The following is a 57,671-nucleotide window of genomic DNA, read 5'->3' on the forward strand; positions in this document are numbered from 1 at the left end:
CCGCCGCCGTCAGCAGCAGTCGGAAGAACTTGTGCTGGGCATCGGCCGCAACCGCACCCGACGCACCAAAACCGTAGAACTCGACACGCTGGGCCTGGGACATCGCCGTCACCGCCTTCTGCAGCTCCACCGGGTCGAGCTTCTCGCGCACTTCCATCAGGGTGTGCAGCGTGGTGTCGAAGATCTTGAGGCTGTAGTCAGCGACAGAATCGTCTTCGTGAATCGCAAACTGACCGAAGCTCGCGCCGGCGGCCAGGCTTTGGGCCAGTTTGAGTTTCAGGTCCTGGAAGCCGGAACAACCGATGGCGCGGCAGAAGCGCACGATGGTCGGCTCACTGATGCCCACGCTGTGGGCCAGGTCAGCCATGGAACTGTGCATTACGGCCGCAGGGTCAAGCAGCACGTGGTCGGCAACCTTGAGTTCCGATTTGCGTAACAGGTGGCGCGACTGGGCGATATGTTGCAACAGGTTCAAAGGACAGGACTCTTGTTGTTGGCCAATGCCAGGGATGTAGCAAGTTTGTAGTTATACTACAAGAATTGCCGTTTTGCCCGTCCGATGCATCACTAAATCGCCCTGCTGCCCTTTGAATCTAAGGGCAGCCAAGTTGTAGCCACAAAGGCTGAAGGCACGTCCCTAGGAAAAATCTGCATTTTTTCGTAACAACTCTGCCAGCCCTTCGGCCGCCATCGGCCGACTGATCAAGTAGCCCTGCACCTCGTCGCAATGCTCCCCACGCAGGAAATCCAACTGCTGCTGATCTTCCACCCCTTCAGCCACCACCTTGAGCGCCAAACCGTGGGCCATGGCGATGATCGCGCGGGTAATGGCCGCGTCTTCCCGCCCCTGGCCGAGGCCGCGGATAAAGGTCTGGTCGATCTTCACGTAGTCCACGGGGATGCGCTTGAGGTAACTGAGAGACGAGTAGCCGGTACCGAAATCGTCGATGGCCAACTTCACCCCCAGGTCGCGCAGTTGCTGGAAGGTGGCGATGATGTGCTCGACACTGTCGAGCAACTGGCTTTCGGTCAGCTCAAGCTCAAGGTATTGCGGGTCCAGGCCGGTTTCTTCCAGCACCTGGCGGACCAGGCTGACCAGCTTGCCTTGACGCAGTTGATGCACCGACAGGTTCACCGACACGCGTATCGGCGCCAGCCCCTGACGCTGCCACTCACAGGCCTGCCAGCAGGCCTGGCGCAGGACGAATTCGCCCAACGGCACGATCAGCCCGGTTTCTTCGGCCAGGCCGATGAAGTCGCCTGGCGGCACCATGCCCCACTGCGGATGCTCCCAACGAATCAACGCCTCGGCGGCGTTCAGCTTGCCGGTGGCCAAACACAATTTCGGTTGGTAGAACACCGACAGCTGACGCTCGTCGAGGGCCTTGCGCAGTTGGTTTTCCAGCTGCAAACGCTCCAGGGTGCTGGCTTGCAGGCTGTCGGTGTAGAACTGGAAATTATTCCCGCCCAGGTGTTTGGCGTGTTGCATGGCCATGTTCGCCTGGCTGACCAACGCCGAAATTTCCCGCGCATTATCCGGGAGCAGGCTGACACCCATCGAGGCGCTGACCACCAATTCATGCCCGTCCACCGCCACCGGCACGCGCAACTTGGCCAGCAGGCGCGTGGCCACGCGCGCCAGGCTTGAGAGGTTGCCGTAGGCATCGAAGAGCACGGCGAACTCATCCCCGGACAAACGCGCAATGGTGTCGGCTTCGGGCAAGGCGTTGATCAGTCGGCGCGCCATTTTTTGCAACAATTGGTCGGCGACGTCATGGCCCAGGCTGTCGTTGAGCAACTTGAAACGGTCGAGGTTGATATGCAGCAACGCCAGGCTGCGCCCACCTTGCCGCACCCGCTGGTGCGCTTCGCGCAGCCGTTCACGAAACAGCGAGCGGTTGGCCAGGCCGGTCAACTCGTCATAGTGCGTGAGGTAGCGCATACGCTCCTCGGATTCACGCCGCGCCGATAGATCGGCGAAGAAGCCCACGATATGGCTGACGTTTCCTCGAATATCGCGCACCACGTTCAGTTGCAGCCACTGCGGGTACAGCTCGCCATTCTTGCGGGTCTCTACCAACTCGCCCTGCCAGGTGCCGCGACTGAGCAGCGCCTGGCGGATGACCGGGAAATGCCGCCGGGCATCGCGGCTGCACGGCAACTCCACCACATTGCGTCCGAGCATGTCGTCGATATCAAAGCCGGTGACCCGACTGAAGGCCTGGTTGACGGCGATCAGCGCGTAGTCCGGGTCCAGAATCACAATACCTTCGCTGGCCGCTTCGAATACGGTCGAGGCCAGGCGTTGCTGTTCTTCCAACACTTTGCTCGCGCTGATGTCGCGGCGCGTGCCAAGCATGCGGGTCACGCGACCGCTGCGCGAACGCTCCACGGCGCGGCCACGGTCTTCGATCCACACCCAATGGCCATCGCCATGGCGCACCCGGTATTCCACCTGATAATCCTCGCTGCGGCCCTTGAGGTGCTCCACCAGCGCACGCTTGAGCAGCGGCAAGTCGTCGGGATGCAGGCGCGGTTTGAGGTGGCTGAGCATCGCCGTGACGTACTCGGGCTCCAGGCCGAACAGCTCCTTGAGCTGGGTGTGGTGGACTTCATCGGTTTGCAGGTTCCAGTCCCACAGGCCCAATTCGCTGGCTTGCAGCGCCATCGCCAGGCGCGCTTCGCTTTTATTCAGCGCCAGGCTGGCGGCGTCCAGCTCCTGGCTGCGTTGCGCCACGCGGTCCTGCAGGCCGATTTGCGCTTCACGCAGTTCCTGCTCAACCTGGCGGCGCTGCTCGACTTCGCGCACCAGGTCCTGATTCAACTGTTCACTGCGCTGCTGCGCCTGTTGCAAATGCTCGATCAGCGCCTGGTTTTGAAAGCGCCGCAACAGCCCGTGCTGGATCAGGCGATTGACCTGCCACGCCACCACACTCAAAGACCCCAGCAGGATCAGGCCGAGCACACCCCACCCCTGTTGTTGCTCGGCGCCGTTCCAGAAGAGATAGACGATGGCCGGCACCAGGCACGGCAGCGCGAATGACAGGAACGCCGACAGGCTCACCGCATAGGCGACGCTGGCGGACAACGTCGCCGCGCCGATCAGGCCGAACACCCAAGCCTGCTGCATAAAGCTGTCCGCTGGCACCAGGGCAATGGCGGCGGTGGCCAGGGTCAGGCCGCTGACCGCTGAGCCGAGCATGAACATGCGCCGCCAGATCGGTTGGGCCTGGCGGCTGGGCATCGCCGAGTCAAAGGCGGCCACCTGGATCACGCGCAACGCCACCAGCGCCAGCAGCCAGACCAGCCAGATGCTGTCGAGCAGGTAGTGTTTGGGGTTCCAGATCAACCAGGCGCAGACCAGGCCGTTGACCAGCATCAATAAGGTCGGCAGCAGCGAACCCTGGTAGAGCAGGCGCGTGCGTTCGACCGCCATCTCGGTAGCGTAGTGTTTTCGGATAACCTGCGCGGGCGCCGCCGTGGGGCCAAACAGGTCGGTGCTAAGGGTCATAGGCGGTGTTCTTATAATGGTGAGCCCGAAACGTCGACGGAGCATACACAAGCAAGCGCCTGGGCCAAACTGCTGCGCGTCATAAAAACCACCGGGGCGTGCCACGCAAACCTCGGGGCCAGACAGCTTGAGCGAGGCGCTGCGCGGCCTGCGGCCCATGACCGACCGGTCATCAGCGCCGCCAGAATGCCCACCCGTCCAGGATTGCCATGGATGTTTTCCGTCGACCACCCGGCATTGGGATTTGCCCCACTCCCCCGCGGGCCATAGAATGCGCCGATGCGCGATGATCTCTCCCTTTTGCTGAACTCCCTCAACGATGCCCAACGCCAGGCCGTAGCGGCCCCCGTTGGCCGTCAGTTGGTCCTGGCCGGTGCTGGCTCCGGTAAAACCCGAGTGCTGGTGCACCGTATCGCCTGGTTGATCCAGGTCGAGAACGCGTCCCCGCATTCCATCTTGTCGGTGACCTTCACCAATAAGGCCGCTGCCGAGATGCGCCACCGCATCGAGCAGTTGATGGGCATCAGCCCGGCCGGCATGTGGGTGGGCACCTTCCACGGCCTGGCGCACCGCCTGTTGCGGGCGCATTGGCAGGAAGCGGGCCTGGCCCAGACCTTCCAGATCCTCGACAGCGATGACCAGCAACGCCTGGTCAAGCGCGTGATCCGCGAGCTGGGCCTCGACGAACAGCGTTGGCCGGCGCGCCAGGCCCAGTGGTTCATCAACGGCCAGAAAGACGAAGGCCTGCGCCCGCAACATATCCAGGCCAGCGGCGATTTGTTCCTGGCCACCATGCGCAGCATTTATGAAGCCTACGAGGCCGCCTGCGCGCGCGCCGGCGTGATCGACTTCTCCGAGTTGCTGCTGCGCGCCCTCGACCTGTGGCGCGATAACCCCGGCCTGCTGGCCCATTACCAGAAACGCTTCCGGCATATCTTGGTGGACGAGTTCCAGGACACCAACGCCGTGCAGTACGCCTGGTTGCGCCTGTTAGCCAAGGGCGGCGACAGCCTGATGGTGGTGGGCGACGACGACCAGTCGATCTACGGCTGGCGCGGCGCGAAAATCGAGAACATCTACCAGTATTCCGAAGACTTCCCGGACGCGGTCACCATCCGCCTGGAGCAGAACTACCGCTCCACCGCCGGTATCCTCAAGGCCGCCAACGCCTTGATCGCCAATAACACCGGGCGCCTGGGCAAAGAGCTGTGGACCGACGGCGGCGAAGGCGAAGCGATCAACCTGTACGCGGCGTTCAACGAGCACGACGAAGCGCGCTACGTGGTGGAAACCATCGAAAGCGCATTGAAAACCGGCCTGGCCCGCAGCGACATCGCGATTCTGTACCGTTCCAACGCCCAATCGCGGGTGCTGGAAGAAGCCTTGCTGCGCGAGCGCATCCCGTACCGCATTTACGGCGGCCAGCGCTTCTTCGAGCGCGCCGAAATCAAGAACGCCATGGCCTACCTGCGTTTGCTGGAAGGCCGTGGCAACGATGCGGCGCTGGAGCGGGTGATCAATATCCCGGCCCGTGGCATCGGCGAAAAAACCGTTGAAGCGATTCGCGACCATGCCCGCCATGCCGATGTGTCGATGTGGGAAGCCATGCGCTTGCTGATCGCCAACAAAGGCCTGACAGGCCGTGCCGCCGGGGCGTTGGGGGTGTTTGTCGAGCTGATCGAAAACCTGACGGCCAAGTGCGCAGAAATGCCCCTGCATTTGATGACCCAGACCGTGATCGAGCAGTCCGGGCTGATTGCCTATCACGAAGCGGAAAAAGGCGAGAAAGGCCAGGCCCGGGTCGAAAACCTTGAGGAACTGGTCAGCGCCGCCCGCGCATTTGAAAACACCGAGGCCGATGAAGAGCTGACCCCGCTCGCCGCGTTCCTCGGCCATGCGTCGCTGGAAGCCGGCGATACCCAGGCCGATGAGCATGAAGACAGCATCCAACTGATGACCTTGCACAGCGCCAAGGGCCTGGAGTTTCCTTACGTGTTCCTGGTGGGCATGGAAGAAGGCCTGTTCCCCCACAAGATGAGCCTGGAAGAGCCCGGCCGCCTTGAGGAAGAACGCCGCCTGGCCTACGTGGGCATTACCCGGGCGATGCAGAACCTGGTGATGACCTACGCCGAGACCCGCCGCCTGTACGGGAGTGAGACCTACAACAAGGTGTCGCGCTTCGTGCGTGAAGTGCCGAAGGGTCTGATCCAGGAAGTGCGCCTGTCCAACAGCGTCAGCCGCCCGTTCGGCGGCGGCCAGCAGCAAAACTCCAGCAGCCTGTTTGCAGGTTCCGAGATCCCGGAAACCCCGTTCAGCCTTGGCCAGTTGGTCAAACACGCGATCTTCGGTGAAGGGGTGATCCTCAACTTCGAAGGCGCCGGCGCCCAGGCACGGGTGCAGGTAAACTTTGCCGAGGGCAGCAAGTGGCTGATGATGGGTTACGCGAAACTCGAAGCCGTCTGAAACACTTTTAAACATGAAGGTTGTTGGCCCGCCCTTGTTTTTAAGGCGGGCGGGCCAATATCCGTAACAAGTCCTACAGACCATTCTGGATCGGTCTTACGCAAAAGCCCGAAACATTATGTCGCTAGCCACTGTCACCACACCTGTGCAACATGGCGCGCGTGCAATCCACAAATGGGAATTCCCTTTATGAAACGTTTTCTTAGCATCGCCATGGCGTTGTGCATCGGCCTGACGATGAGCCTCGACGCCAACGCCAAGCGCTTCGGTGGCGGCAAAAGCATGGGCTCGGCACCGACTCACCAGACCAGCCAAATGGCCCCATCCGCCGGTGTCGGCGGTGCTGCCGCCACTGCAGGCGCGGCCGGTGCCGCTGGCGCTGCGGCCAAGGCCGGCGGTGCTTCGCGTTGGTTGGGCCCGCTGGCCGGTATCGCCGCCGGTGGCTTGCTCGCCTCCATGTTCATGGGCGGCGGCTTCCAGGGCATGCAGATCTTCGACATCCTGATCATGGCGGTCATCGCCTTCCTGATCTTCCGTTTTATCGCCGCCCGTCGTCGCAAGCAGCAGGAGCACATGGCTCCAGCCGGCGCGCCGATGCAGCGTGAAGTGTTCGAGCAAAAGCCAGCCGCAGGTTCGATCTTCGGTGGTTCGGCAGCGCCTGCCGCCGCCCGTCCGGTGATCAATGCACCGGCCTGGTTCAACGAAGAACGTTTCGTCGAAGCGGCCCGCAGCCACTTCCAGTCCCTGCAGCAGCACTGGGACGCCAACGAAATGGACAAGATCGCCGAGTTCGTGACCCCGCAACTGCTGGAGTTCCTCAAGCGCGAACGCGCCGACCTGGGCGATGCGTTCCAGTCGACCTACATCGACGACCTGCGCGTACAGTTGGAAGGTGTGGATGATCGCGCCGACAAGACCATCGCCACCCTGACGTTCAGCGGCGTGTCGAAAACCTCGCGTTTCGACCAGGGCGAAGTGTTCAGCGAAAGCTGGAACATGGAACGTCCTCAAGGCGAGAACCAGCCTTGGCTGGTCGCCGGTATCCGCCAGAACGGCTGATGCCCGCGCTTGAGCAAGCCGTAAGCAAAACCCCGGACATGTTCCGGGGTTTTCTATTTCACGGTTGCACTTATAGCGAGCTACTGTATAAAACGCCCCTATAAACCGCGCCATTTAGCACGAGGATCCCGGCCGTGGAAGAAGTTATCGAACAATTGCGTGAAGCCAACGAACCGGTTCCGGTTCCTCTGGAACTGCCTGACGAAGACCAACTGGTGGAAATCGAAGAACAGCTGTTCATCGACATCCCGTTTGTCTTCCGCGAATTCCTGCTAACCGTCAGCGACGTGGTGTACGGCAGCCTGGAGCCGGTAACCGTCACCGACCCGCAGTCCCACACCTACCTGCCGGATGTGGCGGCCAACGCCTGGGATGCCGGTGTTGACCGCAGCATGATCCCGATCTGCCAGGACGGCGACGACTACTACTGCGTCGAAGAAGACGGCACCGTGGTGCTGTGGTCCGGCGAAGAAGAACTCGTCACCGAAGAAACCTGGGAATCGGTGTGGCACTGGGCGCGGGACGTCTGGCTGGAAAGCTGACACCCGCACTGCGAGCGTGTTGGGGCGCGCGAGCTTGCTCGCGCTGGGCTGCGAACCAGCCCCCGTCTAACCCCTCAATCCTTATGGTTATCCAGGGTCTCCAGCAAGGCGACCTGCATCCGCGTATGCACGCGGATGAACCACCGCCAGAGCACCGCCGCCACCGCCGCCGCGACCACGGCGATCAGCACCAGCAACTTGTTGGTCGGCAGAATGCTGGCCGACAAGGCGGCCAATAGCAGGAAGATCACCAGCAGCGACAAAATCGGGATCACCTCAGCGATCACCCGACGCACGCGCTGGGTATGCCGCCCGGCCATTTCCGGCTTGACGCTCATCTCCGCCAGCAGCATCGACAGCGCCTTGAGCTTGCGGTACGCCGCAATCAGGAACGGCAGCGACAACAGTAACGCCGCGCCCCAGATCAACGCCTTCTGCCAGCTCGGATCGCTGATCCAGCCCTCCAGATACCCGCCGATACGCAGCGCGAAGTAGCTGCCGGTAAAGAAGATCGCCACCACTAACGCCAGGTTCACCCCCACTTGCAGCACGATTTTGCGGATCATCGACGCCAGCAGCGCCCCTTCGCCCTGGGGCTGAATACTGCGCAGCCATTCGCCGTACATGCCGAACACCCGGCTCATGCGCTTGGGCATCGCGGCGGCAATCTTCAACGACAACGGGTCGGCGCCGCGAATCAGGTACGGGGTAAGCAACGTGGTGATCGCCGACACCGCCACCGCTACTGGATAGAGGAAGTCACTGGTCACCTGCAAGGTCATCCCCAGCGCAGCGATGATGAAGGAAAACTCACCAATCTGTGACAGCCCCATCCCTACGCGCAACGATGTGCGCCCGTCGTTGCCGGCGATAAATGCCCCCAGGCCGCAGGACAACATCTTGCCCAGCACCACGGCCACGCTGATCACCGCGATCGGCCAGGCATATTGCAGCAGGATCTGCGGGTCGATCATCAAGCCAATGGCGACAAAGAAGATCGCGCTGAACATGTCGCGAACCGGTTCGATCAGGCGCTCGATCTTAATCAACTGGCGCGATTCGGCCATGATCGCGCCGATCAGGAACGCCCCCAGCACCATGCTGTATTCCAGCTTGACCACCAACAGGCAAAAGCCGAAACACAGGCCCAGCACGGTGATCAGCAGCATTTCATTGCTGTCGAACTTGGCCACGTAGGCCAGCAAGCGCGGCACCAGCAAAATTCCGATGACCAGCGCGACAATCATGAACAGCGAGAGCTTGCCCACTGTCGAGAACACCTCGCCGGAGCTGACCGTGCCACTGACGGCGATGCTCGACAGCAAGGCAATGATGCCGATGCCGAGGATGTCCTCGACGATCAACACGCCGAAAATCAGTTGGGCGAAGCGCTGGTCTTTCAGCTTCAGGTCGTTGAGCGCCTTGACGATGATGGTGGTCGAGGAGATCGCCAGGATCGCGCCGAGGAACAGCGCGTCCATGGTGTTCCAGTCGAACCAACGGCCGATCTCGTAGCCGATCCAGATCATCAGGACGATTTCCAGGAAGGCCGCGATAAACGCCGTGGCTCCCACCTTGAACAGCTTGCGCAGGCTGAACTCCAGGCCCAGGCAGAACATCAGGAAGATCACCCCCAGCTCGGCGAGGGTCTTGATCGTGTCTTCATCGTGGATCAGGCCGAACGGCGGGGTGTGGGGGCCGATGATGAAGCCGGCGACGATGTAACCGAGCACCACCGGCTGCTTGAGACGATGACACAGGATAGTCACGACCCCGGCCACCAGCATGATCACGGCCAGATCCTGGATAAAGCTGATGGCGTGCATGGCGAGGGGCTCCTTGAGGGTACTGGCGCTTTTCCCACGTCCCCCGCGCCTTTGAAACTTCGCAAAGAGCGGAAGGAAAAGTCTGCCTTTATCGTAAGAAATGCCCCGAGAAGGACTTTTGAAGGTTAACACCACCACTTCCGCCGCAAAGCCGGTGCAATATATGGAAACAGATCGCTGCAGGCGTGACGGCAAGCCGCCCACCGGCGTCCCGTAAGGGAGGGCGCTGCAAAGACCCCAGCACCCGCAGAGGTGCCACCCCAACCAATGCCTAACCCGTGAGTGAGCTATGGAACCCGGAAACGCCCAACTGTCGATGACGGTATTGATGACCCCTGATATGGCCAACTTTTCCGGCAATGTCCACGGCGGCACCCTGCTCAAATACCTCGACGAAGTGGCCTACGCCTGTGCGAGCCGTTACGCCGGGCGTTACGTGGTGACACTGTCGGTGGACCAGGTGATTTTTCGCGAACCGATCCACGTCGGCGAGCTGGTGACCTTCCTCGCATCGGTCAACTACACCGGCCACACCTCAATGGAGGTGGGCATCAAGGTGGTGACCGAGAACATCCGCGAGCGCTCCGTGCGCCATACCAACAGCTGCTTCTTCACCATGGTGGCCGTGGACGACCAGCGCAAACCCGCCGCCGTGCCGCCACTGCAACCGCACAACAGCGAAGACCGCCGCCGGTTTGCGCAGGCGCAGCAACGCCGGCAGATTCGCCAGGAGCTGGAAAAGCGCTACCAGGAAATCAAAGCCGACGCGCTGTAAGTTCCGGACTGTAAACCCAATCAAAATGTGGGAGGGGGCTTGCTCCCGATAGCGGTGGTTCAGTCACATATGCATTGACTGACACACAACTATCGGGAGCAAGCCCCCTCCCACATTCGGTTTTGTGTAGTTACAGGTCGATCGGCGTGGCTTCGAAGCGCACACGGGGATGGGCAATACGATCCTGGGCACGTACCAGCTCCAGTTCATAACTGGCGCAGGCCTGGGTTTCCAACAACACTTCATGCACCGCCGCTGCGGTGAACTCGAAAGCAGCCAGCAGGCTGTCGCCCAACAACACCCGCGCCAGGAACAACCCCGACGTCAGGTCGCCCACGCCCACCGGCTGCCGGGGAAACGCCAGCAGCGGCCGACGCAGGTGCCAGCAGCCGTCGGCCGTCACCAGCAGCATTTCAAAGCCATCCGGCAACTTACCCGGGTAATCCAGGTGCTTGACCAGCACGGCCTTGGGCCCGCGTGCCAGCAAGGCTTTGGCCATGCCCAGGCAGTCGAACAGCGATTGCGGCTTGCGTCCGGCGAAGCTGTCCAGTTCCAACTGGTTGGGGCACAGGAAGTCGGCCATGGCGGCGGCTTCGTCGAGCAGAAAATCACTGACTTCCTGCGGCACGATGCAGCCCTTTTCCGGATGGCCCATCACCGGGTCGCACAGGTACAAAGCCTTGGGATTGATCGCCTTGATGCGCGCAACGCCGGTGAGGATCGCCCGGCCTTGGGCCGCGCTGCCCAGGTAGCCGGAGAGTATGGCGTCGCAATTGCCCAATTCACCGATGGCCGCAATACCTTCCACCAGCGCTGGAATCTGCTGCGGCGCTAACACTTCACCCGCCCACTGGCCATACTGGGTGTGGTTGGAAAATTGCACCGTGTTGAGCGGCCACACGTTCACCCCGACCCGCTGCATGGGGAAAACGGCGGCGCTGTTTCCGGCGTGGCCAAAGACCACATGAGACTGGATCGCAAGCAGATGAGGTGTGCGTTTCATGCGGGAGATTTCCGTAAAACCATTGAAATTCTGGTCGCGCAGTATGCGACCAAACGCAGCCTGTACGACAGACCAGCGACACAGTTAAGCTGCTCTCACTTTGTTGGAGTTTTTCGCATGCTGACCCTGGGAAACATCTTCGTGTTGATGCTGCTGGCGACCGGCGCCGCCTGGGTATGGCACAACCACGGCCTGCGCGAGCGTGCGCTGGAGCGGGTCAAACAGCATTGCGCCAAGCTCGATATCGAGCTGCTCGACGGTGCCGTGGCATTGAAACGCATCGGTTTTGTGAAGGATGCCAAAGGCCGGCGGCGCCTGGCGCGCATCTACAATTTCGAATTCACTGTGACCGGCGAAACCCGCCACCCCGGGACCATCACCCAGTTCGGCGCCCACAGCGCACAGATCGAACTGGCGCCGTACCCGTTCGAGATCAAGACGCCGCTGCCCAGCGCCGACGTGATCGAACTCAGCCAGTGGCGCCAGGACCACGCCAAGCACCGTCAATGACGGCAGGCTGCGAGCGCTTGCTGTAGCGCGGCCACGTCCTGTGGCGCGCTGAAAATCAATTCGATACGCGAATCACGCCGCCATTCGCTGGGTTGCCAGACGAGTGGGCGGTTATCCACCGCGTTGCCGGAGATCCAGCCGTCGCTGCTGTGGATAACCAGTTTGGCGCGGCGCCAATCAAGGCTTGCCAGCCATTGTGCCAGCCGCCGGCGATCGAATGACTGACTCGGATGCCAGCGCCAACCAATGCTCCAGCCGCCCTCCTGGGCCTGACTCAAGCAGATCGGCAGCGTGGGGTCGCTCCACACAGCGTGCATTTGCGCCAAGCCTCTGGGTGCCACGAAGTTATCCACAGCCACGGCAGCCCGCGCATTCAGGCCTGGCAAGCGTTGCAACGGCAATTGCGCCTGACGCGTCCAGTACACCGGAACCTCGGGTAACTGCCGTTCGATCGCCTTGCGCTGTGCCGCGTCCAGCGCCTCATCCTTGTTCAGGACCAACAGGCCGGCGCTGGTAAGTGCTTCGCGCTGTGCGTCAGGCAAGGGTTTGCCCGCCGCCAGGGCTTGCGCATCCAGCACCAGCACACAAGGCTGAACCGCCAGCACGCCTAACCATGGCACCTCGCGCAATTGCTTGAGCACCTGCGCCGGGTGCCCGAGCCCCGAGGGCTCGATAAACAGGCGGTCCGGCTTGGCCTTACGCAGCAAGCGGCCAAGTCCGACCTGGAACGGTGCACCATTCACACAACACAAGCAGCCACCCGCCACTTCGCCCAGGGCAATGCCGTCATCCGCCTGGGTCAGTAAGGCCGCATCCAGGCCGATCTGCCCGAATTCGTTGATCAACACCGCCCAGCGCTCGTTGGCCGGGCGTTGGGCAAGCAGGTGTTTGATCAGGCTGGTCTTGCCGGCGCCCAAGGGGCCGGCAATCACATGGGTGGGAATGTTCTGAAGCATAGAGGGCATCATTCAGGCCGTGTAGAGCGTTTGATCCTACGCGGTTATGCCAGCCAATCCAGCGTCAGAATTAACCGTCGTTCACCGGTTTTAAGCGACGGCGAACGGTGAATCAGCCCGTGCCCTTCGTTGCCATGCCACTTCGTGCCCTTGAGCAACGCCACTTCGCCGCAGTGAATCTGCTCGATACGCTCGCTGGGCTCGGCATCCGCGTGGCCCAACTGGCGGCGGTCCATCACGCCTTCGCGCAACCATTGGCTGCCGATGCCGGCATACGTGGTGATCAGCCGCACCGGCACATGATCGACGTGAAAGCGCGGGCACATGGCTTTGTCCAGCAAGCGCAAACGCACGCCGATACGCCGGGCGCCGAGCAGGCAGGCAAACGCGCTGACCAGCCACGACACATCGGCGATAAACCCTTCATAACCTTCAAGATCACAGCAATTTGCGGCTAAACCCTGCACGTTCGGCACCGCGTCTTCGCTGCCCAACTCGATGACCAGCGACTCGGCCAACGTTTCGTTGAGCGCCATCAGCAAGACGCCGAATTCGGCGATGTGCAACGGCAGTTGGCGCTGCCACAGCGCCAGGTTGACGCCGTCTTCAAGGATATCGGACAGCGTCAGCGGGGTGTCGCCGCAGGTCTGGCGGATCACCGGGCGCAGGGGAATGAGCGGTGCCAGCATCAGGCGGCCGCCTCTTCATACCAAGGGCCAAAAGGATCGGCCAGCAAGGACCACGCGTCGACGCCCTGGGCCATTTCTGCATCGGTGAGCAGGCAGGCGTCCAACTCGTCACGCATCTGCGCGAAGTCGATGTTCTGCCCGATGAACACCAGTTCCTGGCGGCAGTCGCCGCTGCTCGGTTGCCAATTGCCCATGATCGCCGCGACGCTTTCTTCGTCCTGCGGCCACTGGCTTTTCGGCACAAAGCGCCACCAACGCCCGGCAAAGCCATGGCGCATCAAGCCCCCAGCCTGGGACCAACTGCCGGCGTCCTGATGCTTACTGGCCAGCCAGAAAAAACCCTTGGAACGCAGGAGTTTGCCGTTCACCCAAGGGCGGTCGATAAACGCGAAAAAGCGCTGCGGATGGAACGGTCGGCGCGCGCGGTAAGCCGTAGAGGCGATGCCGTACTCTTCGGTTTCCGGCACATGCTCGCCGCGCAGCTCCTGCAGCCAGCCGGGGGCCTGGGCGGCGCGGTCGAAATCGAAGCGGCCGGTGTTGAGGATTTTGTTCAGCGGCACTTCGCCCATGACCATCGGGATGATTTCCGCCTGGGCGTTCAGGCGTTCGAGGATGGCCATCAGTTCCTCACGCTCGTGGCGGCCGATCAGGTCGATCTTGCTGATCAAGATGACGTCGGCAAATTCGATCTGCTCGATCAACAGGTCAGTGATTGAGCGTTCGTCGTCTTCGCCGAGGGTTTCGCCGCGTGAAGCCAGGCTTTCGGCGGCCTGGTAGTCGAGCAGGAAGTTCATGCCATCGACCACGGTGACCATGGTGTCCAGCCGCGCGACATCGGCCAGGCTCTGCTCGTTTTCATCGCGAAAGGTGAAGGTTTCGGCCACGGGCAACGGTTCGGAGATGCCGGTGGATTCGATCAGCAGGTAATCGAAGCGACCTTCCCTGGCGAGTTTTCCGACCTCTTCGAGCAGGTCTTCGCGCAAGGTGCAGCAGATGCAGCCGTTGCTCATCTCCACCAGCTTTTCTTCGGCGCGGTTGAGGGTGACGTCGCGCTGCACCTCGCCGCCGTCGATATTGATTTCGCTCATGTCGTTGACGATCACCGCCACCCGCAGGTTGTCGCGATTGCGCAGGACATAGTTGAGCAGCGTACTTTTACCGGCGCCGAGAAAGCCGGACAACACGGTAACGGGAAGGCGATTGGGCATCAGGTCATTCTCATCAGATCGCCCGCTTAAGCCGGGCTGTATTTAATGTTATATTATAACAATACAAATAAGCCAATCCCCCGCTTGCCCATCATGACCAACGGGGCAATGCTGGCACCTGTCTACGTCGAGAAACCCTATGAAATATCTACTGTGCAGCCTGCTGTTGTTCATCACGGCCGAAGCCTGCGCCCAAGTACCGAGCCTGTCGGCGAACTGCACGCGCAGCGCCACCCTGCTGGCTTGCGTCGACCCACTGGGCAACGCCTACAGCGTGGCGACGGTCGGCAGCACCACGTATTTGCGTGGTTTCGAAGTGATCGGCCAGCGCCACTGGGCTCAGACCAACAGCCGTTACGGGCAACTGACGTTCTTCACCGGCTTGGCCTCGGACGGCGAGGCGTGGGTCGGCTACACGCGGCGCGTGGGCTGGACCACGATCAACCGATTTTCCAGCTCCGGTGGCGCCAGCGCCACGTTCACCTGCAGCCGCGTGACCGGCTGTTAGGCCTGGTTGTTTTTCTGTTCCTGGACCCAAGCCATGTAGCTGTTCACCGGCGGGTTCTTCTGGAAATAGCGCTGCAGGCCGACGAACAACCCCTCCGCCACCGCCTGTTGATGCCGCGCCGTGACCAGCCGCGCACTGTCCCGCGCATTGGAGATAAACCCGGTTTCCACCAGGATCGACGGCACGTCCGGTGACTTGAGCACCGCGAACCCGGCTTGTTCCACGCGCTTCTGATGCAACGAGGTGATGCCTTCCAGGCTACCCAGGATCGAGCTGCCCAGTTGCAGGCTGGAGGCGATGGTGGCGTTCATCGACATGTCGAGAATCACCCCGGCCAGCATCGGGTCCTTGTCCTTGAGGTTCAGCAGACTGGTGGCGCCCAGCAGGTCGGCGCCGTTTTCCCGTTGCGCCATGAAACGCGCCGTGGCCGAGGTGGCACCGCCTTCGGACAAGGCATACACCGACGCCCCCGACGCGGTGATCCGTGGTGCCGCATCCGCATGCACCGAGATAAACATGTCGGCGTTGTGTTTGTGGGCGATCTCCACGCGCTTGCGCAGCGGCACGAAGAAGTCATCGTTGCGCACCAGCTTCACATCGAAACCTTTCTCGCGCTTCAAGCGTTTGGCCAGCAATTGGGCAATGGACAGCACCACGTCTTTTTCGCGCTGGCCCTTGGAACCAATAGCGCCGGGGTCTTTGCCGCCGTGGCCGGGATCGACCACCACGATGATGTCGCGCTTGGGGTGCGCCCTGTCGACCGGCGGTTTGGGTGCGGCCGCTATCGGGTGAGGAACCTGAGTGGCGCTGCTGAGATCAAGCACCAGCCGGTGCCCTTGCCCATCCCCGGGCGGCAACAAAAAGCTGGTGAGCTGCATCGGCGTGGCGAGGTCCAGCACGATGCGCGTATCCGCCTTGCCAAAGTGCCCGGAGCGAATCGAGGTGATCCCGCTGTTCTTCAAGGCCAACTGAGAGAAGTCGCCACTGAGCCCGGCGCCGCTCAGGTCGATGATCAGGCGTTCCGGCGCGGTCAGGGAAAAAGTCTTGTAGTTCACCGGGCCACTGAGGTCGAAGACCAGTCGCAGCTTGTCGTCCGAGCGCCACAGGCGGGCGTTGCGAATCTGTGTGGCCGACGCGGTGAAGGGCAAGATGAACAGCGGGCTGACCAGGAGCAGGTTAAGGAGCTGACGTCTGTGCATGACAAATACCGCAGATAAAGGAGCGTCCTTACTCGACATGACTGAAAAAAGACCAGAACAGAAAATTCATCGTCGACTCAATAGTTATAATATAACATGTCTTTTTATCGCCAACGATGGACCTGCTCATGAATGCGCTGACTCTGCCGGATATCGCCGCGCAGGCTTCACGCCAAGCCTTGCCGCTCGACTGGGTGGGCATGTGCGGCATCGCCCTGCCCATTTTGCTCGACGGCCACCGCCTGGCCGCCACTGCTGACGCCGGCGTCAGCCTGGACGACGGCACGGCTCGTGGCATTCATATGTCACGCCTGTACCTGGCGCTGGAGAGGCTCGACCAGCAGCCATTGACGCCGGCACTTCTGCGTAAGGTACTGCAGCGTTTTCTCGACAGTCATGAAGGTTTATCTAATAACGCCTACCTGCGTATCCACACCGATCTGCTGCTCAAACGCCCGGCATTGGTCAGTCCACTGGCCGGCTGGAAAGGCTACCCGGTGAGCATCGAAGCGCGTGTGGAAAACCAGATGTTCCACGTGGAACTAAAAATTGACGTTACTTATTCCTCAACCTGTCCGTGCTCAGCGGCCCTCGCCAGGCAGTTGATTCAGCAGCAATTTCTCGAAGACTTCGGCAACACACCGTTGCAGCAGGCCGACGTGCTGACCTGGCTCGGCAGCGCCAATGGCATTGTCGCCACGCCCCACAGCCAGCGCAGCAGCGCGCAACTGCGCGTCCAGTTGCGCGGCGAGCACCTGGCATTGACCGATTTGATCAACACGGCGGAGGCCGCACTCGGCACCGCCGTGCAAACCGCGGTAAAACGTGCGGACGAACAAGCCTTCGCCCTGGCCAACGGGCAGAACCTGATGTTCTGCGAAGACGCCGCCCGCCGCTTGAACCTCGCCTTGAAACGCTCGGATGCCGTCCAAGCCTTCCACCTCAAAGTAATCCACGCCGAAAGCCTGCACGCGCACGATGCCGTGGCCGAAAGCCGCTGGACGAGGCACTCAGCATGATCACCTGTACGGCTTTACGCTGGGGCGCCCCTGGCCAACCACTGACCCCTGCGCTGGACTTGCGCCTGGAAACGGGCAGCCTCACCGGTGTGATCGGCGCCAACGGCACGGGCAAAAGCAGCCTGCTCAAAGTCATCGCCGGCCTGCAAAAACCCCTGGCGGGGAAAGTCACCTTGGACATTCCACGCCGTGGCGGCCTGTCGTTCCTGCCGCAGCAACAGCACCTCGACCGTCAGTTCCCGATCAGCCTGCAAGAACTGGTCGCCGCCGGCTTCTGGGGCTCGCAGCTCAGTGCGCCGCAACGCAGCCAGCGTTTGCAGGCGGTGCTGGAAGACTGGTGCCTGGGCGGCTTGGAACAGCGCCCGTTGATGGCGTTGTCCGGCGGCGAATTGCAACGCGCCCTGCTCGCCCGCATGAGCCTGGCCGACACGCCGGTGCTGTTGCTCGACGAACCCCACGCGGCGCTCGACGAAGACGGCCAGGCTTTGTGCTGGAAACACATCCACGCCTGGCACGATGAGGGCCGCACGGTAGTCGTGGTCTGTCATGACTTGGCCTCCGTGCGTCAACACACCCAGCAAGTGGTGCAGATCAAAAGCACGGGCTGCCTGTTCGGGCCGAGCAAAGAACTGATCCGACCGCAACCGCACATGCAGGTGGCCTGATGCATCTCACCGCGCACCTGTGGCTGCCCTTTGTCGACTTCATCTTCATGCGCCGCGCCCTGATCGGCGGCCTGGTACTCGCCTGCAGCACCGCACCGCTGGGGGTGTTTCTGATCCTGCGGCGCATGAGCCTGATCGGTGACGCCGTCGCCCACGGCATCCTGCCCGGCGCCGCCCTGGGTTTCTGGTTCGCCGGCCTGAGCCTGCCCGCGCTGACCATTGGCGGCCTCGGCGCCGGCCTGAGCATGGCTGGGTTGGCAGCGTGGATCACCCGTCGCACCGGCCTGCGCGAAGACGCCAGCCTGGCCGCCATCTACCCCATCTCCCTCGCCGCCGGCGTGCTGATCCTCGGCCTTGCCGGCAAACGCCTGGACCTGCTGCACCTATTGTTCGGCTCCGCACTGGCCGTCGACGACACCACCTTGACCGGCATGCTCTGGGTCTCTGGCTTCAGCCTGGTCGCCATGGCGCTGATCTACAAACCGCTGCTGCTGGACACCCTCGACCCGCTGTTCCTGCAAACCGTCAGCCGCCTCGGCCCGCTGGCCCACGGGCTGTTTTTGACCCTGGTGGTGCTGAACCTGGTGATCGGTTTCCAAGCCATCGGCGCGCTGATGGTGGTGGGATTGATGATGCTGCCGGCCATCGCGTCGCGGTTCTGGAGCCGGCGCTTGCCGGTGTTGATCGCGGTATCGGCAGTGCTGGGCTGCCTGTCGGTGTGGCTTGGTTTGTTGCTGTCGTTCTATTACTCACTGCCCAGCGGCCCGGCGATTGTGCTGGTGGCTGGTGGTGGGTACCTGCTGTCCGTGGTTTTCGGTCCGGTGCATGGCTTGCTGCGCCGCCCTCCCTTGCTGTCATCCCAATGAGGTGTTTCCCGATGCGCGCTCTATTCGTGCTGTTCAGTCTGCTACTGCCGTTGTCCATGGCCCAGGCCGCCGACAAACTCCAGGTGGTGACCAGCTTCAGTATTCTCGATGACATCACTCACCAGATCGGCGGTGAGCACATCCAGATCAGCAACATGGTCGGCCCCGACGCCGACGCGCATACCTACGAGCCGAGCCCGGACGACGCCAAGGCGCTGCTCAAGGCCAAGCTGATCATCAAAAATGGTCTCGGCTTCGAGCCGTGGCTGGACCGCCTGGTGGCTAGCACCGAAACCCGCGCCACCGTGGTCACCGCCAGCAAAGGCGTGATCTCCCACACCATGGAGGAAGACGGCGAAACCATCCCGGACCCGCACGCCTGGCATAACCTGGCCAATGCCGAAATCTATGTGAACAACATCACCAAGGCGCTGGTGGCCGCCGACCCGGCCAACCAGGCCGACTACCTGCGCAACAGCCAGGCGTACCTGAAAGACATCTACCGCCTGCTCGCCGAGGCCAAGGCCAAGTTCGGCGCGTTGCCCGCGGGCAACCGCCGTATCGTCACCTCCCACGACGCCTTCGGCTACCTGGGCCAGGCCTATGGCATCCAGTTTCTGGCGCCCCAGGGTTTGTCCACCGAGCGTGAGCCTTCAGCCGCTGAAGTCGCCGCGCTGATCACCCAGATCCGCAAGGACAAGGTCAAAGCCGTGTTCATTGAAAACATCAAGGACTCACGCCTGCTCAAACAGATCGCCAGCGAAAGCGGCGCGCAGATCGGCGGCACGCTGTACTCCGACGCCCTCGCCGCAGAAGGCCCGGCCAGCACCTTTATCGGGCTGTTCGAATACAACCTCAACACCCTGTGCGCGGCGTTGGGCAAACCATGATCCGCAAGAACGCGTCCGGCGTGACTGTCTAGTTTGCCCGCCTGGCCTGACACAACGGCCAGGGGCTACACCTGATGGTCGGGGTTAAGCGCGCGGTTTGACGGTGCCGCAGTTATCCCCCAGCCACTGGGCGTGGCTGTCCAGGCTGCCCTTCTGCTGAATGCCGGTGGCGTTGAAGGTGCCGTTGACCGTGGTGGTGAACTCTTTCTGACTCTGGAAGGTGGCCACGCCGGTACCCTGGGCTTTCGGGCAACTGAAACGAAACTTCCACTGGTTGCCGCTCTTGTCGGTCACTTGCTGTTTGCAGCCCGACTGCGGGTCGGTCAGCGGGATCGAGTCGGAGGCGACCTGGGCGGGGGTGAGGCACACCTGGACGCCTTTGCCGGCCATGGCGATGCCTTGTTTTTCCAGCATGGCGCGCTGTTCCGGGGTCATCTGTTGCTTGAGCTGACCGAGAATCAGCGACAGGTCCGGCAGGTCCTGGTTATCCACTTTCATGTTGCTCGTAGTCAATTCCCACAAGCCCGGCGCCAGCATCTGCGCCTGTGCCGCCACGGGCAGTGACAAACCAATAACCATGGCCAAACCTAGCAGACGAGCATTCATCGAGTAACTCCTGGGCAATTGTGGGCGTTAGACGCCACAAAAGTGCCAGTGTTGCACGGCAAAGAAAATAGCGACATTCCTGACCGAACATGGTCTGTTAGGCACTGGATTGCCTGGAGTGACATCGTCCATGGATTTTTTTGGCCCGCACCTGCTCGCCTACTTTATCGCCACGCTGCATTTTCTCGGAACGCTTGCCGCGATCCATGCGGTGCTGACCGTCAGGACCGCCCAAGGCTCGATTGCCTGGGCCTTATCGCTGATGTTCGTACCCTACCTGACGCTGATTCCTTACCTGATCTTCGGCCGCAGCACCTTCGATGCGTACATCCAGGCGCGGCGCCAGGCCAACCAGGAAATGCACACCGCAATCAACGAACTGAACTGGCGCCCGTGGGTCGAGGAAGCCCTGGCCGCACGCAACTCCAGCGCCTACGCCTCGCTGCGGGCGATGCCCAAGCTGGGCCGCATGCCGTGCCTGGCGAACAATGAAGTGCGCTTGCTGATCAATGGTGACGCCACCTTCAGTGCGATCTTCGACGCGATTCGCGGCGCCAAAACCGCCGTGCTGTTCCAGTTCTTCATCATTCATGACGATGAACTCGGCAGGCAGTTGCATGCCTTGCTGAAGGAAAAAGTCGCCCAGGGCGTAGCCGTCTACGTGCTCTACGACCGCATCGGCAGCCACGCCCTGCCCTCTCGCTATGTGCAATCGCTGCGCGACGCCGGGGTGCAGGTCAAGGCGTTCGCCACCCGCAGCGGCTGGCTCAATCGCTTCCAGGTCAACTTCCGCAACCACCGCAAGATCGTGGTGGTGGATGGCATCACCGGGTTTGTCGGCGGGCATAACGTCGGCGACGAATACCTGGGCAAAAAACCGCCACTGGCGCCGTGGCGCGATACCCATGTGCAGGTCATCGGCCCGGTGGTGGCGTGCCTGCAGGAATCGTTTGCCGAAGACTGGTTCTGGGCTGCGCGGGAACTGCCGCCGCTGATCCTGCCGGACACTTACCCCGAAGACGGCGTGCTCTGCCAATTGCTCGCCAGCGGCCCGGCCGACCCTTATGAAACCTGCTCGCTGTTTTTTGTCGAAGCCATCCACGCCGCGACCGAGCGCGTGTGGATTACCAGCCCGTATTTCATCCCGGATGAAGCGGTGTTTGCCGCCCTGCGCCTGGCGGTGCTGCGCGGGGTAGACGTGCGCCTGCTGCTGCCGTCGCGGCCTGACCACCGCATTGTGTATGCCGCCTCCAGCCTTTACGCGATCGAAGCGGTGCGCGCCGGGGTGCGGGTGTTCCGCTATAGACCGGGGTTTCTGCACCAGAAAGTGGTGTTGGTTGACAGCGAAATCAGCGCCATCGGCAGTGCGAATATGGACAACCGTTCGTTCCGGCTGAACTTCGAGGTGATGTTGCTGACCGTCGATGAAGCCTTCGCCCAGCAAGTGGAGCACATGCTGCTCGACGACTTCGCCCAGGCCCATGAAGTCAGCCAGGAAGAAAGCCGCGAAACCCGCCGCCTGCAACAACTGGGCATGCGGATCGCACGGCTTATCTCACCGATTCTCTAACAGACGCTGCAGTAAACATGTGGGAGGGGGCTTGCCCCGATAGCGGTGAATCAGTGCCCAATCCGCTAGCTGACACACCGCAATCGGGGGCAAGCCCCCTCCCACATTTTGTATCCGCCGAGCTGCGGGGAACGCTTCAGCGGTAGATATCTTCCCGCGTCCACGGCAGTTCATGGCTGCCATCGGCGTGGGGTTTTACCGCCAGCATGCCGATCGCGCGGCTTATCTCACCGATTCTCTAACAGACGCTGCGATAAACATGTGGGAGGGGGCTTGCCCCCTCCCATATTTTGCATCCACGGGGCTGCGCGAAAATGCTTCAACGGTAGATGTCTTCCCGCGTCCACGGCAGTTCATGGCTGCCATCGGCGAAGGGTTTTACCGCCAGGATCTGGTGCAGGTTGATCCAGCCCCGCGCAAACGCGTAGGCGCAACCGGCCAGGTACAACCGCCAGATGCGCAATGCCTGCTGCGGCACCAGCTTCGCCGCTGCTTCCAGGTTGTCTTCCAGGCGTTCGCTCCAATGGTCGAGGGTGCGTGCGTAGTGCATGCGCAGGCTTTCTACGTCGACCACTTCGAGCCCGGCTTCGCTGAGCTCGGCGGTCATCATCGCCAGGTGCGGCAGTTCGCCGTTGGGGAATACGTAGCGCTCGATAAAATCCCCGGCGCCACGGCCCACGGGGCGCCCGTCAATGTGCTTGGCGGTGATGCCATGGTTCATCACCAGGCCGCCTTCGCGCACCGCGCCAAACAGGGTCTTGCAGTATTGCGCCAGGTTGGCGTGGCCGACGTGTTCGAACATCCCCACGCTCACCACTTTGTCGAAACGGCCGTCCTGGGGCAGGTCGCGGTAATCGAGCAGTTGCAGGTCCACCTGATCCTCCAGGCCCTCGGCTTTCACGCGCTCTTTGGCCAGGGCCAATTGCTCCTTGCTCAGGGTGATGCCAAACACTTTTACCCCGAACTCCCGCGCCGCATACCGCGCCAGCCCGCCCCAACCGCAGCCGACATCGAGCAAATACTCCCCCGGCTGCAAGCGCAACTTGCGGCACAGGTGGCGGAATTTGTCTTGTTGGGCCTGGTCGATGGATTCGCTGCCGGTTTCGAAGTAACCGCAGGAATACGCCATGTCCTGGTCGAGCCACAGTTGGTAGAACGCGTTGGACAGGTCGTAATGGTAGGAAATCGCCGCCGCGTCAGTGGCCTTGTCGTGGATCGAGCGCACCGGATGATTGTCCGCATCGTCATCGATCAGGGCATAACTCAACTCGTCACACACCCGGATCACCTCGGCGATGGAGCCTTCCAGCTCCAGCTTGCCCTCGACGAAGGCTTCGCCCAATGAATCGAGCGTGGGATGGAAAAGCGTGGACACAACCGTGGGGTCCTTCACCACGATGGTCACACTGGGCTCGGGGCCCAGGTTGAATTCATGGCCGTCCCAGAGTCGAAGACGCAGCGGTAGCTGAAGATTCTGTAAGGCCGGTGGAAGTTGCGCGAGCATGAGTAGTCCCCCCTTGTTTCAGACGTCTGGAAAGAGGGTAGACCATCCCACGACAACGTAGGAAGCTATCGATTTCATAACCTGCGCTTATGAAAATCGGCGTTCGAGCAAACCGTCCTGAATCCACTGTTTCAGCCACGAGACCGCTTGCAGGGGCGCACCCTCTCCATAGCTGACTGCCAACTGTGCGCACAGTTCTGAAAAACACCAGCCGGTGGTCACCATACCCGCCAAGGCGCAGGTTTCTGCGGGTTCCAGGCTGCGGTAGCGGCACACCTGCTGATGGCGCCACACCAGGCAGATCTGCGGCGTATCCAGGGGCTGGCCGGCGCGCAAGTCCGACTGGGCCTTGCCGGCGCGCCAGGTCTCTACGCTGTTGAAGCGGCAGAGTATCTGCTGAACGGTCGGCGCCAGGGTGACCTGCAAACCCGGCCAGTCGTGCGGTGACAGTCGCGCCATGTCGTCCAGGGTCAGCGGCGTACCCGGCGGCGCATCGAACGCCAGGGTAAAGGCCCACTCCAGCCGCGCCAGCTCAGACAGCGGGGCGCTTTGCTCAGCCACCAGGTGCTCCTGGATAAACGCCGCGAACCGCTGGCCCAACCAGCGCAAGCTGTAGTGGGCAGAGGGATAGCGACGCACGTAGGCCTCGGTCAACGAGGCGAATTCGTCATCCCCGAGCCAATACCAGAGGGCGCCGAAGTCTTGCCGTAACACGTCCTGCAACCGCGACAGGTAGGCATTGTGATAAATCGCCAGGCCCGTTTCCACATCCAGCGTAGGACCACCAAGCAACGTGGCGGCAAAGCCAGTGCCGGCCACAGGGGTTTCGGCCAATAAGTGCTCTTCGAAGGCCAGTTGCCAATCCGTCAGGCGCATAACGCTCTCCTGGCCAAGGCGGTCGCACCCAGCGTGCGGGCCTTGTCCAACTCGCTGAGCAGCTCTTCGAACGGCGGAAAATGGTCATCGCGCTCCAGCAACGTCGAGACCGGGCCCAGGTGCTCCAGGGTCTGTTGATACAGCGCCCACACCGGATCACACACCGGATGGTCATGGGTATCGACCACGTAATCGCCGTAGTCCATATGCCCCGCCAAATGCAGTTGGCGGATGCTCTGCGGCGGCAGGTTGTGAATGAACGTCCAGGCATCAAAACCGTGATTGCGCGAGCTGACGTACACATTATTGACGTCCAGCAGCAACTGGCACCCCGTCAATTGGGTCAGCGCGTTGAGGAATTCCCACTCGGTGAATTCATCCGCCTTGGCGCGCACATAGCTGGAGACGTTCTCCAGCACCAGCGGGCGCTGCAACACATCCTGCACCTGCAACACACGACTGGCCACGTGATACAGGCTTTCTTCGGTGTAAGGCAGGGGCAGCAGGTCATGCAATTGGTGCGCGCTGCCACGGCTCCAGCACAGGTGATCGGAGATCCACGCCGGCTGGATGCGCGCGGCGAGTTGCTGGAGCTGCTTGAGGTAATCGATATCGAGGGCATGGGGCCCGCCGATGGACAGGGACACACCGTGCATCACCAGCGGGTAGCGCTCGGCGATCGCGTCCAGGTAGTACAAGGCTTTACCGCCCTGCACCAGGTAATTCTCGGAGATCACTTCGAACCAATCCACGGCCGGCGATTGTTCAAGGATCTGCTGGTAGTACTCACTGCGTAGACCCAGGCCGTAACCCAGGCTCGGAAGGGACATGGACATCAGACACTCCTGGGCAAACGTGTCCGCAGCGGCAGGTGGCCGCTGCGGGGTACGCGGGGGCCGATTACTCGCCGACTTTGCCACCGGCCTTGTCGCACGCAGCCTTAGTCATGGCCTTGAAGCCATGACCCTTGCAAACCGCTTGGCCCTTGCAGGCGTTTTCAGCGGTCTTGCAGTCATTCATGCCTTTGCAGGAGGTGACGCCGTAGCAATGCACCGCAGCGTCGGCGGCCTGTACCTGGGTGGTGACACCGGCAAACAGGGTGGCAGCAGCGAGCGCCAGGGCAGCACCGGAAATGGCGTTTTTGATGGTCATGGGGTCATCCTCATAGAGCGTGGTTAGGTCGGCTGAGCGGCATGCTCAGTCCCGACATACCACTAGAGTGAGGTGCCCCCTTGCCGTTACAGCACCCTCGAAAAAAATCTGACAGTTATTTCTCCAGCTTCGACAACGGCTCCTGAAACCGCAGCAAACGCCCGGCATTGCCCAGCACCAGCAAGGTGCTGAGGTTGTGCAACACCGCCGCGATCATCGCGCCAGCAGCCCCCAACCAGCCAAACGCGGCGAACACCACGATGGCCAGCGTCCAGCCCAGGCCGATGATCACGTTGACCTGCAACGTGTGCCGACATTGACGACTCAAGCGCACACACGTGCCCAGGCGGCGCAAGTCGCTGCCAATCAACACCACATCCGCCGAGGCCAGCGCGATATCCGCACCGCCCGCGCCCATGGCCACACCGACCACGCCCGCTTTGAGCGCCAGGGAATCGTTGATGCCGTCGCCCACCACCATCGGCCGGAAACCGCTGCGGATCTCCCCCAATACGCGGTTGAGCTTGTCTTCCGGCAGAGCCTGGGCTTCGACATCGCTGATGCCCACGTCGAGGGCCAGGCTGTCGGCCACGCTTTGACGGTCGCCGGTCAGCAGCAGTTGGCGACCCAGGCCCAGGTCGCGCAGCTCTTGCAGGGCCTGGCGCGCTTCAGGTTTGACGCTGTCAGCGAGCAACAGCCAGGCAAGGAACGCACCGTTCAAGGCCAGCCCGGCAATCGGGCCATCATGGTCGGGGACGCGGGTGGTGGCGATGCCCAACTGCTCGAACAGCTCCGGCCGGCCCAGCGCCGCTTCGCCCTGCGCGGTCTGGGCCACCACGCCGAGGCCTTGGCGTTCGCGGATGTCGGTGAGCACCAACAGCTGTTCCTGCGTCGCCAACCCCGCCAACGCGCGGCTGACCGGGTGGCTGCTGGCCGACCCGAGGCTGGCCGCCAGGTTCAACAACCCTTGGCGGTCCGGCGCGGTGGTTTCGATGGACTGCAAACGCAGGGTGCCAAAGGTCAGGGTGCCGGTCTTGTCGACCACCAGCGAGGTCAGGTCCGCCAACTCTTCGAGGAACGCCGAGCTGCGGATCAGAATCCCATGCCGCGCCGCCACGGCAATCCCGGCAATCGCCGTGGCCGGAGCCGACAGCACCAGCGCGCACGGGCACGCCGCCACCAACACCGCGAGCATCGCTTGGGCGTCATGGGTGACAAACCACGTCACCGCCGCCAGCAACAGCACCAACACCATATAGCTGCCGGCGTAGCGCTCCAGCAGGCGCGTGATCGGCGGCTTGGAGCGCTCGGCGTTCTGCATCAGGGCGATGACTTTGCCCAGGGTCGACTCGTTGCCGGTGCGGGTCACCTCCAGGCGCAACAACCCGTCGAGGTTGATCGCACCGCCGAACACTTGCACGCCGACGCTGGCTTCCAGCGGCACCGATTCGCCGGTGATCGGCGCCGTGTCGAGGCTGGCCTGGCCGGACAGCACCACGCCATCGGCGGGCACGCGGTCGCCGGCGCGCACTTCGACGATGTCGCCGGTGTTCAGCGTGCCGTTGTCGACCTCGCTGATGCTGCCGTCCGCCTGCACCAGGCGCGCGTGGCTGCGGGTCAGTTTGCCGAGGGCATGGATCGCTTCCTGAGAGCCGATCACGCTGCGCTCTTCCAGCACATGGCCGAAGATCATGATGATCGGCAGCAAGGCGGCGGTCAGCAGATCGCCCGTGGCCCACGCGCCGAGCATCGCCAGGGCGATGAGCTGGTCGGTGATGCCATGCAGGCTGGGAAAACGCAGGCTGTACCAGGCCGAGCGCATCACCGGCACGGCCACCAGCAGCGAGGCCACACCGAGCAGCAACTGGCTGACGCCGCTCTGGTCCGGCGCCAGCCAGCGCCACACCAGGCCCAGCACGAGCAAGCCGAGGGCGAGCATGGCCAGGGTCAATTGCCGGGCGGCGCTGCGCTGCTCGGCGGATGTCAGCATGGGCGCGCTCATTGTTCGGCTCCCTGAATGATCAAGCGGGAGTCGTCTTTGGGATCGACCGTGGTCACGGAACCGGCCTGGCCGAGAATCTTCGGCAAGCGTTCGCGGTACAGGCGCAACAGCAAGCCGGGGTCTTTGACCTGGGCCAGGCTGGCGACAGTAGCGGTTTGCGCCTGGGCATTGGCCAGGCGTTCGCTGGCCTGGGCGTGGGCGACTTGCACCAGGCGGTCAGCCTGCTGGTTCGCGGTTTGCGTGAGTTTTTCCGCGTCGGTCCGTGCATTCGCCACGGCTTTGTCGGCTTGCTGACTGGCGGTGAGCACCGCGTTGAAGGCATTCACCGCCGGGCTCGGCAGGCTCGATTGCACATCGACGCGGGTGACTTCGATACCCACTCCCAAGCCGCTGGCGGTCAACTGCGCCAGGCGCTTGTTGATGCCTTGCACCAAGTCGCCGCGCAGCCGTTCACGGCGCTCGGCGGCGCCGTTGTCACTGCCGATCAATTCGGGGCGCGCCACCAGAATGGTGTCCAGATCCCGCGCCGCCGTCAGGGCCACGGCGCTGCGCGTCACCAGACGATCCAGCGCCGGCAGCACGTGCTCGCCCTGCAACACAAACGCATAAGGCTCGGTGACTTTGTAGAACACCCGCACATCCAGCTGCACCACGCCGGCGTCGCCGGTCAGCAGGTAGCCGGAGCCGGCCAGGGCATCGCTCAACGGCGTGGCCAAACTGGCCACGCGGTCGGCCTGCACCGCGGCATCGGAACGCAGCAGGTTGTCGATCCGCCGCTCGATCACCCGGTCCCCCGCCGGCAACAGCACGACCTGCTCGAACGGCTGCGGCCACGCCAGCAACAGCCCGGCATTCTGAACCCGATCAAGCGCGCCGAAGTGCAACACCACGGCGCGATTCTGCGGGTCGATCTGGCGCACATTCGAAAACGCCCAGGCCAGGGCGGCCAACACCGTCACCGCGTACAGCGCCATGAACGTCAGGCGCCCGGCCTGAATCCACGGGCTGTCCGGGCTGTCACGCTCGGTCATGGCTGGACGTCCTTCGGCCCGTCCACCAGTGCGCGGAACGGCGCGGCGTCGGTGCGCAGGATGATCTTGGTGCCCGGGGTGACCACGGTGCCCAGGGTGTCCAGCGAACGCAGCAGGTTGTACAGCTGGGGATTGCCCGCGTAGGCCCGCCCATAAATCTGCGCCGCTTCGACCCGCGATTGCGCTTCGATGTCGGCGGCTTTCACCGTGGCATCGGCCTGCACGATCCGCGCATCGCGCTCGGCGGCGGAGCGAATCTGCGCCGCCTCACGCTTGCCCACGGCGGTGCGTTCGGTGGCGATGGTTTCACGCTCGGCGCGCATGCGGTCGACAGTGGCGATGAGCGTCACCGACGGCAAGGTCAGCCGCTCGATACCCACCTGCGCCACGCGCACGCCATAGGTGGTGAGCAATTGTTGATCGATCTGCTGGCGCAACTGCGCTTCGAAATCGGCGATGCGCACTTGGCTGGCATCGGTATTGATCAGGCTGGACAGGTCGAAGCTGGCCGCCGTGGTTTCCAGCGCCGAACCGACAAAGGTACGAATCTGCCGCGCCGCTTCATCCGGCTGGTTCTGCACTGCGCGCATGAAGCGCTGCACATTGTCGGCATCGCCCTGCACCTGCCACGCCACGTAAGCCTGCACGATGATGCGCAGGCCATCGCGGGTGCCGACGTCCTGCAAACCGCTGGAGGTGGTGCGCAGACGCAGGTCCACCGGGATCGCCGCTTCGAACGGCGCCGGCCAGCGCCAGCCCAGGCCCGGCTCCAGCAGCACCCGCGACGGGTTGCCGAAACGGGTAATCACCGTGGCTTCGCCGGACCGCACCTGCACGAGGCTCGCGGCCGCGACCGCAAACAGCACCAGCAACACGGCCCAGGCCATGCGCCGCCAAGGGAAGGGGCCGGCGGGTTGTTCATCACCGTGGTGGTGGTGATGGTGGCCGTGGTGGTGGTGACCATGATCGTGAGAATGAGCGCTCAACAGACAGACTCCTTATTGAACGGCTTTACGCGGCACCGAGGGATCGGCCGGCAAGGAAAAAGAACGCAGATCGATCGTCGGCGCACTGTCGGCGCCCAGGCGATGATCCAGAATCAGCAGCTTGGCGTGAGCCAGGCCCAGGGTCAGTTGGCCGAGGTACTGCTCCAGCACGAAGGCTTTGCCGGCGCTGGCGTAGGCCTTTTGTTCGGCGGCAAACCGCAGGTCCGCCGCCTGGGCGCCGGCATTGACCTCACGCGCGGTGGCCTGGGCCTGGTCGCGGGCGGTGCTGGCTTGCAGCAGGGCCTGGTTGGTTTGTTCGCTGGCGGCGCCGCGTTCGCGGGAGATCAGCGCCTGGGCGCCGATCTGCGCCGCTTGCACGCCGTGGTAGGCGTTGGCGGCACCGGACGGTGGGTGGATGGCTTCGACCACCGTGGCAAGAATTTCCACGCCGCTGTCGAGTTTTTGCAGGTCCGCTTGCACGGCGCGGCCGATCTCTTCGGCCAGGCCGGTGCGTTGTTCGCCGAGCAATTCGTCGAGGGTGCGCGAGGCAAAGTCATGCACGAGGATACGGCTGGCGGTGCTGCGGATCAGGGTCGGCACATCCGCACTGTTATAGGTGGCGGCAAGCGCGGCCTGGTCGGTCAGGCCGATACGGTAGACGAAGCGCACATCCATATTGACGATCTGGAAGCTCTGTTTGTCGCCGCGGCTGCTGGCGATCACCTGGGATTTGTCATTCACATGGCTGGCGTCCCACAGGCGGTTGGCGATCAGCGGCGCCGGGCCTTCGGCCGCCGCGAGTTCCGGGCTGGCGGCTTCGCTGACACTGGTCGCCAGCTCATGCACCACACCGTTTTCCACGTTCAGCACGCGGCCCAACGGCCACGGCAACCCGGCGTGCAGACCCGGGCCGAAGACGTGCACCGGTTTGCCGAAGCGCTCATAAATCCCACGGCCTTGCAGGGGCACTTCATGCACCCCCGTCAGCGCCCAGCCGACGGCCAGCACCACCAGCAGCACCGGCAGAAACGCCCGGCGCATGTAGGTAAACGCCCAGATCTGGCGCAGGTCGATGCCGAAGCGGTTGTGCAATTCGTGCTGCAAGGCCTGCAGCGGTTGCGGCGGCCAACGCAGCAGCCCGGCGATAAAACTCTGCGCCATCAAGCGCGGTTCGAGGCGCGGTTGGCGCGGGCTGAACAGCGACAGCACAGCCCTTAACAGAAACTCCAGCGCGACCAGCGCCGGCAACAGCCCAGCTAGCGTCGCCAGGCGCAGCGGCCACACCGACGCCGCACTGGCAAACAGCAGGCAAAGCGCACTGATCACCAGGCAACCAATCGCCACCCGGCTCAGTTGCGCCAACTGCGCGGCTTCCGGCCATTGCGCGGCGGTTGCCTGGGCCAGGCGCCGCTCGAACACCAGCAGGCCAAAGGCCAAGGCCAAGGCCAGCGCGGCGCCGATACTTGCGGATTGGCCGACCGCTGCCGCCGGCAAGCCCAGGTTCCAGAACTCGATGATGCTGACCAGCGCGAACAACGACCAAACGCCGAGCCACAACACCGGCGCGCCGATCTGGGCCAGCAACCCTCGGCCGAAACGCCCCACCAGGCGCGCCTGCCAGCCGGCGGGTTCGCCCTCTGCTGCGAGTAACTCGGGCGCCGACGCTTCCAGCGCCTGGGCACGCCAATCGGCAACCCACCACGCCGACTGCAACCCGGCCACCAGCACCAGCAACGCGCACGCGCAGTTAATCAACACCACCGGCCAGATCGACACCGGTGCAAACAGCGCAACAAACAGCGCCAGCACCCAGCCGCTGATGGCCAACGCAGTCAGGCTGATACCGGCTTGCCTCAATCGACGGGCATGGAACAGCCCTTGCTGAAAACGCGGCAGGCCTTCAACCGAAGCGCCGTCAGCTTCTAGATCCACTTGCATCCACTCATGCCCGCCTGTACATAATTCGTTACGATATAACACAATGCGTGAAATTTGTGTTCGTTAAACACCGTATTCACATGCCACACAGACCCTCTGTGGGAGGGGGTTTACCCCCGATGGCTCTGGGTCAGTTGATGCATGGGTTGGCGGGTCCGCCGCCATCGGGGGAAACCCCCCTCCCACTTATGTTCTTCATCGCGCTCCGGAGCGTGACTAAACCCCCATAAACACACGCTATCACTGGTGCAGGCTACGATTAATCGGCACACTCCCGAGCAGTTTTTCGCGGGTTCACGGACAAGGAAGCGTCACCCCCATGATTTCGATCTATCAGCTCAAACCGCGGTTTCAAAACCTGCTGCGGCCCCTCGTGCAGCGCCTCTACGACAACGGCACCACCGCCAACCAGATCACCGTGCTCGCCGGAGTCATCTCCCTGCTGGTCGGCCTGCTGATCGCCGGCTTTGCCCAACACCTCTGGGTGTTTGCGCTGATCCCGCTGTGGATGATCATGCGCATGGCCCTCAACGCCATCGACGGCATGCTCGCCCGGGAATTCGGCCAGCAGTCGCGCCTGGGCGCCTACCTCAATGAACTGTGCGACGTGATCGCCGACAGCGCGCTGATCCTGCCCTTTGCGCTGATCCCCGGCGTCAGCCTGGCGCCGGTGCTGCTGGTGACCTTGCTGGCAGTGTTCAGCGAATACGCCGGGGTGCTCGGGCCGATGGTCGGCGCGTCACGGCGCTACGACGGGCCGATGGGCAAAAGTGATCGGGCATTCGTCCTCGGCGTGCTGGCCACCGGCGTGGCGCTGGGCTGGCTCGGCGCCGGCTGGGTCGATACGGTGATGTGGCTGGTCGCCGCCCTGCTCGCCTACACCCTGGTCAACCGGGTGCGTCAGGGCCTCAAAGAAGAACAACACATTTCCCCTTCTGCATAAGGATTTTGCGATGCGCGAACAGCAAGAACACACCTTCAGTACCCATGATAGCGTCGAGCTTTTCTACCGGCACTGGCCGGCTACCGCCCCAGCGGACGGCGAGCCGCGCAAGGCGATCCTGCTGTTCCATCGCGGCCATGAGCATTCGGGGCGCATCGCCCACCTGGTCGATGAACTGAACCTGCCACAGTTCGACTTCTTCGCCTGGGACGCCCGTGGCCACGGCCAATCTCCCGGCGAGCGCGGCGACAGCCCCAGCTTCGCCACCAGCGCCCGCGACGTGCAGACTTTCTGCGACCACATCGGCGTCACTTACGGCGTCGAGGCCGAAAATACTGCAGTCATCGCCCAAAGCGTCGGCGCGGTGATTGCAGCCACCTGGGTCCACGACTACGCGCCGAAAATCCGCGCGCTCGTGCTCGCCTCCCCGGCGTTCAACGTCAAACTGTACGTGCCCTTCGCCCGGCCGGGCCTGGCGCTGATGCGCAAGTTTCGCGGCAACTTTTTCGTCAACAGTTACGTCAAGGCCAAGTTCCTCAGCCACGACCCGGAGCGCGTCGCGTCCTACGACAGCGACCCGCTGATCACCAAGGCGATTTCGGTGAATGTGCTACTCGGTCTGTACGAAGCGGCCGACCGGGTTGTCGCCGATGCCCAGGCGATCCAGGTGCCGACCCAACTGCTGATCTCCGGCTCCGATTTCGTGGTGCATCGCAAACCCCAACAACAGTTTTTCGACCGCCTCGGCAGCCTGAAAAAAGAGCTGCATATCCTCCCTGGCTTCTTCCACGACACCCTCGGCGAGCGCGACCGCGCCGTGGCCGTGAGCAGCGCCCGGCGTTTTATCCTGCAGAACTTCGCGCACCCGCTGGACCGCGCCTCGCTGCTCGATGCCGACAAGCTGGGCGCCACCTGCGCCGAATCCGAATCCCTCGCCGCACCGCTGCCGCGCAATTCCCTGCGCGACCTGTACTGGCGTATGACCCGCGCCAGCATGGGCCTCGGTAAGAACCTGTCGGACGGCGTGAAGCTGGGCTTCGACACCGGTTTCGACTCCGGCAGCACCCTGGACTACGTGTACCGCAACACGCCCACCGGCAAAGGCCGGCTGGGCCGGATGATCGACACCAACTACCTCAACTCCATCGGCTGGCGCGGCATTCGCCAGCGCAAGCTGAATGTCGAAGAGCTGCTGCGCCGGGCCATGACCCAGTTGCGCACAGCGGACCGCGAAGTGCGCATCGTCGATATCGCCGCCGGCCACGGCCGCTACATTCTCGAAGCCTTGCAGGGCGTTTCGCCGCTGCCGGAATCGATCCTGCTGCGCGACTACAGCGACATCAACGTGCGCGACGGTGGCGCACTGATTCGCGAGAAAGGCCTGGGGGATATCGCGCAATTCGTCAAAGGCGACGCGTTCGACCGTGCGGACTTGGCGGCGCTGGCGCCCAAGCCGACGTTGGTGGTGGTTTCCGGGCTGTATGAATTGTTTGCCGATAACGCCATGGTCGGCGGTTCGCTGGCGGGCCTGGCCGAAGCCGTGGAGCCCGGCGGTTATCTGGTCTACACCGGCCAGCCGTGGCACCCGCAGTTGGAACTGATCGCCCGCGCGTTGACCAGCCATCGCCAGGGCCAGGCCTGGGTGATGCGCCGGCGCAGCCAGGCAGAAATGGATCAACTGGTGGAAGCCGCCGGTTTCCGCAAGATCACCCAGCGGGTGGATGAGTGGGGCATCTTTACCGTGTCCCTGGCGCAGAAGATCTGAACATGCGCGAACCCGGCCTGTTAAAGCCCGCGTTCCTGTGGCTGTTGCTGTTGGCGCCGCTGTTTTTCAGCACCTATGGCTTTGCCACATGGGTCACCAGCCAGCGCAGCGACGTCGGCACACTGGTGTTCGATTGGGAAACCCACATGCCGTTCTGGGCCTGGACCATCGTGCCCTACTGGACCATCGACCTGCTCTACGGTTTATCCCTGCTGCTGCCCAACAGCCGCCATGAACTGAAGCAACATGCGCTGCGCCTGCTGAGTGCGCAGCTCATCGCCGTGAGCTGCTTCCTGATCTGGCCGCTGCGCTTCACCTTCGAAAGGCCGGAGCTGGACGGCGTGTTCGGCTGGCTGTTCGCCGTGCTGGCCGGTTTCGACAAACCGTTCAACCAGGCGCCGTCGCTGCATATCGCGCTGCTGGTGATCCTGTGGATCATGTACCAACGTCATACTCAGGGCGTGTGGCGCTGGCTGATGCATGGCTGGTTCGCGCTGATCGGGGTTTCGGTGCTGACCACTTATCAACACCACTTTATCGACTTACCCACAGGCGCCCTGGCGGGTTGGCTGTGCGTGTGGCTGTGGCCGCTGGAACATCCGAGCCCGCTGTTGAATGCGCGGCTGACCCGCGATTCCACACGCTGGCGGCTGGGGCTGCGCTACGGCCTGGGCGCGCTGGGGCTGATCATCCTCGCGTTTACCCTGGGCGGCGGGTGGCTGTGGCTACTGTGGCCAGCGCTGGCCCTGGGGCTGATCATGGCGAATTACGTCGGTCTCGGCGCGCCAGGTTTCCAGAAACGTGCCGACGGTCAACTGACCCCCGCCGCGCGTTGGCTGTATGCACCGTATCTGGCGGCGGCGTGGCTCAATTCGCGGTGGTGGACGCGCACGCATCCACAACCCGACCTGATTGTGGATAACGTCTGGCTCGGGCGGCTACCTACCGCGCGCGAACAGGGTGCATTCAAGGCCATCGTCGATTTGTGCGCGGAATTGCCGATTAATCCACAGGGCCGCGCCTATCAAGGCATCCCCGTACTCGACCTGATCGCGCCGACACCCGCCGAATGCCTGCAAGCAGCGCAAGCCATCGAGCGCCTGCGCGCCAGCGGCCCGGTGCTGGTGTGCTGCGCCCTCGGCTATTCGCGCAGCGCTACCGCCGTCGCCGCCTGGCTGCTGCACAGCGGACGCGCCGCCACGGTGGACCAAGCACTGGCTATTATTCGTACAGCACGGGCCCAGGTGGTCCTGCATCCCGCTCATCGCCATGCCTTGGAGGCCTTGCCCCATGCCTGTTGATATGGAACTCCAAGTCGTCGCCAGCCTGCTGCGCCGTGGCCGCTCACTGGATCAGTTATCCACAGGTCTGACGCTGCTGGGCGTGTTATTCGGCCTGGCGCAACTGTTGATGGCCAGCGTCGCGCCGATCTGCCTACTGCTCAGCCTGTGGATGATTATCCTCGGCCTGCTGCAGAAGTACTGGGCGCTGCGCGTGGCCTTCGACGCCGACCTGTTCACCCTGCTCGCCCGCGACACCGAACGCACCCCGGACCTCGACCAGGCCCTGCAAACCCTCGGCCTGCAGTCGCCCAACCGCGCCGGCCGGCCCTGGCCCGAACGCCGTCGCGGCGCCCTCAAACTGCTGCGCAAGCAAGCCTGGCTGCTCGGCGCGCAAGTGCTGCTGACCTTGGGCGTGATCCTCGCCAGCCCTTGGCTACCTTTCACCGGATAAGGAATCCCCATGTTCGAACCCGTGGTTGCCACCCTGATTACCTCGATGGCCCGTACCGTCACCGGTGCCCGCAGCCTGTGGCTGGGCTGCGCGCCGGTACCGGTGCAACGCATCTACTTCGCCAACCACAGCAGCCACGGTGACTTCGTGTTGCTGTGGGCATCGCTGCCACAGAACCTGCGCAAATTCACGCGCCCGGTGGCCGGCAGTGACTACTGGAATAAAAGTGCGCTGCGCCGCTACATCATCCGCCGCGTATTCAACGGCGTGTTGATCGACCGTGAACGCAAAGACCCTGTGGATAACCCCTTGCAGCCCATGCTCGCCGCGCTGGAAGGCGGCGACTCGCTGATCATCTTTCCCGAAGGCACACGCAATCTGGAAGACGGCTTGCTGCCGTTTAAAAGCGGCCTGTATCACCTGGCAAAAAGTTACCCACAGGCGGAATTGATTCCGGTGTGGATTGCCAACCTCAACCGGGTCATGCCCAAGGGCCGCGTCCTACCGCTGCCTTTGCTGTGTACCACCAGCTTCGGCGCCCCACTGCAACTGGAAGACGGCGAAGACAAAGCTGCCTTCCTTGCCCGCACCCGCGACGCCCTGCTCGCCCTCGCCCCGGAGCATTCCTGACATGGATAGCCAAACCCTGATGCTGTTCGGTGGGATCGGCGCGATCCTGGTACTCGCCTCGCTGATCGGCCTGATCCTCAAGCTGCGCACCCGTGGCACGCCGAATGCGGTGATCGACAACCTCAATGCCCGCATCAACGCCTGGTGGGTGATGGTGGTGGTGATCGGCATCGCCTTCTGGCTCGGCACCGGCGCAGTGATCCTGCTGTTCTACGCCGTCTCGTTCTACGCCCTGCGCGAATTCCTCACCCTCACCCCCACCCGGCGCAGCGACTACCCGGCCCTGGTGGCCGCGTTCTACCTGGCGCTGCCGCTGCAATACCTGCTGATCTATGCCGACTGGTACGGGCTGTTCTCGATCTTCATCCCGGTGTACGTGTTCCTGTTGCTGCCGATCCTCGCCTCCCTCGGCGGCGACAGCACGCACTTCCTGGAGCGTGCGTCGAAGGTGCAATGGGGCCTGATGATCGCGGTGTTCTGCGTGTCCTTCGTGCCCGCCCTGCTCACCCTCGACATCCCCGGTTATGAAGGCCGCAACCTGCTGCTGATCGCCTACCTGGTGATCGTGGTGCAACTGTCGGACGTGCTGCAGTACGTGTGCGGCAAGCTGTTTGGCAAACACAAGATCGCGCCCAACCTGTCACCGTCGAAAACCGTCGAAGGCTTTGTCGGCGGCATCCTGCTCTCCTCCCTGATCGGCGCCGCGCTGTGGTGGACCACGCCGTTCAACCCGTGGCAGTCGTTCCTGATTGCGCTGCTGATCAACCTGCTGGGGTTTGCCGGCGGCATTGTGATGTCGGCGATCAAACGCGACCGTGGCGTGAAGGACTGGGGGCATATGATCGAAGGGCACGGCGGGATGCTCGATCGGCTGGATTCGGTGTGCTTTGCGGCGCCGATCTTCTTTCACCTGGTGCGCTACTGGTGGACCTGACAAACAGCGCCCTCAAGCCTGACGAAGATCAAAATGTGAATCCCCGCCCCCCATAAACATCCCCCCACAATGCGATGTATCGACCTCATCTTTTGTCTTAAAGACGCGTGTAAGATACGTCGCACTTAGCCAGGGATGCTCACCATGTTTGACGCGTTAAAAACGATCTGTCGCCGCTTGTTCGGTGCGTTAATGACTGTGGTGGGTGCCCTGTTCGGCCAATGGCGGCCGCCGTTCTGGCTGAATGCCATCGGCCGTGGCGGGCTGAACCTGGCGAGCAAGGCCCGTGCTTATCCGCGCCAGGCCGGTGCCGCGGTGTTGGGCCTGGTGCTGCTGGCCGCCGCCGGGTTCTATGGCTGGCATTGGTACTCCAACCTGCCGCAGCCGCACACCGTGGGTTATTCACTGCACAAACCCAATCTGACTGACTACACCCAGCAACCCGCCGTTGTGGATAACCTGCAGGTGCGTTTTGCCGAGTCCGTCGCCCCCTTGGCGGCGATAGGCAAGCCGGTCACCGCAGGCATTACCCTTAAACCCGCTGTGGCCGGTGCCTGGCGCTGGTCCGATGACCACACGTTGCTGTTCACACCGGAAAAAGACTGGCCCATCGACGCCCATTACACCTTCGATTTGGCGAAGAAAAACCTGCTCGCCGACGGCGTGTTGCTCAGCGAGTACAACGGCCAGTTCTCCACTCAGCCGTTTCGCGCCAGCCTTTCGCAGAACGAGTTGTATCAGGACCCGTCCAACCCGACGCTGAAACAACTGGTGGCGACTTTCCGCTTTTCCCACCCGGTCGACGAAGAAAGCCTGCGCAAGCGGGTTTCGATCATTCTCGGCAAAGGCCTCGCCTACCGCGACGCGCAATTACCCAATCGCCCGGAAATCACCTTCGACGAGTCCAAGCTCAACGCCTATGTCCGCTCCGCCGCCCTGGCCACCCCACTGGAAAGCACGCCCGTCAGCGCCAAGCTCGACGAAGGCATCAAAGCCCGTGACGGTGGCAACGCCAGCAACGCGCCATTGGTGGCCGAAGTCACCGTGCCCGGCCGCTACCGCCTGACGTTTACCGCTGCCGAAGTGAGCTTTGTCGACAACGAACGCGGCGAACCCGAGCCGGTGTTGATGTTCAGCAGCTCCAGCGCCGTAGCCGATGACACCATCGCCGGTAAGGTCCAGGCGTGGCTGTTGCCGGAAAAAGCTGAGGACGACACGCGCCCCTATAACAGCAACGACATCGACGACGCGCTGCTGGCCCGTAGTACCAAGGTCAACCTGACCCACGTGCCCAGCGTCGAACCGCTCAACACCCTGCACGCGTTCAAGTTCAAGGCCCCGGCCGGTCGGGCGCTGTATGTGCGCGTGCCCGCCAACCTGGAAGCCATCGGCGGCTACCTGGCGAAAAACCCTACGGCGTCGCTGATCAGCATGCCGGCCTATCCGCGCACGCTGCAGTTCCTGTCTGACGGCGCCTTGCTCAGCCTCACCGGCGAAAAACGCCTGGGCTTCATGGCCCGTGGCGTACCCGGTGCCCATGTGGAAATTGCTCGCCTGCTGCCCAACCAGTTACAACATTTGGTGGACCAGAGCAGCGGCAGCTTTGCGCGGCCGAACTTCGGCAATGAGTACTTCGACCGCATGGTCGAGCGTCAATCACTGGATATTCCGCTGTCGTCCAACGACCCGGCGAAAACCGTCTACGACAACGTCGATCTCAGCCGCTACCTGAGCGCCAACGGCGGCCGACGCGGTATTTTCGTACTCAAGCTCAGCCCACAGGATGACCCGGCCGAGCGCACATTCGACTACTCCCGCAGCAGCACCAGCGACCTGCGCTTTATCGTGGTGACGGACCTCGGGATCATCGCCAAGCGCTCCAGCGACGGCAGCCATGACGTGTATGTGCAGTCCATCGGCAACGGTTCGCCGGTGGCCGACGCGCAAGTCGACATCATCGGCCGTAACGGTTTGCCGGTCGCCAGCGGCCACACCGACGCCGAAGGCCACGCGCATTTCGCCAAACTCGATGAACTGCGCCGTGAGAAAACGCCACTGATGTATGTGGTCAGTCGCGGCAATGACCAATCTTTCCTGCCGATTGCCCGTCAGTCCCAGCAGCTGGATTTGTCGCGCTTTGACGTAGGTGGTTTGCAAGAAGACGGTGCGATCGATCGCCTCAGCGCCTACCTGTTCACCGACCGTGGCCTGTACCGGCCCGGCGAAACCGCGCACCTGGGCATGATCGTGCGCAGCGGCAACTGGAAAGGCGCCCTGCAAGGCCTGCCGGTGGAGCTGCAAATCACCGACCCGCGCGGCCTGGAAGTGATTCGCCAGCCGCTGAAGCTGTCCGCCAGCGGTTCTGAAACCTTTGATTTCCCCAGCAGCGAAGCGGCCCCCGCCGGGGATTACACCGCGACCTTGCAACTGCTCGGCGAGAAACAGACACGCACCGACCTGGGCAGCGTCAGCTTCAAGGTCCGCGACTTCGAACCGGACCGCATGAAGGTCAGCCTGAGCCTGCACGACACGCCAGTGCAGGGCTGGATTGCACCGGACCAGGTGCTGGCCAAGGTCAGCGCAATGCACCTGTTCGGTGCCCCGGCGGCCGGCCGGCGCGTGACGGCGAAGATGTCCCTGAGCCCGACGCTCGCGGCATTTGAGCGTTACCCCGATTACCGCTTCCGCCTCAACGACGCGCTGGAAGAGGCCAGCACCGAAGACCTCGCCGAGAGCACCGTCGATGACAACGGCCAAGCCGTGCTCGACCTCAACCTGCAACGCTTCGCCAACAGCACTTACCGCTTGCAGGTGATGACCCAGGTGTTCGAGGCCGAAGGCGGGCGCAATGTGGCAGCGCAAAGTGCGTTGCTGGTGTCGTCTGCGCCCTACCTGGTGGGTGTGAAAAGTCAGGACTCACTGTCGTATGTCGCCAAGGACGCCCCACGCCAGGTGCAATGGTTGGCCGTCGCGCCGGATCTCACGCCGCTGGCGGTGGACGGCCTGACCAGCGAAGTGGTCGAGCACCGCTACGTCTCGGTGCTGGTGAAACAGTCCAACGGTACCTACAAATATGAATCGCGGATCAAAAACATCAGCCAGCCTACCTCGCCGCTGGTGATGACCAAGGACGGCGCCAAGCAACCCCTGAACACCGCCACTCCCGGCGATTTCACCCTGCAACTCAAAGACGCCAACGGCAAGCTGCTGAACCAGATCGACTACAGCGTGGCCGGGCGCGGCAACACCTCGCGCTCCCTGGAGCGCAACGCCGAGCTGCAACTGCGCCTGGATAAACGCAGTTACGCGACGGGGGATGAGATCGCTATCAGTGTCCGCGCGCCATACACCGGGGCGGGCTTGATCACCATCGAGCGCGACAAGGTCTACACCCAGCAGTGGTTCAAGGCCGACAGCACCAACAGCGTGCAACATATCCGCGTGCCCGCAGGCCTTGAGGGCAATGCCTACGTCAACGTGCAGTTCGTGCGGGACATCGGTTCGTCCGAGGTTTACATGAGCCCGCTGTCCTATGGCGTGGTGCCGTTCAGCATCAACCTGGATGCGCGGCGCATGCCCTTGAAGGTTGACGGCCCGGCGCAGATCGAACCGGGGCAGACCCTGGAGATCAAGGTCAACGCCGACCGCCCGGGCCGTGCGGTGGTGTATGCGGTGGACGAAGGCATCCTGCAAGTGGCGCGCTACCAGACGCCGGACCCGTTGGGCTTCTTCTTCCAGAAGCGTGCGCTTGAAGTCGGCACCAGTCAGATTCTTGACCTGATCCTGCCGGAATTCAGCCGCCTGCTCAGTGGGGCAGCACCCGGTGGCGATACCGAAGGCGCGCTGGCCAATCACCTCAACCCGTTCAAGCGTAAACATCAGCCGCCCGTGGCCTGGTGGTCCGGGCTGGTGGACTTGCCGGCCGGCGACACCGTGCTGCATTACCAGGTGCCCGACAGTTTTAACGGCAAGCTGCACCTGTTCGCAGTCGCGGTGGATGCCGACAGCGTGGGCGTCAGCGAGGCCACAACCGAGGTGCGCGGACCGCTCGTGATCACGCCAAACGTACCGGCTTTCGTGGCGCCGGGGGATGTGTTCAACGTGAGCGCCGGGGTGTTCAGCAACCTCGATGCGGCGGCGGATGTGAAGTTTGAAGTGCAGACCAGCGACGGCCTCAACGTGCAGGGCGACAAAGGCAGCACCTTGTCACTGCAACCGCGCAAGGAAGGCACCGCCGAGTTCAAGATCAAGGTCGGCGACACCCTCGGCTCGGCGGATCTGCGCTTTATCGCCGTGTTGCCGAACGGCAAGCGCATTCAGGTGGCGGAAACCACCTCGATCCGCCCCCTGAGCGAACATCGTGTGGCCTTGAGCCTGGGCCGTTTCGACAGCGCCAGCAAAGAGCTCAAGCCCACCCGCGAACTGTTCAGCCAACTGCGTGATGTGCAATTGGGTGTGGCGGCATCGCCGCTGGTGTGGGCCAACGGCCTCAAGCATTACCTGGATGACTACGGCTACGCCTGCACCGAGCAGTTGGTGTCCAAGGCCATGCCGGCGTTGATCTGGGGTGGCAACGCGCCCGAGGCCGAACAAGCCTTTGCCAGCGCGGTGCGGATGTTGCGCCAGCGCCAGAACCAGGCCGGTGGTTTCGGCTTGTGGGCCGCCAACCCCGACGTGGCCCCGTATGCCAGCCTGTACGCCACCGACTTCCTGATCGAAGCCAAGGAACGCGGGCTGCCGGTGCCGGAAGACCTGCTGGTACGGGCCAATACTTATCTGACGGACCTGGCCAACGGCCCGAGCGAAGGCCTGTCGGAATTGCGCAACCGTGCCTACGCCAGTTACCTGCTGAGCCGTCAGGGAATTCTGGTGAGCGGCGCGTTGAGCGACATCCGTGAGCGCTACGAGAGCTACTTCAAGGACACTTGGCAGAACGATCTGGGCGCCGCCTACCTGGCCGCCAGCTACAAGCTGCTCAAGCAGGATCGCCAGGCCGATACGCTGTTCCGTAAGATCCCATGGCGTTCGCTTGTGGATAAGTGGAACAGCGACGGCCTGTATTACGACCCGTTGGTGCATGACGCCGAACACCTGCACCTGCTGGCGCGGCACTTCCCCGAGCTGCTGGACGATGTGCCGACAGCACTGCTGGATAAACTCGGCAAGCGCCTTAACGAGCAACGTTACAACTCGCTGTCGGCGGCGCTGTTACTGCGCGCCCTGGACAACTATGGCCAGCGTGCGCAAAGCGACATGACCCTCAAAGCCAGCGCGTGGCTGGGCGACAAGCAGCAACAACTGCTGGAGATGGCCGGCCAGCCACCGCGCGCCGCCGTGCCTGGCGCCACGCAAAAGTTGCTGATGGAAAAATCCGACGGCCCGGCAGCCTTCTACATGCTCAGCGAAGCCGGCTTTGATAAAGGCGCCAAGCTCAAGCCGATCAACAATGGCCTGGAAATTATCCACGAGTACCTCGACCTCAAAGGCGAGCCGGTGAGCAAAGTCGCGGTGGGCGATGAGTTCCTGGTGCGCCTGCGCCTGAGGGCGACCGACCGCGATCAAGTCCAGCAAGTGGCGGTGGTCGACCTGCTGCCCGGTGGCGTCGAGCCTGTGTATAACTTGCCGCCGGAGCCGGAAGCCGCCAGCACCGAGGGCAGTGAAGGCGAGGAAGCTGACTACGTAGAAGACAGCGAACCGTCTGAAGCCTGGCAAGCGCCGATCGGCGAAACCGAGCTGAGCAACTGGCAGCCGGACTACGTGGACGTGCGCGATGATCGGGTGGTGTTGTACGGCACTGCGCTGCGTGACGTAGGCACTTTCGTGTACCGCGTGCGCGCCACCAACGCAGGCACCTTCAATACGCCACCGGCCTACGCCGAAGGCATGTACGAAACCACCCTGCAAGGGCGCGGCAAAGTAGGCCAGCTTGAAATTACCAAGCCTTAAGCGCCTGACGCCGCTGCTGGCAGCGGCGGTACTGCTGGCGGGGCTGCGGCTGTGGCCGCATGCCCCGCTGGAACAGGCGGTGACATCGTCGAGGGTGGTGCTGGCCGACGATGGCTCGCTGTTGCGCATGACCTTGGCGGATGACGGGCAATATCGCTTATGGCTACCGCTGGAGCGGATTTCTCCGTCATTGATCGAGGCCTTGCTGCTCAAGGAAGACCGCAATTTCTACTGGCACCCGGGGATCAATCCCCCGGCGTTGCTGCGGGCGGCCATGGCCACTTACAGCGGCGGCCAGCGCCAGGGCGGCTCGACGCTGAGCATGCAACTGGCGCGGCGCCTGTGGGACCTTAACACCCGCCAGGTGCCGGGCAAGTTGCAACAGATAGCCCTGGCGCTGTGGCTGGAGGCGCGTTACAGCAAGCACGACATCCTTGAGGCCTACCTGAACCTGGCGCCCATGGGCGGCAATATCGAAGGCGCCGAGGCGGCGAGTCGCATCTACTTCGGCAAGTCGGCGGCGCAGTTGTCGTTGTCCCAAGCGCTGGCACTCGCGGTGATTCCCCAGCAGCCAGGGCGGCGTGCGCGCTTCGGGCCCTCGCTGCAAAACGCGCGGCTGCGCTTGATGAACGACTGGCGCGCAACTTATCCACAGGACCCGCGCAACGACAGCCTGCTGGACTTGCCCCTTGAGGCGCGCAACCGCCAGCAGATCCCGTTTCTGGCGCCGCACTTGAGCGAACAGTTGCTCGCGTCCCAGGCGGGTAACGAGTTGAACAGCACCCTCAACCTGCCCTTGCAACAATTGCTCGAACGCCTGATCAGCGGCTTTATCGCCGAGCGGCGCGGTACGGGGGTGGAAAACGCCACGGCGATCCTGATCGACAGCCGCGACCAGAGCGTCAAGGCGCTGGTGGGCTCGGCGGATTACTTATCCACAGGCATCCATGGCCAGGTCAATGGCGTGCTGGCGCGGCGTTCGCCGGGGTCGACGCTCAAGCCGTTCCTCTATGGGCTGGCGCTGGACCAAGGGGTGATCCACCCCATGAGCATCCTCAAGGATTTACCCAGTAACTTCGGCTACTTCCAACCGGAGAATTTCGACGGCAGTTTTGTAGGGCCACTGACGGCGCGCGACGCGTTGATCCGTAGCCGCAATATCCCAGCCGTGTGGCTGGCCAGCCAGGTGAAGTCGCCGTCGTTATACGGCTTGTTGCAACGCGCCGGCATCAAGGGCCTGCGCGGAGAAAGCCATTACGGCCTGGCCCTGGCCCTCGGCGGCGGCGAGATGACGCCCGAAGAGCTGGCGCGGCTGTATCTGATGCTGGCCGGCGACGGGCACCTGCGGGCCTTACGCTATGTGCAGGAACAGCCCCAGGCCAGCGGCCCAGCGCTGCTGACGCCCCAAGCCGCCTTCATGGTGCGCGACATGCTGCGCCGCAACCCGCGCCCGGATGGCCTGCCCGGCCGGCATTGGCGCACCGCCTGGAAAACCGGCACCTCCTGGGGCTTTCACGATGCGTGGAGCGCCGGCCTGGTCGGCCCCTACGTGCTGGTGGTGTGGGTGGGTAACTTCGACGGGCGACCAAACCCGGCGTTCATCGGCGCCAAGACCGCCGCGCCGCTGTTCTTCCGCATTGCCGACGCCCTGCCCCTGGCCTTGCCCAACGTGCAGATCAAACCCGACAAGCCGCCGCCCGGCCTGATCCGCATCGACGTCTGCGCGGCCTCCGGCGAGTTGCCCAACCGCTGGTGCCCGCAAACCCGCAAGACCTGGTACATCCCCGGCGTCTCACCGATTCGCGTGTCCGCCCTGCACCGCCCGGTGCTGATCGACACCCGCACCGGCAAAGCCGCCTGCCCGCCGTTCGACCCGCAGTACACCCGCGAAGAAGTCTTCGAGTTCTGGCCCAGCGACGTACAACGCCTGTACCGCGCCGCCGGCCTGGCGCGACGCACGCCGCCCAACGTGATGAAAAACTGCCAGCCCAACCGCATCAGCGACCAGAGCGAAGCCCCGCAGATCCGCTCGCCGCTGACCCAGGTGAGCTATCAACTGCGCCTGTCCCAGCCGCAGGAGAGCATTGCGCTGAATGCCAATGCGGCCAGCGACGCGACGACGTTGTACTGGTTTGCCGACCAGACCCTGATCGGCCAAGCCCCGCCGCAATCCACGCTGAATTGGCGACCGGGCAAGTCGGGGGAGTATCGGTTGCGGGTCAGTGACGATCAGGGGCGCAGTGCGAGCCGGGGGCTGAGGGTGGAGTTTGTGCCGTGATCGGGCGCCTCTGTCGCCTGGCTCAGTAAAAGCGCCGATGAAGATCTGGAAATATCAGCTGCGCAAACCAGACAGGGAGCCCAGGAGATGGCCAGATAGGTTCCAGCCACTGGTTTCCGGATATGAACTTCTGCGTCATTTTCCTCACCTTTTTCCGATTTTTTTTCTGATTATTTTTGACCTATTCAACACGCTCGACATAGAAGGACTCCCCACCGCCCGTCGCGCCCGACAACCATCCCCAAACGAATCTCAAGGTGGTCCGCCCGGCCTGATCCAGGCCTACCGTGTCACGCGACCAACCGGCCAGCAGCCCGCCCTCAAGCGTCAGGCATTGATACAGCAACTCGATGGTATCGGCGCCTGTCACGCGCCCGACCTGCGTGCCCATGCGGATTCGACCGCCTTGGTAAGTGCCGGAAATGGCATTGCTTTCGACAAGCTAATGGCGTTTTTTTACCTGCGATTCAAGCAATGGACGCACCGAATTATTTTCTGGGTTAAGTAATTGATACCAAAAGACATCGCCCGAACAGCTGCAAAGCGCCAAGCGCCTGGGTGATGGTCTCTATGAACAGAGCCTGATTCAGCAAGCCGTAGTCGCCCGAACCGGCCAGCGCTTCATCGACGGCCAGACCTCCGACGAGGGCATGTTCAAGTATTTGATGAACAACGCCGTCGCCAGCAAACAGGAGCTCAACCTGTCGCTTGGTGTCAGCTTGACCTCCGAGCAAGTCGCGGCCCTGAGCCACGACATTGTCTGGATGGAAAACGCCGAGGTGAACGGCGAGCAAGTGCTGGTGCCGGTGCTGTACCTGGCCAACGCCAACAATCGCCTGGCCGCCAACGGCGCCCTTATCCAGGGCCGTGACGTGACCCTGATCGCCGGTAAAGACCTGAACAACGCCGGCACGTTGAAAGCCACCAACAACCTCTCCGCCACAGCCGGCAACGACTTGGTGAACAGCGGCCTGGTCGAAGCGGGCAATCGTCTCGACCTGCTGGCCGGCAACGACTTGATCAACAAGGCTGGCGGTGTCATCGCCGGCCGCGACGTCTCACTGACGGCCGGCCGCGACGTGATCAACGAACGCACTGTCACCACCCACGAAAGCAGCAGCGGCTACCGAACCGAACGCACTGACTTCGTCGACAACGCCGCCCGTATCGAAGCCGCCAACGGCCTGACCGTCAACGCCGGGCGAGACGTCAACAACACCGGCGGCGTGCTCAAAAGCGGCACGGACACCGCGATCGCTGCCGGACGTGACGTCAATCTTGTCTCTGCTGAACAAGTCACCAGCGGCGTGCGTGGTTTGCATACGAACCAGACCATTACCCAATACGGCTCGACCGTCGATGCAGGGCAAGACTTGAAGGTCAGCGCTGGCCGGGATGTCACCGCGATTGCCAGTCAGATTGCTGCCAAGCGTGATGTGAGCATGAGTGCGGTGGGTGATTTGACCCTGGCTTCGGCGGCGGATGAGCAGCATTCGTACGGTAAGACGAAGAAGGTGACGAGTCAGGAGGATCACACCCAACAAGTAGCGACCAGTGTGTCGGCGGGTGGCAACGTGGTGCTGACAGCTGGCAAGGACTTGGGGTTGATAGCCAGCGAGGTCAGTGCAGGGAATGAGGCCTACCTGAGTGCGGGCGCAAACCTGACGTTGCAAGCGGCGGCCAATGAAGACTACAGCTTCTACAGCAAGGTCAAGAAAAGCTCTTCGGGTAAAAAGAGTCGACTGGATGAGATCGCCAGTACCACCAATATGGCCAGCTCGGTCACCAGTGGGACGAACAGCACGCTGGTGGCGGGCAATGATCTCCTCGTCAAGGGGAGTGAAGTCGCCGCAGAAAAGGGCGCAGCCAAGTTGGTCGCCGGTAATGATGTGCAAATTGTTGCGGTCACCGACTCCAAAAGTGCTCGGCATGAAAGCAGCAAGAGCAAAAGCAGTTGGGGTGGCTTGAAGTCGAGCAAGGTTCAGGATGCGGTTTCTGAGACGCAGACCATGGCAAGGGGCAGCATTATTTCGGGTAACACCGTGGATGTGGCGGCCCTGCAGGATGTCACTGTAAGAGGCTCCGGACTGGTCAGTACCCAGGACCTGAAGGTGCAGGCCGGTCGTGACCTGGTGATTGATGCGGCGCAAAACACGTTCACTCATAGTGAAATGCACAAGCAGAAGAGTCGTGACCTGACCGGGGTGCTGACGGCCAACAACCTGGGCGTTGATGACATCACCGGCAATCAGCATCTGTCCATCAGCAGTCAGAACCATACCGGCCAGTCCGCTCAGACGACATTGACTGGCAGTACCGTCGGTTCGAGCCAGGGCAATGTCGTACTCACTGCGGGTCGTGAGCTGAGCGTAATCGCCAGCGATCTGGTCAGTACCAGGAACATGAGCCTGACGGGGGCCAACGTCAATATTGCCGCTGGTATGGAAAGCGCCAGCCAGAGCAGTGTCGACAAGTCCAGCAGCCTGGCAGTAGGCCGAGTGGTGGGCGGCGCTGTCGTGGATACCGTCAATTCCATCCGTGGCGCCATCAAGGCGGCGAACAACGCCGATGATCCCAAGCTCAAGGCGGTGAAGCTGGCGCAGGCCGCGCTGGCTGCTTACAACCTGAATGGTATGGGTGATTCGGTCTCCGGGAGTGTCAAGGATTACGCCAATAACAAAGGCAGTTCGTCCAGCAATGGCTCGTTGATAAAAATCGGTACTGAAACGGCGCTCACTCACAGTAAAAGCACCAGCGAATATGAAAGTCAGACAGCCAAGCAGAGTTCGCTCAACGTAGGCCAGGCCCTTGCTATCGAAGCCACGGGAAAGGCACCGGGCACGGTAGGTGATATCCATGTCATCGGCAGTAGCCTGAAAGCGGCCGACACTGCACTGACCTCCAAGAACGACATCATTCTGGAAAGCGCGCAGAACACCACTGACTGGGCAAACAACAACTCCAACAACAGAACCGCCATAGGCGCCAGCTTCAATATTGGTCAGCAGAATGGTTTTACCATCGACCTTGGCGCCCAGATCGCCAAGGGCATGGGCAATGGCGGTTCGGTCACTCAGGTCAATACCACGCTGGATAGCGGTGCACTGACCTTGCACAGCGGCAAAGACACCACCCTTGACGGTGCGCAGGTGCGAGCCAACAAGATTGATGCGTTGGTTGAAGGCAACCTGAATATCACCTCGCGCCAGGACTCTGAAACCGAGAAGAACAAGCAGGGCAGCGCTGGTTTTGGCGCCAGTATCTGCATTCCGCCGATCTGTTATGGCGCTCCGGTGACGGCATCGGCAAGCCTTTCCGCCGGCAACATGAAGAGTAACTACCAGGCGGTGACGGATCAGAGTGGTCTGTTTGCGGGCAATGGTGGTTACAACATCGTTGTCGGCGCCAACACCACGCTTCAAGGGGCAGTGATTGCCAGTGATGCGACGGCGAACAAGAACCTGCTCAGCACCGACCGATTGATAACCAGCGACATCAAGAACAAGAGTGACATCAAGAGTACGTCTGCCAGCGTCAGTGGTTCCGCCAGTTATAGCAGCGCGGGTGCATCGACTGCGGCTTTGGGCGGCCTGTTAGGCATGTCGCTCAGTGAGTCGGACAGTAGCAAGACCCGAAGTGCAGTCAGCGAAGGCACGATCATCGTGCGTAACGCTGAAGGAGCCAATGATCTGGTTGGCCTGAACCGTGACACTGCCAACGCCAACGAAAAGCTTGATCGCCCTGACAAAAAGGCGATGGAAGAGCGCATGGAGCTGATTCGTAGCTCCGTGGAGTTGGTCAATGGTCTCTCGGATGCAATTGCCACGGCCAAGATGAAGGCCGCCAAGGATCCGAACAGTGATGAGTCGAAGGCGGCTAGTCAGCAGTTGCTGGAGAAAGGTATTACCAACCCGACTCCCGATCAGATCGCCCAGCAGGTCAGCCAGAACTATGGCATCGGTAGCAGTTTCAAAAAAGCGGCTGAGGCGGTCAGCGCCGTTGTACAGGGCGTTCTGGCTGGGAACATTGGTGGTGCATTGGCGGGCGCAGCTGCGCCTTATGTGGCTGAACGCATCAAGAAGGCTACCGAGGGTGACGATGCTGCGAACCTGATGGCGCATGCCGTTTGGGGAGCGGTGCTTGCTAAAGCTCAGGGTAACTCGGCATTGGCCGGGGCAGCAGGTGCAAGTGTCGGAGAGCTGATAGCCCACCAGTTGTATCCAGATAAGAGAACCGCCGATTTAACAGAGAGCGAACGTCAAACAGTGTCAGCACTGTCTACCTTGGCGGGAGGATTGGCAGGTGCGATTACCGGTGGTAGTGCTGCGGGTGCTGTGACCGGTGCGGGGACGGCTCAAAACGCTGTTGACAATAATTTCCTCAACCAAGGGCGGCCTGATGCCTACGCTGCTCGATACGCAGGCTGCAAGGGGGAGCCAGTTTGCGAACTCACTGTCAGAAAGGACATCGCCAAGGAGTCCGCGGAAAATATCGACAAGCTGAAAGGGTGCTGGGACGCCGGTGACACCGTTTGTGTAGCCAAGATGCGCGAGCAGATTGAAATCGGCAGAAACGCTTACACGAAACTCAAGACCCAAGACCCTATGGTCGGTGGTGCCTACGAACAGTCTGCCGAATTTTATGCAGACATCATCGACAATTGCGGGGGCAAGTGTGATTGGCTAGAGGCCGCATTGAAAAAAACGGTCGGGGATGGTATCAACATGGCGGCCTACGCTGCGCTCGGAGGGGGGGCTCCGAAGCCGTCGGGGGGAGTAGGATCAACAAGCGAAATCGGTGCAAAAGCAACAACTAAGGTAATTACCGAGTTTGGGCCTATGAATCAGGGCCCGTTACCGAAAGGAATCGCGGACACATTTCGTAGCGGTACGTACTCAGAGGTCGTTACTCAACAACCGACCACGTTGTATCGTGTTTATGGTGGGACTGCGCAGGAGCTAGGTGGCTATTGGACAGCGACAAAGCCAGCAGGCCCTGTCCAGTCGATTATTGACAGCGCTTTGAAACCCGAATGGGGGAATACTGCTACAAAGGTGGTCAAAATTGAAGTTCCTATAGGAACTAAGTATTTTGAAGGCGTAGCTGCTCCTCAAGGTGGACTAGTTGGGGGTGGTAACCAGGTGCTGTTTCCGAAAGATTTCAAAATTGACACTTCTTGGATAAAGCAATGAATGAGTGTAATTGGGAAGTTATAGAGGGGTTTTCATCTCCTAGAGAGTATGAACGATTTTCTGCCTGGATCACCGAACAGGTTAAATCTGGGATTACAGAGCAGACTCCTGTTCAGGACAGCTATGCGGGGCCAGGATTTGAAGAAAAATGGTTCAAGTGCATAGTGTCAAATGAAACGTGGAGATTGGTTTCCCCTCAAGCTCCTTTTCAAGGATATTGGGGACCAGTTTAGAAAAGCCGGGTATTGAGTTGGTGCAAAAGGGACTCCTGCCTGGGATAACGCTATATCTAAAGCTGACGGAGACTTCGGGTATCTCCCTCCTGTCCGGCAAAACTATGTTAAAGATGTTTACGACTTACAAGGGGCTGTAGACAAGATGCGTGCTAGCGGTGCTAGTGCAGAAGACGTTGCAAAGTATGCGTATGGCGCAAGAAACGAGCTGAAAATGAAGTACAGAGAATATACGCCTCCTGAAATGCTTGATGTCATTGATGCGAGAAACTTGGAGCGATATGGCAACAAAATTGGACCCGGATTTGATGATCTAGTTAAAAAAGGTAAAACTTTTGATCAAATAATTGAAAGTTCTACGCGGGCTGGCGGTGGAGACCTGTTTCAATGAAGAGATTTATTGATGAGGACGTTTATGCTCTTGGTCGCATGAAGTCTGGAAGGCTGTATGCGGAGCTGATTTCTGATGTGGGCTGGGAAGGTTTCCCTAATTATGCAGAGAAATTTATTAAGCTCTTCTCTGGTAGCATCATTAGTAGAAGTGATTCTGTTGATACTAGGGTTTGGGGGGTGATTATTAAAGGCCAGCCCCTACGATTGGTTTACGAAGACTTTCCCGTGATGATTAGTTTGGAGTCGCAAAGTGAAGAAGGGGACCGATTTATCGAGGGGTTAAGAGAGGTTTTGATAAGCTAAATTAGTCCTTCGGTGCAAAAGGTAATCAGCTCATTAATGGGAAATGGGTTGATGGTGAAGGGCTACCATTACCTGTTCCTTCCAGTGTAGGTGCGTCTGGCCGAGTACCTAATGTTTTGCAAACAGGGGGCAATACTCTAAACAAAAGCACAGCCAACGGCTTGAATGAATATTTTGGTGAGAACTTAACTCCGCGTGAGTGGAGGAGAGCGCTTGAGGCACTAAAGGCCGATGCCGGCAAACTGCCTAACAATTTTCACGGTCGAATACTAGATAATGGCGATTATGTAGGTAAGACTGGCGAGGTTATCGGGAATATTAGGGATTATCTGCCATGAGTGTAAAAGCCAGAATTACACCTGTAGCATCAGATTATGAAACCTGCGCTGAGTGCTATGTCAGGCTAATGATTTTTTCCGGAGGATTTCATCCAGACGAAATTACTAAGCTTTTGCAGATTCAGCCTACAGTCGCAAATTTTGCTGGGGAAAAGGTTACAAATAGTCGGGGGCTTACCAGGGAGGTAAAAAACTCGATGTGGTTCCTGTCTACTGAAAGTCATATATCCTCTAAAGATATCAGGGAGCATATCGATTGGCTGGTCGAAACTATTTATCCGCATCGTGAATCACTAAGTAAAATTCAAGAGATGGATGGTGTTAAAGTTACTTTGAAGTGTGTATGGTTTTCTTTGTTAGGGCACAGCGGCCCAGTACTTTGGCCTGAGCAAATGCGCGCTTTGGCGGATCTGGATTTAGAGTTGTCTTTTGATATTTATTTTGCCGAAAATTAGAGGGTGCAAAAGCAACTGGTGGCGCTGCCGGAAAGGTAGATGATCTAGCTGCTAGTGGCTTAAGTTCAGCGTCAAACATTCCAAGTGGAACAGGTCTTGGTGGTTTCAAGGTCGGCTTAAGTGCAGACGACATCACTGCTATAAATTCACAGTTTGGCGGTTCGGTTTCATTTAGAGAAGTTGATACGGCTATTGCAAATGCTGCCAATTATGATGGTTTTTATAATAAGGCTGGCTCAATGATCAGGGATATTGCTGGCGGGCATCTGTTTGATAATGGGAACAAGCGGACTGCCGTTGAGGTGGTTGAGCAGTTGATTATAAAAAACGGCGTGGATGGCCCGCCAAAACAAATTATTTGGAATGTTGTGGATAAGGTTGCGACGGGGAAGCTAACTAATGTCCAAGATATTTCAAAAGCATTAAGAGGGCTGGATTAATGTCTTTCAATGAGCTTTCTGAACAGTATGCAGCCCGTTTCGGTTCGCCAAGTATGAGTAGCGTCGGGCTAGAGGAGTTTATTCAAATACTAGAGTTGGTGGCGATGAGAAATAAGGGGTTTTTCATCTTTAAGGTGGATGGTGAAAGAGAACGTAATATTTATACTTTTATTTTAAATATGTCGAAAAGTAACGATGTTGTAATAAGGAAAGATACAGATAGCATGCGGGAAGGTATGGAGTATTTTTTCTCTGAGCTTGAGCGGCTCGGCATATATCCATAACTTGATGTTTAGATATTTTGCTTGGCCCCGATTGCAGAACTCGCACTGGAGGAATAGGGGTCAGTGGAGGGAGGAATAGGGGTCAGACCCTGAGGAATCCCCGATTTTTCTTACAAAAAATCAAGAAGTTGGAATTATTGAAGAGGCCTGCATGAGTCGGCAACTTGGTTTGCACCACACAAAACTAAGATCCCGAACCCATGCAGGCCATTCGATTTTTACACAGAGCGCTCGCTCAAGTACTCCCCTCAATCCATTCTCGCCGCCTGACAACGCTGGTGAGTTGTGTCAGTTCGTTACTGCAGGGCCGTCGCCTAACACTGACGGGCCTCGGGCGCTCCATGCCGGGTCAGGCCTATCCCAAACATGCCATCAAGCGCGTCGACCGTCTGCTGGGAAATCAGCATCTGAGATCAGAGCGCCCGTTGTACTACTGGGTGATGCTACGAGCGTTGCTGGGCTCGTTGAAGCATCCGCTGATTTTGGTCGATTGGTAATCCCCCCATTCCTAAAACTCACCAGAAGTAGACCTCAGGCCACCAGGGCCAACTTCTGTTTTGGGGTAATGCCGCCGAGGGCCATATTCGGGCGCTCGTGATTGTATGTCCAGATCCAGTTCGTACCATAGTCCTGAACTTCGGCTATCGACTCAAACAAGTAATGTCCCAGCCAGTCATAGCGCACAGTCCGGTTATAACGTTCAACGTAGGCATTCTGCTGTGGATTACCCGGTTGAATAAAGTCCAAGCGGATGCCTCGTTTCTTCGCCCACTCAGCGAGCTTGGCACTGATGAATTCTGGGCCGTTATCGCTGCGGATCGCCTGCGGTTTACCACGCCATTCAATGACCTGATCCAGCGCACGCACCACGCGCTCAGCCGGTAGCGATAAATCAATCTCCATGCCCAGGGCTTCGCGGTTGAAGTCGTCAATCAGATTAAAAACCCGAAAGCTGCGTCCATCAGCTAACTGATCGTGCATGAAATCCATCGACCAACACTGGTTGGCTGCCTGCGGAACGGCCAGCGGTTCAGGCTTCTCGCGCACGATGCGCTTACGCGGTTTGATCCGCAGATTCAGTTCCAGCTCGCGGTAGATCCGATACACCCGTTTATGGTTCCAGCCATAGCCCTTCACGTTGCGCAGGTACAGAAAACACAAGCCAAACCCCCAATTGCGCTGGTTATGCGTGAGTCGGATCAGGTGATCGGCGATCTCGGCGTTTTCAGGCGATAGGCGCGATTGATAGCGATAGCACGTGATGCTGACCCCGAAGGCCAGGCACGCGAGCTTGATACTGCATCGACCTGAACGAACCGCTTCCTGCGCCATCTCTCGTCGCCGCGATGGCTTCACCACTTTTTTGCCATGGCCTCCTGGATGATTTCGGCTTTGAGCCGCTCTTCGGCGTACATTTTTTTTAGACGCCGGTTCTCATCCTCCAACTCGCGTAACCGAGCCATCAGCGATGCGTCCATGCCGCCGAACTTGGTGCGCCACTTATAGAAGGTGGCCGAGCTGATACCGTGCTCGCGACATAGCTCTGGCACCGGGCTTCCAGCCTCGGCTTGCTTGAGAATGGCCATGATTTGGCTGTCTGAAAAACGTGATCTCTTCACGCAAAATTTCCTTGATCCGATTAGGAGAAAATTCTACTTCTGGTGAGTATTTTTTTCAGGGGGGATTACCGATTGGTCTCGAATTGATGCCCCTGGTTGCGCTTTTTTGTTGAGAGCCGCAATCCCGCTGGCAGGTCGTTCGTTTCCTATTTATGAAAGTGTTCATGAGCGGGAAGGTTGCCCCAGGTATCAAAGTCGCCTGATTAAAATGCTGGCTGAATTGCTGCCTGATGGCTGTATCCCAATCTTGGTAACTGACGCAGGCTTCCGGCGGCCATGGATGAAGGCAGTAGTCGCGCAAGGTTGGTATTACGTGGCGCGCATACGTAACCGTGAGCTTTATCGTCGCGAAGAAAGTGAGTGGTTATCAAAGCAACAGCCTCAAGGTGAAACATGTACTTTCATTGTGGCGGCTAGGCATGGAATATTGGCGCAGTTGTACAGATTTTGGTGGGCGAGAAGGCTTGGAAGTGTTGGAGAAAGCCCTGCGTGATGAGGTGCGCCATCAGGCGCAGAGCCTGGAGTAGATTTGTGGGGATCCCTCAGGGTCTGACCCCTATTTTTCCTAGAACGGCTCGATAAGAAATCGGCGGCTTATAAGTCTGTATCCGAAGCGCGCGAAAACGGAAGTTTAGTAAAAGGCGTAGCGGGTGTTGATCGAAAATCAGGTCAGCTAATAATTGCTAAGTTAAAGTGAGGTGAATAATTGGATGCGTTTGAAAAGTATGGAAAATATAAAGCACAAGCTATATCAAGAATTGAGCATGTGAAAAGTCACTTGGACGGAGGCTTTAATATCGCAAGATGTGTAGTGAATATAGAAACCGACAAAGGTGATCCAATTGCGTGCATGGATAGGTTAGCGTCGCATGCATATGCACAAGCTATAGAGGAATGGTTTAGCAATTCGTCATTGGAAAAGATGAAAACCTGGTTTTATATAGCGGATAGTCTGCGTCGCCACCGGTACTCACTGAAAACCGACAAAATGAACTTCATGTTGAAGACATTTGATTTTTTGGCTGGGTTGGTTTCTGATAATGAATCCTTGATTAGCTGGTTCTGTAATAACGACGATATCTTTGATGCTAAAAGAGTTCAGGCGACCACTACCGCAGATTTTGTAGCTTATCAAATTCGGTTGGCTGTTAAAGGTGACTTTGCTCAGTTGCTGGACCGGTGTGCCAGAATGATTGCGCACCCACCTTCGGGACCAAAGAGGAGATTTATGCTGGATAATGAGTTCTTCATTGCGCTGGCAGAGGGTGATACATCAAAAATGGAATCTGTTTTGCGCGAGCTAACAACGCCAGCCTTAATAAAGAGAAGGTTTGATAGCGAGAATGGTTATTCCGAGGGATTGATTTCTACTTTCGGTGTTATTTACGCAAAAATTGCCTGGCGGCACGGTTATAAGATAGCTATAGATACACCCTATATTCCAGCAGAGTGGCTGCCCGTGGAACCGCTGGATCATTATGATGTTCATTATGGCTTTCTGAAAAACAGGGTTGATGAAATATGAATAATCTTTCGAAAGATGCCCTGCTGCGAAGTCAACTGTTTGAATCTCTTGTGGATCGCTACAAAGCAACATTGATTCCTGGTCGATACGGCGGCGATTACAATAATGATCAACTCGCGATTAGTGAGGGTGACGGGAACGTCACCTTGTTTCTCGGTTTGAAATTGTTGGACAGTCAAGGTGGTTTACAGCTGGATGCTGCGTCGCTTGGCCCGCATGTGCAGTACTCTAAATCATGGCTCTGCGCGTTGGTTGCCAGTTTGAAAGGCTCTTCGGACACTGTTCAATTTGCGGTTAAAATTGATTCTGCGCTTACGCAAAATTTGCTTTTAGCGTGCGTCGTATGTATGAGCCCTGTGACGCAGGATATTAAGTTATTGCGCATTGCAGTTTGATTCGTGGAAGGAGGTGATAAAGGGGCGGATTTATTTAATCAGAAATTTTCTTATCCAAGCCATCTCCGAAAATAAAATAATCTGTTCCCGTTGCCATTCAAGCCAGCACCACCGGCGCGCAGAGCTGGACCATGGGCGGCGAAATGACTGCTGACAACGCTGGGCAGTTTGTCGGTATTAGCATCTCCCTCGGTGCGCAGAAGTCGAGTTCAAAACAAACCCAAGAACAAACGATTAGCCAAGGCAGTAGCCTGACCAGCGGCAACAATCTCGGCATTGTCGCCGTCGGTAACGGTACTCCTGGGGTAGACGGTGATATCCGTGTTCAAGGCAGTAACCTCAAAGCAGTCAACGACATTTCGCTGGCCGCTGAGCGGGATATCCGTCTTGAAGCAGCCGCCAATAGCCAAAAGTTGGACGGCAAAAACAATAGTGGCGGTGGCGCAATCGGGATTAGTTTGGGGGTCGGCCCTCAAGGCGGTGGCCTGAGTATCTTCGCCAACGCTAATAAAGGCACAGGTAATGAAAAAGGTACCGGCACCACATGGACTGAAACCACGCTGGATGCAGGACATCAGGCTAACCTGGTCAGTGGACGAGACACGGCCCTTAAGGGCGCACAAGTCAGTGCTGACAAGATCGCTGCCAGTGTTGGTCGCGACCTGACACTGCAGAGCCTTCAAGACACCGACAATTATAAGTCCAAGCAAACTGATGTGAGTGGCGGCGTGAGTGTCACGATCATCGGTACAGGCGGTTCAGCCAGTCTTAGCGTCAGCCAAACCAAGATCGACTCCAAGTACCAAAGCGTGCAGGAGCAGACCGGCTTATACGCGGGTAAAGGTGGTTATCAGGTTGATGTGGGTAATCACACACAACTTGATGGAAGCGTCATAGCGAGTACCGCAGA

At 60.6% G+C, this 57,671-nt stretch carries 46 protein-coding genes and 4 pseudogenes (2 of these 50 running past the window's edge); 31 read left to right on the plus strand and 19 right to left on the minus strand.

Annotated elements, in window-relative coordinates:
- Positions 1-475 carry the 5' portion of a transcriptional regulator HexR gene (hexR, locus tag ACS5Q8_RS29050; protein ID WP_426102212.1) on the minus strand. Its footprint begins 392 nt before the window's first position, so 475 of the gene's 867 nt are visible here — the first part of the coding sequence; it begins with the start codon at positions 473-475; its stop codon lies beyond the left edge, outside the window.
- Positions 476-637: 162 nt separating this feature from the next.
- Positions 638-3,511: an EAL domain-containing protein gene (locus ACS5Q8_RS29055; protein ID WP_443700369.1), complete on the minus strand. Its 2,874-nt coding sequence runs from the start codon at positions 3,509-3,511 to the stop codon at positions 638-640.
- Positions 3,512-3,790: 279 nt separating this feature from the next.
- Between ACS5Q8_RS29055 and uvrD the strand changes: the two genes are divergently transcribed.
- The 3 genes from uvrD to ACS5Q8_RS29070 all read left to right on the plus strand — a co-directional run bounded on the left by uvrD (position 3,791) and on the right by ACS5Q8_RS29070 (position 7,575).
- Positions 3,791-5,974 carry a DNA helicase II gene (gene uvrD / locus ACS5Q8_RS29060; protein WP_443694284.1) on the plus strand — a complete coding sequence of 728 codons (2,184 nt, stop codon included), beginning with the start codon at positions 3,791-3,793 and terminating at the stop codon, positions 5,972-5,974.
- Between the two features lie 189 nt (positions 5,975-6,163).
- Positions 6,164-7,033 carry a Tim44 domain-containing protein gene (locus ACS5Q8_RS29065; RefSeq protein ID WP_276195528.1) on the plus strand — a complete coding sequence of 290 codons (870 nt, stop codon included), beginning with the start codon at positions 6,164-6,166 and terminating at the stop codon, positions 7,031-7,033.
- A gap of 134 nt (positions 7,034-7,167) precedes the next feature.
- Entirely contained in the window at positions 7,168-7,575 is a 408-nt protein-coding gene (locus ACS5Q8_RS29070) for an SMI1/KNR4 family protein (RefSeq protein WP_003213456.1), read from the plus strand.
- 74 nt (positions 7,576-7,649) lie between these two features.
- On the opposite strand, the gene ACS5Q8_RS29075 is transcribed toward ACS5Q8_RS29070, so the two are convergent.
- Complete coding sequence (locus tag ACS5Q8_RS29075; protein WP_276195529.1) at positions 7,650-9,401, minus strand: cation:proton antiporter; 1,752 nt, start codon at positions 9,399-9,401, stop codon at positions 7,650-7,652.
- A 289-nt stretch (positions 9,402-9,690) separates the two neighbouring features.
- Between ACS5Q8_RS29075 and ACS5Q8_RS29080 the strand changes: the two genes are divergently transcribed.
- Positions 9,691-10,176, plus strand: coding sequence for an acyl-CoA thioesterase (locus ACS5Q8_RS29080; RefSeq protein ID WP_276195530.1), 486 nt, complete (start codon positions 9,691-9,693; stop codon positions 10,174-10,176).
- Between the two features lie 130 nt (positions 10,177-10,306).
- Here the strand turns inward: ACS5Q8_RS29080 and pdxY are convergent, their stop codons facing one another.
- Positions 10,307-11,179 (minus strand): pyridoxal kinase PdxY, encoded by an 873-nt coding sequence (pdxY, locus tag ACS5Q8_RS29085; RefSeq protein ID WP_247402955.1) that lies wholly within the window; start codon positions 11,177-11,179, stop codon positions 10,307-10,309.
- A gap of 117 nt (positions 11,180-11,296) precedes the next feature.
- On the opposite strand from pdxY, the gene ACS5Q8_RS29090 reads away from it, so the two are divergent.
- The gene (locus ACS5Q8_RS29090) at positions 11,297-11,689 is read left to right on the plus strand and encodes a DUF3301 domain-containing protein (RefSeq protein WP_017850040.1); all 393 of its coding nucleotides are present in this window, start codon (positions 11,297-11,299) and stop codon (positions 11,687-11,689) included.
- Here the strand turns inward: ACS5Q8_RS29090 and ACS5Q8_RS29095 are convergent.
- The 3 genes from ACS5Q8_RS29095 to zigA are packed head-to-tail and all read right to left on the minus strand — an operon-like array spanning position 11,683 to position 14,542.
- Positions 11,683-12,645: a CobW family GTP-binding protein gene (locus tag ACS5Q8_RS29095; protein WP_443696849.1), complete on the minus strand. Its 963-nt coding sequence runs from the start codon at positions 12,643-12,645 to the stop codon at positions 11,683-11,685. The genes ACS5Q8_RS29090 and ACS5Q8_RS29095 overlap by 7 nt on opposite strands.
- A gap of 44 nt (positions 12,646-12,689) precedes the next feature.
- Positions 12,690-13,334, minus strand: a complete 645-nt coding sequence (locus ACS5Q8_RS29100; protein ID WP_465159693.1) for a DUF1826 domain-containing protein — start codon at positions 13,332-13,334, stop codon at positions 12,690-12,692.
- Positions 13,334-14,542, minus strand: a complete 1,209-nt coding sequence (gene zigA / locus ACS5Q8_RS29105; protein WP_276195533.1) for a zinc metallochaperone GTPase ZigA — start codon at positions 14,540-14,542, stop codon at positions 13,334-13,336. Before zigA ends, ACS5Q8_RS29100 begins: the two co-directional genes overlap by 1 nt.
- 139 nt (positions 14,543-14,681) lie before the next feature.
- Here zigA and ACS5Q8_RS29110 point away from each other — a divergent pair, with 139 nt between their 5' ends.
- Positions 14,682-15,050 (plus strand): glutamine synthetase, encoded by a 369-nt coding sequence (locus ACS5Q8_RS29110; RefSeq protein ID WP_443694279.1) that lies wholly within the window; start codon positions 14,682-14,684, stop codon positions 15,048-15,050.
- Here ACS5Q8_RS29110 and ACS5Q8_RS29115 read toward each other — a convergent pair.
- Positions 15,047-16,249 carry an N-acetylmuramoyl-L-alanine amidase gene (locus tag ACS5Q8_RS29115; RefSeq protein ID WP_276195535.1) on the minus strand — a complete coding sequence of 401 codons (1,203 nt, stop codon included), beginning with the start codon at positions 16,247-16,249 and terminating at the stop codon, positions 15,047-15,049. The genes ACS5Q8_RS29110 and ACS5Q8_RS29115 overlap by 4 nt on opposite strands.
- A gap of 128 nt (positions 16,250-16,377) precedes the next feature.
- On the opposite strand from ACS5Q8_RS29115, the gene folE2 reads away from it, so the two are divergent.
- The 4 genes from folE2 to ACS5Q8_RS29135 are packed head-to-tail and all read left to right on the plus strand — an operon-like array spanning position 16,378 to position 19,689.
- Positions 16,378-17,268 (plus strand): GTP cyclohydrolase FolE2, encoded by an 891-nt coding sequence (folE2, locus tag ACS5Q8_RS29120; RefSeq protein WP_426102226.1) that lies wholly within the window; start codon positions 16,378-16,380, stop codon positions 17,266-17,268.
- A complete protein-coding gene (locus tag ACS5Q8_RS29125; RefSeq protein WP_426102228.1) occupies positions 17,265-17,933 on the plus strand; it encodes a metal ABC transporter ATP-binding protein in 669 nt (222 codons plus the stop codon). Before folE2 ends, ACS5Q8_RS29125 begins: the two co-directional genes overlap by 4 nt.
- On the plus strand, positions 17,933-18,799 hold the full coding sequence (locus ACS5Q8_RS29130; protein ID WP_276195538.1) for a metal ABC transporter permease: 867 nt from the start codon (positions 17,933-17,935) through the stop codon (positions 18,797-18,799). Before ACS5Q8_RS29125 ends, ACS5Q8_RS29130 begins: the two co-directional genes overlap by 1 nt.
- Positions 18,800-18,810: 11 nt before the next feature.
- The gene (locus ACS5Q8_RS29135) at positions 18,811-19,689 is read left to right on the plus strand and encodes a metal ABC transporter substrate-binding protein (protein ID WP_253400201.1); all 879 of its coding nucleotides are present in this window, start codon (positions 18,811-18,813) and stop codon (positions 19,687-19,689) included.
- A gap of 84 nt (positions 19,690-19,773) precedes the next feature.
- Here ACS5Q8_RS29135 and ACS5Q8_RS29140 read toward each other — a convergent pair whose 3' ends face one another.
- On the minus strand, positions 19,774-20,295 hold the full coding sequence (locus ACS5Q8_RS29140) for a DUF3617 domain-containing protein (protein WP_276195539.1): 522 nt from the start codon (positions 20,293-20,295) through the stop codon (positions 19,774-19,776).
- Between the two features lie 130 nt (positions 20,296-20,425).
- Here ACS5Q8_RS29140 and cls point away from each other — a divergent pair, with 130 nt between their 5' ends.
- A complete protein-coding gene (gene cls, locus ACS5Q8_RS29145) occupies positions 20,426-21,865 on the plus strand; it encodes a cardiolipin synthase (RefSeq protein WP_276195540.1) in 1,440 nt (479 codons plus the stop codon).
- A 319-nt stretch (positions 21,866-22,184) separates the two neighbouring features.
- Here the strand turns inward: cls and cfaB are convergent, their stop codons facing one another.
- From cfaB to hflK (ACS5Q8_RS29185), 8 genes are all read right to left on the minus strand, one after another.
- A complete protein-coding gene (gene cfaB, locus ACS5Q8_RS29150) occupies positions 22,185-23,369 on the minus strand; it encodes a C17 cyclopropane fatty acid synthase CfaB (protein ID WP_426102230.1) in 1,185 nt (394 codons plus the stop codon).
- An 87-nt stretch (positions 23,370-23,456) separates the two neighbouring features.
- Entirely contained in the window at positions 23,457-24,245 is a 789-nt protein-coding gene (locus ACS5Q8_RS29155) for an HvfC/BufC N-terminal domain-containing protein (RefSeq protein WP_276195542.1), read from the minus strand.
- Positions 24,236-25,081, minus strand: coding sequence for an MNIO family bufferin maturase (bufB, locus tag ACS5Q8_RS29160; RefSeq protein ID WP_443694272.1), 846 nt, complete (start codon positions 25,079-25,081; stop codon positions 24,236-24,238). Before bufB ends, ACS5Q8_RS29155 begins: the two co-directional genes overlap by 10 nt.
- A gap of 64 nt (positions 25,082-25,145) precedes the next feature.
- The gene (bufA2, locus tag ACS5Q8_RS29165) at positions 25,146-25,397 is read right to left on the minus strand and encodes a BufA2 family periplasmic bufferin-type metallophore (protein ID WP_247404852.1); all 252 of its coding nucleotides are present in this window, start codon (positions 25,395-25,397) and stop codon (positions 25,146-25,148) included.
- A 115-nt stretch (positions 25,398-25,512) separates the two neighbouring features.
- On the minus strand, positions 25,513-27,399 hold the full coding sequence (locus ACS5Q8_RS29170; protein WP_276195543.1) for a cation-translocating P-type ATPase: 1,887 nt from the start codon (positions 27,397-27,399) through the stop codon (positions 25,513-25,515).
- A complete protein-coding gene (gene hflK, locus ACS5Q8_RS29175; protein WP_465159694.1) occupies positions 27,396-28,430 on the minus strand; it encodes a protease modulator HflK in 1,035 nt (344 codons plus the stop codon). The genes ACS5Q8_RS29170 and hflK (ACS5Q8_RS29175) overlap by 4 nt, the downstream gene beginning before the upstream one ends.
- On the minus strand, positions 28,427-29,416 hold the full coding sequence (gene hflC, locus ACS5Q8_RS29180; RefSeq protein ID WP_276195545.1) for a protease modulator HflC: 990 nt from the start codon (positions 29,414-29,416) through the stop codon (positions 28,427-28,429). The genes hflK (ACS5Q8_RS29175) and hflC overlap by 4 nt, the downstream gene beginning before the upstream one ends.
- A gap of 12 nt (positions 29,417-29,428) precedes the next feature.
- Entirely contained in the window at positions 29,429-31,354 is a 1,926-nt protein-coding gene (gene hflK, locus ACS5Q8_RS29185) for a protease modulator HflK (protein WP_465159695.1), read from the minus strand.
- A 319-nt stretch (positions 31,355-31,673) separates the two neighbouring features.
- Here hflK (ACS5Q8_RS29185) and ACS5Q8_RS29190 point away from each other — a divergent pair, with 319 nt between their 5' ends.
- The 8 genes from ACS5Q8_RS29190 (at position 31,674) to pbpC (ending at position 45,584) form a co-directional block, all read left to right on the plus strand.
- Complete coding sequence (locus ACS5Q8_RS29190; RefSeq protein ID WP_426102238.1) at positions 31,674-32,297, plus strand: CDP-alcohol phosphatidyltransferase family protein; 624 nt, start codon at positions 31,674-31,676, stop codon at positions 32,295-32,297.
- Between the two features lie 10 nt (positions 32,298-32,307).
- Positions 32,308-34,062 (plus strand): bifunctional alpha/beta hydrolase/class I SAM-dependent methyltransferase, encoded by a 1,755-nt coding sequence (locus ACS5Q8_RS29195; protein WP_465159696.1) that lies wholly within the window; start codon positions 32,308-32,310, stop codon positions 34,060-34,062.
- Positions 34,063-34,064: 2 nt separating this feature from the next.
- Positions 34,065-35,363: a phosphatase PAP2/dual specificity phosphatase family protein gene (locus ACS5Q8_RS29200; RefSeq protein ID WP_465159697.1), complete on the plus strand. Its 1,299-nt coding sequence runs from the start codon at positions 34,065-34,067 to the stop codon at positions 35,361-35,363.
- Positions 35,353-35,796: a hypothetical protein gene (locus ACS5Q8_RS29205; protein ID WP_443694267.1), complete on the plus strand. Its 444-nt coding sequence runs from the start codon at positions 35,353-35,355 to the stop codon at positions 35,794-35,796. Before ACS5Q8_RS29200 ends, ACS5Q8_RS29205 begins: the two co-directional genes overlap by 11 nt.
- 9 nt (positions 35,797-35,805) lie before the next feature.
- Complete coding sequence (locus ACS5Q8_RS29210) at positions 35,806-36,426, plus strand: lysophospholipid acyltransferase family protein (RefSeq protein WP_247408496.1); 621 nt, start codon at positions 35,806-35,808, stop codon at positions 36,424-36,426.
- Position 36,427: 1 nt separating this feature from the next.
- Positions 36,428-37,360: a phosphatidate cytidylyltransferase gene (locus tag ACS5Q8_RS29215; RefSeq protein ID WP_247408497.1), complete on the plus strand. Its 933-nt coding sequence runs from the start codon at positions 36,428-36,430 to the stop codon at positions 37,358-37,360.
- Between the two features lie 144 nt (positions 37,361-37,504).
- Complete coding sequence (locus ACS5Q8_RS29220) at positions 37,505-43,306, plus strand: MG2 domain-containing protein (protein ID WP_465159698.1); 5,802 nt, start codon at positions 37,505-37,507, stop codon at positions 43,304-43,306.
- Positions 43,287-45,584, plus strand: coding sequence for a penicillin-binding protein 1C (gene pbpC / locus ACS5Q8_RS29225; protein WP_465159699.1), 2,298 nt, complete (start codon positions 43,287-43,289; stop codon positions 45,582-45,584). Before ACS5Q8_RS29220 ends, pbpC begins: the two co-directional genes overlap by 20 nt.
- 181 nt (positions 45,585-45,765) lie before the next feature.
- Here the strand turns inward: pbpC and ACS5Q8_RS29230 are convergent.
- Positions 45,766-46,023: pseudogene (locus ACS5Q8_RS29230) on the minus strand (avidin-fold protein); the annotation flags it as partial.
- 211 nt (positions 46,024-46,234) lie between these two features.
- On the opposite strand from ACS5Q8_RS29230, the gene ACS5Q8_RS29235 reads away from it, so the two are divergent.
- The 7 genes and pseudogenes from ACS5Q8_RS29235 to ACS5Q8_RS29265 form a co-directional block, all read left to right on the plus strand.
- Positions 46,235-50,776: a hemagglutinin repeat-containing protein gene (locus ACS5Q8_RS29235; protein WP_465159700.1), complete on the plus strand. Its 4,542-nt coding sequence runs from the start codon at positions 46,235-46,237 to the stop codon at positions 50,774-50,776.
- A gap of 378 nt (positions 50,777-51,154) precedes the next feature.
- Complete coding sequence (locus ACS5Q8_RS29240; RefSeq protein ID WP_465159701.1) at positions 51,155-51,400, plus strand: hypothetical protein; 246 nt, start codon at positions 51,155-51,157, stop codon at positions 51,398-51,400.
- On the plus strand, positions 51,397-51,705 hold the full coding sequence (locus tag ACS5Q8_RS29245) for a DUF3630 family protein (RefSeq protein ID WP_464704245.1): 309 nt from the start codon (positions 51,397-51,399) through the stop codon (positions 51,703-51,705). The genes ACS5Q8_RS29240 and ACS5Q8_RS29245 overlap by 4 nt, the downstream gene beginning before the upstream one ends.
- Positions 51,706-52,039: 334 nt before the next feature.
- On the plus strand, positions 52,040-52,498 hold the full coding sequence (locus tag ACS5Q8_RS29250; RefSeq protein WP_465159702.1) for a DUF4279 domain-containing protein: 459 nt from the start codon (positions 52,040-52,042) through the stop codon (positions 52,496-52,498).
- A gap of 239 nt (positions 52,499-52,737) precedes the next feature.
- Positions 52,738-52,938, plus strand: coding sequence for a hypothetical protein (locus tag ACS5Q8_RS29255; RefSeq protein ID WP_024647991.1), 201 nt, complete (start codon positions 52,738-52,740; stop codon positions 52,936-52,938).
- Positions 52,938-53,222, plus strand: a complete 285-nt coding sequence (locus ACS5Q8_RS29260) for a hypothetical protein (protein ID WP_465159703.1) — start codon at positions 52,938-52,940, stop codon at positions 53,220-53,222. The genes ACS5Q8_RS29255 and ACS5Q8_RS29260 overlap by 1 nt, the downstream gene beginning before the upstream one ends.
- A gap of 200 nt (positions 53,223-53,422) precedes the next feature.
- Positions 53,423-53,716, plus strand: a pseudogene (locus ACS5Q8_RS29265) (IS4 family transposase); the annotation flags it as partial.
- A 37-nt stretch (positions 53,717-53,753) separates the two neighbouring features.
- On the opposite strand, the gene ACS5Q8_RS29270 reads toward ACS5Q8_RS29265, so the two are convergent.
- A protein-coding gene (locus ACS5Q8_RS29270; protein WP_465159118.1) for an IS3 family transposase occupies positions 53,754-54,841 on the minus strand; the annotation gives its coding sequence in 2 pieces (ribosomal slippage) (positions 53,754-54,589 and positions 54,589-54,841; 1,089 coding nt in all).
- A gap of 64 nt (positions 54,842-54,905) precedes the next feature.
- On the opposite strand from ACS5Q8_RS29270, the pseudogene ACS5Q8_RS29275 reads away from it, so the two are divergent.
- The 5 genes and pseudogenes from ACS5Q8_RS29275 to ACS5Q8_RS29295 form a co-directional block, all read left to right on the plus strand.
- Positions 54,906-55,205: pseudogene (locus ACS5Q8_RS29275) on the plus strand (IS4 family transposase); the annotation flags it as partial.
- Positions 55,174-55,368: a hypothetical protein gene (locus ACS5Q8_RS29280; protein WP_465159704.1), complete on the plus strand. Its 195-nt coding sequence runs from the start codon at positions 55,174-55,176 to the stop codon at positions 55,366-55,368. The pseudogene ACS5Q8_RS29275 and the gene ACS5Q8_RS29280, both read left to right, overlap by 32 nt.
- Positions 55,369-55,547: 179 nt before the next feature.
- On the plus strand, positions 55,548-56,366 hold the full coding sequence (locus ACS5Q8_RS29285; RefSeq protein ID WP_465159705.1) for an Imm49 family immunity protein: 819 nt from the start codon (positions 55,548-55,550) through the stop codon (positions 56,364-56,366).
- Positions 56,363-56,761: a hypothetical protein gene (locus ACS5Q8_RS29290; protein WP_465159706.1), complete on the plus strand. Its 399-nt coding sequence runs from the start codon at positions 56,363-56,365 to the stop codon at positions 56,759-56,761. The genes ACS5Q8_RS29285 and ACS5Q8_RS29290 overlap by 4 nt, the downstream gene beginning before the upstream one ends.
- Before the next feature lie 95 nt (positions 56,762-56,856).
- A pseudogene (locus tag ACS5Q8_RS29295) lies at positions 56,857-57,671 on the plus strand (hemagglutinin repeat-containing protein) (its annotated part continues 940 nt past the right edge of the window); the annotation flags it as partial.

This window comes from Pseudomonas sp. PAMC25584, from assembly GCF_058135675.1.

Bases quoted from the DNA above. Each gene is read 5' to 3' on its own strand.
- zigA (WP_276195533.1), bottom strand. From the start codon at position 14,542: ATGCCCAATCGCCTTCCCGTTACCGTGTTGTCCGGCTTTCTCGGCGCC.
- ACS5Q8_RS29250 (WP_465159702.1), top strand. From the start codon at position 52,040: ATGAGTGTAAAAGCCAGAATTACACCTGTAGCATCAGATTATGAAACC.
- bufA2 (WP_247404852.1), bottom strand. From the start codon at position 25,397: ATGACCATCAAAAACGCCATTTCCGGTGCTGCCCTGGCGCTCGCTGCT.
- hflK (WP_465159694.1), bottom strand. From the start codon at position 28,430: ATGACCGAGCGTGACAGCCCGGACAGCCCGTGGATTCAGGCCGGGCGC.
- ACS5Q8_RS29200 (WP_465159697.1), top strand. From the start codon at position 34,065: ATGCGCGAACCCGGCCTGTTAAAGCCCGCGTTCCTGTGGCTGTTGCTG.
- ACS5Q8_RS29235 (WP_465159700.1), top strand. From the start codon at position 46,235: ATGTTCAAGTATTTGATGAACAACGCCGTCGCCAGCAAACAGGAGCTC.
- hflK (WP_465159695.1), bottom strand. From the start codon at position 31,354: ATGCAAGTGGATCTAGAAGCTGACGGCGCTTCGGTTGAAGGCCTGCCG.
- ACS5Q8_RS29195 (WP_465159696.1), top strand. From the start codon at position 32,308: ATGCGCGAACAGCAAGAACACACCTTCAGTACCCATGATAGCGTCGAG.
- ACS5Q8_RS29100 (WP_465159693.1), bottom strand. From the start codon at position 13,334: ATGCTGGCACCGCTCATTCCCCTGCGCCCGGTGATCCGCCAGACCTGC.
- ACS5Q8_RS29055 (WP_443700369.1), bottom strand. From the start codon at position 3,511: ATGACCCTTAGCACCGACCTGTTTGGCCCCACGGCGGCGCCCGCGCAG.
- ACS5Q8_RS29135 (WP_253400201.1), top strand. From the start codon at position 18,811: ATGCGCGCTCTATTCGTGCTGTTCAGTCTGCTACTGCCGTTGTCCATG.
- ACS5Q8_RS29090 (WP_017850040.1), top strand. From the start codon at position 11,297: ATGCTGACCCTGGGAAACATCTTCGTGTTGATGCTGCTGGCGACCGGC.
- ACS5Q8_RS29255 (WP_024647991.1), top strand. From the start codon at position 52,738: ATGATCAGGGATATTGCTGGCGGGCATCTGTTTGATAATGGGAACAAG.
- ACS5Q8_RS29240 (WP_465159701.1), top strand. From the start codon at position 51,155: ATGCGTGCTAGCGGTGCTAGTGCAGAAGACGTTGCAAAGTATGCGTAT.
- uvrD (WP_443694284.1), top strand. From the start codon at position 3,791: ATGCGCGATGATCTCTCCCTTTTGCTGAACTCCCTCAACGATGCCCAA.
- ACS5Q8_RS29140 (WP_276195539.1), bottom strand. From the start codon at position 20,295: ATGAATGCTCGTCTGCTAGGTTTGGCCATGGTTATTGGTTTGTCACTG.
- ACS5Q8_RS29205 (WP_443694267.1), top strand. From the start codon at position 35,353: ATGCCTGTTGATATGGAACTCCAAGTCGTCGCCAGCCTGCTGCGCCGT.
- ACS5Q8_RS29260 (WP_465159703.1), top strand. From the start codon at position 52,938: ATGTCTTTCAATGAGCTTTCTGAACAGTATGCAGCCCGTTTCGGTTCG.
- ACS5Q8_RS29095 (WP_443696849.1), bottom strand. From the start codon at position 12,645: ATGCTTCAGAACATTCCCACCCATGTGATTGCCGGCCCCTTGGGCGCC.
- ACS5Q8_RS29245 (WP_464704245.1), top strand. From the start codon at position 51,397: ATGAAGAGATTTATTGATGAGGACGTTTATGCTCTTGGTCGCATGAAG.
- ACS5Q8_RS29125 (WP_426102228.1), top strand. From the start codon at position 17,265: ATGATCACCTGTACGGCTTTACGCTGGGGCGCCCCTGGCCAACCACTG.
- ACS5Q8_RS29215 (WP_247408497.1), top strand. From the start codon at position 36,428: ATGGATAGCCAAACCCTGATGCTGTTCGGTGGGATCGGCGCGATCCTG.
- pdxY (WP_247402955.1), bottom strand. From the start codon at position 11,179: ATGAAACGCACACCTCATCTGCTTGCGATCCAGTCTCATGTGGTCTTT.
- ACS5Q8_RS29220 (WP_465159698.1), top strand. From the start codon at position 37,505: ATGTTTGACGCGTTAAAAACGATCTGTCGCCGCTTGTTCGGTGCGTTA.
- ACS5Q8_RS29290 (WP_465159706.1), top strand. From the start codon at position 56,363: ATGAATAATCTTTCGAAAGATGCCCTGCTGCGAAGTCAACTGTTTGAA.
- folE2 (WP_426102226.1), top strand. From the start codon at position 16,378: ATGAATGCGCTGACTCTGCCGGATATCGCCGCGCAGGCTTCACGCCAA.
- bufB (WP_443694272.1), bottom strand. From the start codon at position 25,081: ATGTCCATGTCCCTTCCGAGCCTGGGTTACGGCCTGGGTCTACGCAGT.
- ACS5Q8_RS29080 (WP_276195530.1), top strand. From the start codon at position 9,691: ATGGAACCCGGAAACGCCCAACTGTCGATGACGGTATTGATGACCCCT.
- ACS5Q8_RS29210 (WP_247408496.1), top strand. From the start codon at position 35,806: ATGTTCGAACCCGTGGTTGCCACCCTGATTACCTCGATGGCCCGTACC.
- ACS5Q8_RS29170 (WP_276195543.1), bottom strand. From the start codon at position 27,399: ATGAGCGCGCCCATGCTGACATCCGCCGAGCAGCGCAGCGCCGCCCGG.
- ACS5Q8_RS29075 (WP_276195529.1), bottom strand. From the start codon at position 9,401: ATGCACGCCATCAGCTTTATCCAGGATCTGGCCGTGATCATGCTGGTG.
- ACS5Q8_RS29115 (WP_276195535.1), bottom strand. From the start codon at position 16,249: ATGCACAGACGTCAGCTCCTTAACCTGCTCCTGGTCAGCCCGCTGTTC.
- ACS5Q8_RS29065 (WP_276195528.1), top strand. From the start codon at position 6,164: ATGAAACGTTTTCTTAGCATCGCCATGGCGTTGTGCATCGGCCTGACG.
- ACS5Q8_RS29110 (WP_443694279.1), top strand. From the start codon at position 14,682: ATGAAATATCTACTGTGCAGCCTGCTGTTGTTCATCACGGCCGAAGCC.
- ACS5Q8_RS29130 (WP_276195538.1), top strand. From the start codon at position 17,933: ATGCATCTCACCGCGCACCTGTGGCTGCCCTTTGTCGACTTCATCTTC.
- cls (WP_276195540.1), top strand. From the start codon at position 20,426: ATGGATTTTTTTGGCCCGCACCTGCTCGCCTACTTTATCGCCACGCTG.
- ACS5Q8_RS29155 (WP_276195542.1), bottom strand. From the start codon at position 24,245: ATGCGCCTGACGGATTGGCAACTGGCCTTCGAAGAGCACTTATTGGCC.
- ACS5Q8_RS29190 (WP_426102238.1), top strand. From the start codon at position 31,674: ATGATTTCGATCTATCAGCTCAAACCGCGGTTTCAAAACCTGCTGCGG.
- cfaB (WP_426102230.1), bottom strand. From the start codon at position 23,369: ATGCTCGCGCAACTTCCACCGGCCTTACAGAATCTTCAGCTACCGCTG.